The organism is Sphingobium xanthum, from assembly GCF_019737615.1.
Taxonomy (GTDB): domain Bacteria; phylum Pseudomonadota; class Alphaproteobacteria; order Sphingomonadales; family Sphingomonadaceae; genus Sphingobium; species Sphingobium xanthum.
In genome coordinates this window covers 108,299-163,853 of sequence record NZ_JAHKKS010000009.1, presented here as the reverse complement: position 1 = coordinate 163,853, position 55,555 = coordinate 108,299, and the positions used below count along the sequence as shown (strand labels likewise).

The 55,555-nt window shown below is 65.9% G+C and carries 58 protein-coding genes (1 of these 58 only partly in view); 29 read left to right on the top strand and 29 right to left on the bottom strand.

The window, feature by feature from the left end:
* The 8 genes from rplD to chrA all read right to left on the bottom strand — a co-directional run.
* A protein-coding gene (gene rplD, locus KM135_RS15230) for a 50S ribosomal protein L4 (RefSeq protein WP_221714879.1) crosses the window boundary here: on the bottom strand, positions 1 to 270 show its 5' portion. Its footprint begins 357 nt before the window's first position; only the first 270 of its 627 coding nucleotides appear in the window; its start codon is at positions 268 to 270; its stop codon lies beyond the left edge, outside the window.
* A gap of 2 nt (positions 271 to 272) precedes the next feature.
* Complete coding sequence (gene rplC / locus KM135_RS15225; protein ID WP_221714878.1) at positions 273 to 1,037, bottom strand: 50S ribosomal protein L3; 765 nt, start codon at positions 1,035 to 1,037, stop codon at positions 273 to 275.
* A gap of 259 nt (positions 1,038 to 1,296) precedes the next feature.
* A complete protein-coding gene (gene rpsJ, locus KM135_RS15220; RefSeq protein WP_129403764.1) occupies positions 1,297 to 1,608 on the bottom strand; it encodes a 30S ribosomal protein S10 in 312 nt (103 codons plus the stop codon).
* Positions 1,609 to 1,752: 144 nt separating this feature from the next.
* Positions 1,753 to 2,943, bottom strand: a complete 1,191-nt coding sequence (gene tuf, locus KM135_RS15215; protein WP_221714877.1) for an elongation factor Tu — start codon at positions 2,941 to 2,943, stop codon at positions 1,753 to 1,755.
* A gap of 108 nt (positions 2,944 to 3,051) precedes the next feature.
* Positions 3,052 to 5,145: an elongation factor G gene (gene fusA, locus KM135_RS15210; protein ID WP_221714876.1), complete on the bottom strand. Its 2,094-nt coding sequence runs from the start codon at positions 5,143 to 5,145 to the stop codon at positions 3,052 to 3,054.
* Positions 5,146 to 5,247: 102 nt separating this feature from the next.
* Positions 5,248 to 5,718, bottom strand: coding sequence for a 30S ribosomal protein S7 (rpsG, locus tag KM135_RS15205; protein ID WP_221714875.1), 471 nt, complete (start codon positions 5,716 to 5,718; stop codon positions 5,248 to 5,250).
* An 18-nt stretch (positions 5,719 to 5,736) separates the two neighbouring features.
* Positions 5,737 to 6,108, bottom strand: a complete 372-nt coding sequence (gene rpsL, locus KM135_RS15200) for a 30S ribosomal protein S12 (RefSeq protein ID WP_221714874.1) — start codon at positions 6,106 to 6,108, stop codon at positions 5,737 to 5,739.
* A 253-nt stretch (positions 6,109 to 6,361) separates the two neighbouring features.
* Complete coding sequence (gene chrA / locus KM135_RS15195) at positions 6,362 to 7,660, bottom strand: chromate efflux transporter (protein WP_221714873.1); 1,299 nt, start codon at positions 7,658 to 7,660, stop codon at positions 6,362 to 6,364.
* Positions 7,661 to 7,883: 223 nt separating this feature from the next.
* Between chrA and KM135_RS15190 the strand changes: the two genes are divergently transcribed.
* The 3 genes from KM135_RS15190 to ubiB are packed head-to-tail and all read left to right on the top strand — an operon-like array spanning position 7,884 to position 10,734.
* Positions 7,884 to 8,411, top strand: a complete 528-nt coding sequence (locus KM135_RS15190) for a DUF1993 domain-containing protein (protein ID WP_221714872.1) — start codon at positions 7,884 to 7,886, stop codon at positions 8,409 to 8,411.
* Positions 8,412 to 8,453: 42 nt separating this feature from the next.
* Positions 8,454 to 9,185, top strand: coding sequence for a class I SAM-dependent methyltransferase (locus tag KM135_RS15185; protein ID WP_221714871.1), 732 nt, complete (start codon positions 8,454 to 8,456; stop codon positions 9,183 to 9,185).
* A 10-nt stretch (positions 9,186 to 9,195) separates the two neighbouring features.
* The gene (gene ubiB / locus KM135_RS15180; protein ID WP_221714870.1) at positions 9,196 to 10,734 is read left to right on the top strand and encodes a 2-polyprenylphenol 6-hydroxylase; all 1,539 of its coding nucleotides are present in this window, start codon (positions 9,196 to 9,198) and stop codon (positions 10,732 to 10,734) included.
* Positions 10,735 to 10,741: 7 nt separating this feature from the next.
* Here the strand turns inward: ubiB and KM135_RS15175 are convergent, their stop codons facing one another.
* Both KM135_RS15175 and KM135_RS15170 read right to left on the bottom strand, forming a co-directional pair.
* A complete protein-coding gene (locus KM135_RS15175) occupies positions 10,742 to 11,371 on the bottom strand; it encodes a hypothetical protein (RefSeq protein WP_221714869.1) in 630 nt (209 codons plus the stop codon).
* A 687-nt stretch (positions 11,372 to 12,058) separates the two neighbouring features.
* Positions 12,059 to 12,745 (bottom strand): aspartate/glutamate racemase family protein, encoded by a 687-nt coding sequence (locus tag KM135_RS15170; RefSeq protein WP_221714868.1) that lies wholly within the window; start codon positions 12,743 to 12,745, stop codon positions 12,059 to 12,061.
* Positions 12,746 to 12,854: 109 nt separating this feature from the next.
* Here KM135_RS15170 and KM135_RS15165 point away from each other — a divergent pair, with 109 nt between their 5' ends.
* From KM135_RS15165 to KM135_RS15130, 8 genes are all read left to right on the top strand, one after another.
* Positions 12,855 to 13,304, top strand: coding sequence for a hypothetical protein (locus KM135_RS15165; RefSeq protein WP_221714867.1), 450 nt, complete (start codon positions 12,855 to 12,857; stop codon positions 13,302 to 13,304).
* A 46-nt stretch (positions 13,305 to 13,350) separates the two neighbouring features.
* The gene (gene coaBC / locus KM135_RS15160; RefSeq protein ID WP_221714866.1) at positions 13,351 to 14,607 is read left to right on the top strand and encodes a bifunctional phosphopantothenoylcysteine decarboxylase/phosphopantothenate--cysteine ligase CoaBC; all 1,257 of its coding nucleotides are present in this window, start codon (positions 13,351 to 13,353) and stop codon (positions 14,605 to 14,607) included.
* Positions 14,588 to 15,046 (top strand): dUTP diphosphatase, encoded by a 459-nt coding sequence (dut, locus tag KM135_RS15155; protein WP_221714865.1) that lies wholly within the window; start codon positions 14,588 to 14,590, stop codon positions 15,044 to 15,046. The genes coaBC and dut overlap by 20 nt, the downstream gene beginning before the upstream one ends.
* Positions 15,046 to 15,804 (top strand): HesA/MoeB/ThiF family protein, encoded by a 759-nt coding sequence (locus tag KM135_RS15150; protein WP_221714864.1) that lies wholly within the window; start codon positions 15,046 to 15,048, stop codon positions 15,802 to 15,804. Before dut ends, KM135_RS15150 begins: the two co-directional genes overlap by 1 nt.
* Positions 15,801 to 16,175 carry a DsrE/DsrF/DrsH-like family protein gene (locus KM135_RS15145; protein ID WP_221714863.1) on the top strand — a complete coding sequence of 125 codons (375 nt, stop codon included), beginning with the start codon at positions 15,801 to 15,803 and terminating at the stop codon, positions 16,173 to 16,175. The genes KM135_RS15150 and KM135_RS15145 overlap by 4 nt, the downstream gene beginning before the upstream one ends.
* Positions 16,176 to 16,315: 140 nt before the next feature.
* Entirely contained in the window at positions 16,316 to 18,448 is a 2,133-nt protein-coding gene (locus KM135_RS15140) for a TonB-dependent receptor (protein WP_246606169.1), read from the top strand.
* A gap of 196 nt (positions 18,449 to 18,644) precedes the next feature.
* Positions 18,645 to 20,102: a PepSY domain-containing protein gene (locus KM135_RS15135; protein WP_221714862.1), complete on the top strand. Its 1,458-nt coding sequence runs from the start codon at positions 18,645 to 18,647 to the stop codon at positions 20,100 to 20,102.
* 106 nt (positions 20,103 to 20,208) lie between these two features.
* Positions 20,209 to 21,291 (top strand): branched-chain amino acid aminotransferase, encoded by a 1,083-nt coding sequence (locus tag KM135_RS15130; protein ID WP_221714861.1) that lies wholly within the window; start codon positions 20,209 to 20,211, stop codon positions 21,289 to 21,291.
* Positions 21,292 to 21,302: 11 nt separating this feature from the next.
* On the opposite strand, the gene KM135_RS15125 is transcribed toward KM135_RS15130, so the two are convergent.
* Complete coding sequence (locus KM135_RS15125) at positions 21,303 to 22,262, bottom strand: proline iminopeptidase-family hydrolase (RefSeq protein WP_246606163.1); 960 nt, start codon at positions 22,260 to 22,262, stop codon at positions 21,303 to 21,305.
* Positions 22,263 to 22,469: 207 nt separating this feature from the next.
* Between KM135_RS15125 and KM135_RS15120 the strand changes: the two genes are divergently transcribed.
* Positions 22,470 to 23,276, top strand: a complete 807-nt coding sequence (locus KM135_RS15120; protein WP_221714859.1) for a hypothetical protein — start codon at positions 22,470 to 22,472, stop codon at positions 23,274 to 23,276.
* A 2-nt stretch (positions 23,277 to 23,278) separates the two neighbouring features.
* On the opposite strand, the gene KM135_RS15115 is transcribed toward KM135_RS15120, so the two are convergent.
* On the bottom strand, positions 23,279 to 24,058 hold the full coding sequence (locus KM135_RS15115) for a pyridoxamine 5'-phosphate oxidase family protein (RefSeq protein ID WP_221714858.1): 780 nt from the start codon (positions 24,056 to 24,058) through the stop codon (positions 23,279 to 23,281).
* Between the two features lie 156 nt (positions 24,059 to 24,214).
* On the opposite strand from KM135_RS15115, the gene KM135_RS15110 reads away from it, so the two are divergent.
* Complete coding sequence (locus KM135_RS15110) at positions 24,215 to 25,111, top strand: pirin family protein (RefSeq protein ID WP_221714857.1); 897 nt, start codon at positions 24,215 to 24,217, stop codon at positions 25,109 to 25,111.
* A 6-nt stretch (positions 25,112 to 25,117) separates the two neighbouring features.
* Here KM135_RS15110 and KM135_RS15105 read toward each other — a convergent pair whose 3' ends face one another.
* A complete protein-coding gene (locus tag KM135_RS15105; protein ID WP_221714856.1) occupies positions 25,118 to 26,668 on the bottom strand; it encodes a TetR/AcrR family transcriptional regulator C-terminal domain-containing protein in 1,551 nt (516 codons plus the stop codon).
* 232 nt (positions 26,669 to 26,900) lie between these two features.
* Here KM135_RS15105 and KM135_RS15100 point away from each other — a divergent pair, with 232 nt between their 5' ends.
* Positions 26,901 to 27,446: a hypothetical protein gene (locus tag KM135_RS15100; protein WP_221714855.1), complete on the top strand. Its 546-nt coding sequence runs from the start codon at positions 26,901 to 26,903 to the stop codon at positions 27,444 to 27,446.
* A 45-nt stretch (positions 27,447 to 27,491) separates the two neighbouring features.
* On the opposite strand, the gene KM135_RS15095 is transcribed toward KM135_RS15100, so the two are convergent.
* Positions 27,492 to 28,382: an SDR family oxidoreductase gene (locus KM135_RS15095; RefSeq protein WP_221714854.1), complete on the bottom strand. Its 891-nt coding sequence runs from the start codon at positions 28,380 to 28,382 to the stop codon at positions 27,492 to 27,494.
* 211 nt (positions 28,383 to 28,593) lie between these two features.
* Between KM135_RS15095 and KM135_RS15090 the strand changes: the two genes are divergently transcribed.
* The 4 genes from KM135_RS15090 to KM135_RS15075 all read left to right on the top strand — a co-directional run bounded on the left by KM135_RS15090 (position 28,594) and on the right by KM135_RS15075 (position 32,112).
* Positions 28,594 to 29,529, top strand: coding sequence for an SDR family NAD(P)-dependent oxidoreductase (locus KM135_RS15090; RefSeq protein ID WP_221714853.1), 936 nt, complete (start codon positions 28,594 to 28,596; stop codon positions 29,527 to 29,529).
* 138 nt (positions 29,530 to 29,667) lie between these two features.
* Positions 29,668 to 30,654 carry a zinc-dependent alcohol dehydrogenase family protein gene (locus tag KM135_RS15085; protein WP_221714852.1) on the top strand — a complete coding sequence of 329 codons (987 nt, stop codon included), beginning with the start codon at positions 29,668 to 29,670 and terminating at the stop codon, positions 30,652 to 30,654.
* A gap of 88 nt (positions 30,655 to 30,742) precedes the next feature.
* The gene (locus KM135_RS15080; RefSeq protein ID WP_246606161.1) at positions 30,743 to 31,726 is read left to right on the top strand and encodes an alpha/beta hydrolase; all 984 of its coding nucleotides are present in this window, start codon (positions 30,743 to 30,745) and stop codon (positions 31,724 to 31,726) included.
* Positions 31,723 to 32,112, top strand: coding sequence for a nuclear transport factor 2 family protein (locus KM135_RS15075; RefSeq protein ID WP_221714851.1), 390 nt, complete (start codon positions 31,723 to 31,725; stop codon positions 32,110 to 32,112). The genes KM135_RS15080 and KM135_RS15075 overlap by 4 nt, the downstream gene beginning before the upstream one ends.
* A gap of 103 nt (positions 32,113 to 32,215) precedes the next feature.
* Here the strand turns inward: KM135_RS15075 and KM135_RS15070 are convergent, their stop codons facing one another.
* From KM135_RS15070 to rpmH, 9 genes are all read right to left on the bottom strand, one after another.
* Entirely contained in the window at positions 32,216 to 33,049 is an 834-nt protein-coding gene (locus tag KM135_RS15070) for a dioxygenase family protein (RefSeq protein ID WP_221714850.1), read from the bottom strand.
* Between the two features lie 156 nt (positions 33,050 to 33,205).
* Positions 33,206 to 34,360 carry an amidohydrolase family protein gene (locus tag KM135_RS15065; RefSeq protein ID WP_246606196.1) on the bottom strand — a complete coding sequence of 385 codons (1,155 nt, stop codon included), beginning with the start codon at positions 34,358 to 34,360 and terminating at the stop codon, positions 33,206 to 33,208.
* A gap of 508 nt (positions 34,361 to 34,868) precedes the next feature.
* Entirely contained in the window at positions 34,869 to 35,780 is a 912-nt protein-coding gene (locus KM135_RS15060; RefSeq protein WP_221714849.1) for a TauD/TfdA dioxygenase family protein, read from the bottom strand.
* A gap of 149 nt (positions 35,781 to 35,929) precedes the next feature.
* Complete coding sequence (locus KM135_RS15055) at positions 35,930 to 36,598, bottom strand: glutathione S-transferase family protein (protein ID WP_221714848.1); 669 nt, start codon at positions 36,596 to 36,598, stop codon at positions 35,930 to 35,932.
* A gap of 79 nt (positions 36,599 to 36,677) precedes the next feature.
* Positions 36,678 to 37,346 carry a ribosome biogenesis GTP-binding protein YihA/YsxC gene (gene yihA / locus KM135_RS15050; RefSeq protein WP_221714847.1) on the bottom strand — a complete coding sequence of 223 codons (669 nt, stop codon included), beginning with the start codon at positions 37,344 to 37,346 and terminating at the stop codon, positions 36,678 to 36,680.
* Between the two features lie 12 nt (positions 37,347 to 37,358).
* Positions 37,359 to 39,077 carry a membrane protein insertase YidC gene (yidC, locus tag KM135_RS15045; RefSeq protein WP_221714846.1) on the bottom strand — a complete coding sequence of 573 codons (1,719 nt, stop codon included), beginning with the start codon at positions 39,075 to 39,077 and terminating at the stop codon, positions 37,359 to 37,361.
* Positions 39,078 to 39,116: 39 nt separating this feature from the next.
* Positions 39,117 to 39,329 carry a membrane protein insertion efficiency factor YidD gene (gene yidD, locus KM135_RS15040; protein ID WP_221714845.1) on the bottom strand — a complete coding sequence of 71 codons (213 nt, stop codon included), beginning with the start codon at positions 39,327 to 39,329 and terminating at the stop codon, positions 39,117 to 39,119.
* Positions 39,326 to 39,691, bottom strand: coding sequence for a ribonuclease P protein component (rnpA, locus tag KM135_RS15035; protein WP_221714844.1), 366 nt, complete (start codon positions 39,689 to 39,691; stop codon positions 39,326 to 39,328). The genes yidD and rnpA overlap by 4 nt, the downstream gene beginning before the upstream one ends.
* Before the next feature lie 29 nt (positions 39,692 to 39,720).
* Complete coding sequence (rpmH, locus tag KM135_RS15030) at positions 39,721 to 39,855, bottom strand: 50S ribosomal protein L34 (RefSeq protein WP_221714843.1); 135 nt, start codon at positions 39,853 to 39,855, stop codon at positions 39,721 to 39,723.
* Between the two features lie 158 nt (positions 39,856 to 40,013).
* On the opposite strand from rpmH, the gene KM135_RS20045 reads away from it, so the two are divergent.
* Positions 40,014 to 40,403: a VOC family protein gene (locus KM135_RS20045; protein ID WP_221714842.1), complete on the top strand. Its 390-nt coding sequence runs from the start codon at positions 40,014 to 40,016 to the stop codon at positions 40,401 to 40,403.
* Positions 40,404 to 40,482: 79 nt separating this feature from the next.
* Here the strand turns inward: KM135_RS20045 and KM135_RS15020 are convergent, their stop codons facing one another.
* The 3 genes from KM135_RS15020 to KM135_RS15010 form a co-directional block, all read right to left on the bottom strand.
* Positions 40,483 to 41,703: a glycerate kinase type-2 family protein gene (locus tag KM135_RS15020; protein ID WP_221714841.1), complete on the bottom strand. Its 1,221-nt coding sequence runs from the start codon at positions 41,701 to 41,703 to the stop codon at positions 40,483 to 40,485.
* 8 nt (positions 41,704 to 41,711) lie between these two features.
* Positions 41,712 to 42,671 carry an NAD(P)-dependent oxidoreductase gene (locus KM135_RS15015; protein WP_221714840.1) on the bottom strand — a complete coding sequence of 320 codons (960 nt, stop codon included), beginning with the start codon at positions 42,669 to 42,671 and terminating at the stop codon, positions 41,712 to 41,714.
* A 176-nt stretch (positions 42,672 to 42,847) separates the two neighbouring features.
* Positions 42,848 to 43,354, bottom strand: a complete 507-nt coding sequence (locus tag KM135_RS15010; protein WP_221714839.1) for a MarR family winged helix-turn-helix transcriptional regulator — start codon at positions 43,352 to 43,354, stop codon at positions 42,848 to 42,850.
* A 212-nt stretch (positions 43,355 to 43,566) separates the two neighbouring features.
* Here KM135_RS15010 and KM135_RS15005 point away from each other — a divergent pair, with 212 nt between their 5' ends.
* Entirely contained in the window at positions 43,567 to 43,962 is a 396-nt protein-coding gene (locus tag KM135_RS15005) for a c-type cytochrome (RefSeq protein WP_246606160.1), read from the top strand.
* Positions 43,963 to 44,018: 56 nt separating this feature from the next.
* Here KM135_RS15005 and KM135_RS15000 read toward each other — a convergent pair whose 3' ends face one another.
* Both KM135_RS15000 and KM135_RS14995 read right to left on the bottom strand, forming a co-directional pair.
* Positions 44,019 to 44,192: a YegP family protein gene (locus tag KM135_RS15000; RefSeq protein WP_221714837.1), complete on the bottom strand. Its 174-nt coding sequence runs from the start codon at positions 44,190 to 44,192 to the stop codon at positions 44,019 to 44,021.
* Between the two features lie 77 nt (positions 44,193 to 44,269).
* Positions 44,270 to 45,388 carry an NAD(P)/FAD-dependent oxidoreductase gene (locus tag KM135_RS14995; protein WP_221714836.1) on the bottom strand — a complete coding sequence of 373 codons (1,119 nt, stop codon included), beginning with the start codon at positions 45,386 to 45,388 and terminating at the stop codon, positions 44,270 to 44,272.
* Positions 45,389 to 45,493: 105 nt separating this feature from the next.
* Between KM135_RS14995 and KM135_RS14990 the strand changes: the two genes are divergently transcribed.
* The 9 genes from KM135_RS14990 to galE all read left to right on the top strand — a co-directional run bounded on the left by KM135_RS14990 (position 45,494) and on the right by galE (position 54,925).
* Entirely contained in the window at positions 45,494 to 45,967 is a 474-nt protein-coding gene (locus tag KM135_RS14990; RefSeq protein ID WP_221714835.1) for an A24 family peptidase, read from the top strand.
* Positions 45,968 to 46,018: 51 nt separating this feature from the next.
* Entirely contained in the window at positions 46,019 to 47,002 is a 984-nt protein-coding gene (cpaB, locus tag KM135_RS14985; protein ID WP_221714834.1) for a Flp pilus assembly protein CpaB, read from the top strand.
* A 1-nt stretch (position 47,003) separates the two neighbouring features.
* Complete coding sequence (locus tag KM135_RS14980) at positions 47,004 to 48,527, top strand: type II and III secretion system protein family protein (protein WP_221714833.1); 1,524 nt, start codon at positions 47,004 to 47,006, stop codon at positions 48,525 to 48,527.
* An 18-nt stretch (positions 48,528 to 48,545) separates the two neighbouring features.
* Positions 48,546 to 49,190 carry a CpaD family pilus assembly lipoprotein gene (locus KM135_RS14975; RefSeq protein ID WP_221714832.1) on the top strand — a complete coding sequence of 215 codons (645 nt, stop codon included), beginning with the start codon at positions 48,546 to 48,548 and terminating at the stop codon, positions 49,188 to 49,190.
* Between the two features lies 1 nt (position 49,191).
* Positions 49,192 to 50,493, top strand: a complete 1,302-nt coding sequence (locus KM135_RS14970) for a CpaE/TadZ family protein (protein WP_221714831.1) — start codon at positions 49,192 to 49,194, stop codon at positions 50,491 to 50,493.
* Positions 50,494 to 50,554: 61 nt separating this feature from the next.
* Positions 50,555 to 51,550, top strand: coding sequence for a type II secretion system F family protein (locus tag KM135_RS14965; RefSeq protein WP_425517054.1), 996 nt, complete (start codon positions 50,555 to 50,557; stop codon positions 51,548 to 51,550).
* Positions 51,551 to 51,566: 16 nt separating this feature from the next.
* Complete coding sequence (locus tag KM135_RS14960; protein WP_221714829.1) at positions 51,567 to 52,550, top strand: type II secretion system F family protein; 984 nt, start codon at positions 51,567 to 51,569, stop codon at positions 52,548 to 52,550.
* A gap of 86 nt (positions 52,551 to 52,636) precedes the next feature.
* Positions 52,637 to 53,689, top strand: a complete 1,053-nt coding sequence (locus KM135_RS14955; protein WP_221714828.1) for a mannose-1-phosphate guanylyltransferase/mannose-6-phosphate isomerase — start codon at positions 52,637 to 52,639, stop codon at positions 53,687 to 53,689.
* A gap of 231 nt (positions 53,690 to 53,920) precedes the next feature.
* The gene (gene galE / locus KM135_RS14950; RefSeq protein WP_221714827.1) at positions 53,921 to 54,925 is read left to right on the top strand and encodes a UDP-glucose 4-epimerase GalE; all 1,005 of its coding nucleotides are present in this window, start codon (positions 53,921 to 53,923) and stop codon (positions 54,923 to 54,925) included.
* 21 nt (positions 54,926 to 54,946) lie between these two features.
* On the opposite strand, the gene KM135_RS20170 is transcribed toward galE, so the two are convergent.
* Positions 54,947 to 55,495 (bottom strand): PEPxxWA-CTERM sorting domain-containing protein, encoded by a 549-nt coding sequence (locus tag KM135_RS20170; RefSeq protein WP_343228206.1) that lies wholly within the window; start codon positions 55,493 to 55,495, stop codon positions 54,947 to 54,949.
* Positions 55,496 to 55,555 lie beyond the last annotated feature (60 nt).

Here is a 55,555-nt window from a genome sequence, read left to right as displayed (position 1 = left end):
ATGCGCCTTACCGCCGCCGATGAAGATCGGAGCGCGGCGATCGCCGTGACGAGCAGTGCCGCCGCCCTTCTGGCGACCGAACTTCTTGCCGGTGCGGGCAACTTCCGAGCGCTCGCGGGTCGCGGAGGCCGGAGCCCGACGCTTCTCGAGCTGCCAGGTGACGACGCGATGCAAAATGTCCGCGCGGGGCTCGATGCCGAACACGGCCTCGTTGAGCTCCACATCGCCGGACGACTTGCCGCCGTCGAGGGTGATAACCTTGATCTTCATGATTAGCCCTCCTGCCCTTCAGTGGCTTCGGGCGTCGCGACATCCTCGACGGACGTCTCGATGACCGGTTCCTCGGCAGTGTTGTTGTTGGCGGCCGACTTGATGCTGGCCGGATACGGCGCATCGGCCGGACGATCGACCTTCACAGCGTCCTTGACGAGCAGCCAGGTGCCCTTCGAGCCCGGAACGCTGCCCTTCACGAAAAGCAGGCCGCGCTCGACGTCCGTACGGACGATCTCGAGATTCTGCTGGGTGCGCTGACGGTCGCCCATGTGGCCGGCCATCTTCTTGTTCTTGAACACGCGACCCGGATCCTGACGGTTACCCGTCGAACCATGGGCGCGGTGGCTGATCGACACGCCATGGGTGGCGCGCATACCGCCGAAGCCCCAGCGCTTCATCGCGCCCTGGAAGCCCTTACCCTGGGTGTGGCCGGTGACATCGACCATCTGGCCGGGGATGAAGTGGTCGGCGGCGATTTCCGCGCCAACGTCAAGCAGAGCGTCTTCCGAAACACGGAACTCGACGAGTTGCGCCTTCAGTTCGACTTCGGCCTTGGCGAAGTGCTCGCGCTGCGGCTTGGCGACGTTCTTCGCCTTGGCCGAGCCGGCACCAAGCTGGACAGCCACATAGCCGTCCCGATCCAGTTCGCGACGAGCAACGACCTGGTTGCCTTCGAGCGCCAGAACGGTGACGGGCACGTGGCGGCCATCGTCCTGGAACAGGCGGGTCATGCCCACTTTCTTCGCGATCACGCCTGTGCGCATGATCAAATCCTTCCAATAGAGGCCCATGCTTTTGACGGCAGGGGCTTATCCAACGAAAAACCGCCCGAGGCGCTCTCGCGCCCAAGCGGCCAACCCAATGTTTCGATGCGTGACCCCCGTCCGGGCTGGATGCTCTCCTGACCCGACCAAGCGGGAGAGAACGACGGAGGACGCAGCCCGGGCAACCCGAAGGTCATTGGCCCGGCGGTATCCAATGTCATCGCGAGGACGCCCCGAAGGAGCACCCCCGCTATGGCCATCAGGCCAGTTTGATCTCGACGTTCACGCCGGCAGCCAGGTCGAGCTTCATCAACGCATCGACGGTCTGCGGCGTCGGCTGCACGATATCAAGCATGCGCTTGTACGTGCGAACCTCGAACTGTTCACGGCTCTTCTTGTCCACATGAGGGCCACGGTTGACCGTGAACTTCTCGATGCGGGTCGGCAGGGGAATGGGACCGCGAATAAGAGCGCCCGTGCGACGAGCGGTGTCGGCGATGTCGCCGGTCGCCTGGTCGAGCACGCGATGGTCGAATGCCTTCAGACGAATACGAATATTCTGCGTTTCCATTGTCCACTACCGATGTGAAAGAGCCAAAACAAAACCGCTCCACCCTGATGGCCCGGCGCTCTTCGAAGCGCTCAAGACCCGCGCGAAGCGGCAAAAACAGCAAGCCGCCCGAATCACCCGACCCGAGCGGCTGGCTGCCCTATATTACTTCGAGATCGTCGCGACAACCCCCGAACCGACGGTGCGGCCGCCTTCGCGAATAGCGAAGCGGAGACCCGGGTCCATGGCGATCGGAGCGATCAGCTTGACGACGAGCTTCACGTTGTCGCCCGGCATCACCATCTCGGTGCCCTCGGGGAGAACCACCTCGCCGGTCACGTCCGTCGTGCGGAAGTAGAACTGCGGACGATAGTTGGCGAAGAACGGCGTGTGACGGCCACCTTCGTCCTTCGACAGAACGTAGACCTCAGCCTCGAAGTCGGTGTGCGGCGTAACCGAACCCGGCTTGGCCAGAACCTGGCCACGCTCGACTTCTTCACGACCGACGCCGCGGATCAGCGCGCCGATGTTGTCGCCGGCCTCACCCTGATCGAGCAGCTTGCGGAACATCTCGACGCCGGTGACGGTCGTCTTCTTGGTGGGCTTGAGGCCGACGATCTCGACTTCCTCGCCAACCTTGACGATGCCGGTCTCGACACGGCCGGTCACGACGGTGCCGCGACCCGAGATCGAGAACACGTCTTCGATCGGCATCAGGAACGGACGATCGACCGGACGGGCCGGCTGCGGGATGTAGGCGTCGACCGCCTCCATCAGCGCGTTGATCGAGTCCTTGCCGATGGCGTCGTCGCGGCCTTCGAGAGCGGCCAGAGCCGAACCCTTGACGATCGGAATGTCGTCGCCCGGGAAGTCGTAGCTGGAGAGCAGCTCGCGAACTTCGAGCTCGACGAGCTCGAGGAGCTCCTCGTCATCGACCTGATCGACCTTGTTCATGTACACAACGAGCGCCGGCACGCCGACCTGACGAGCGAGCAGGATGTGCTCGCGGGTCTGCGGCATCGGGCCGTCAGCAGCGTTCACCACCAGGATGGCGCCGTCCATCTGCGCCGCGCCGGTGATCATGTTCTTCACATAGTCGGCGTGGCCCGGGCAATCGACGTGCGCATAGTGACGGGCGCCGGTCTCATACTCGACGTGCGCCGTCGAGATCGTGATGCCGCGCTCGCGCTCTTCCGGCGCCTTGTCGATGTTGGCGTAGTCGGTGAACGTCGCGCCGCCGGTCTCGGCCAGCACCTTGGTGATGGCAGCCGTCAGCGTGGTCTTGCCATGGTCGACGTGGCCGATGGTGCCGATGTTGCAGTGCGGCTTGTTCCGCTCGAATTTAGCCTTAGCCATTTCCTACCTCTTTTCGCTCGAATAGCTTGGGTTCAACCGCTCGGGGAAGCCTCGCGAAGGCGCCCCCATAGCAGCAAATTTTCATAAATCCAGCCTGAAACTCACCCTTTAGGCGAGCTTGGCCTTCACCTCGTCGGCAACGTTCTGCGGCACTTCGTCATAGTGCGAGAACTGCATGGAGTAGCTGGCGCGTCCCTGGGTGAAGGAGCGCAGCGAATTCACATAGCCGAACATGTTGGCCAGCGGGACCATGGCATCGACCGTCTGCGCGTTGCCGCGCGTGTCGGTGCCCTGGATCTGGCCACGACGCGAGTTCATGTCGCCGATGACGTCGCCCAGATATTCCTCCGGGGTGACGACTTCGACCTTCATGACCGGCTCGAGCAGTGTGATGCCTGCCTTCTGGGCCGCTTCGCGCATGGCGGCGCGGCCCGTGATTTCGAAGGCCAGAGCCGATGAGTCGACGTCGTGATACGCGCCGTCATAGAGCAGGATCTCGAAGTCGATGATCGGGAAGCCGATGAGCGAACCGGTCGCAGCCGTCTCGCGCATGCCCTTCTCGATCGCGGGGATATATTCCTTCGGAATGTTACCGCCCTTGATCTCGTCCTTGAAGATGATGCCCGCACCGCGCTCGCCCGGCGTCAGCTTCACCTTGATGCGGCCGAACTGGCCAGTGCCGCCCGACTGCTTCTTGTGGGTGTAGTCGACGTCGACGGCCTTCTTGAGATACTCGCGATAGGCCACCTGCGGCGCACCCACATTCGCCTCGACCTTGAACTCGCGCTTCATGCGATCGACGAGAATTTCGAGGTGAAGCTCGCCCATGCCCTTGATGATCGTCTGGCCCGATTCGTGATCGGTCGAGACGCGGAACGAGGGATCTTCGGCAGCCAGACGATTGAGCGCGATGCCCATCTTCTCTTGGTCGGCCTTGGTCTTGGGCTCCACCGAAAGCTCGATGACCGGCTCGGGGAATTCCATGCGCTCCAGGATGATCGGCTGACGCTCGGCGCACAGCGTGTCGCCGGTCGTCGTTTCCTTCATACCCGCCAGAGCGACGATGTCGCCGGCATAAGCCACGTCGATGTCCTCACGCGAGTTCGCGTGCATGAGGAGCATACGGCCGATCTTTTCCTTCTTGTCCTTCACCGAGTTCAGGTAACTGCCCTTGGTGAGCGTGCCCGAATAGATGCGCAGGAAGGTGAGCGAGCCGACGAACGGATCGTTCATGATCTTGAACGCGAGACCGCTGAACGGCGCGTCGTCGCTGGTCGCGCGGCTGTCCGGCTCATTCGTGTCGGGGTTGACGCCCTGCACGTCCTCAATGTCCAGCGGGCTCGGCAGATAGTCGACGACGGCGTCGAGCAGGGGCTGCACGCCCTTGTTCTTGAACGCCGAGCCGCACAGCACGGGCACGAACGACTGGTTCAGCGTGCCCTTGCGGATCAGCTTCTTCAGCGTCGCGACGTCAGGCTCATTGCCTTCCAGATAGGCTTCCATCGCGTCATCGTCCTGCTCGACGGCAAGCTCGATCAGCCGGTTGCGATAGTCTGCCGCCTTGTCGGCGAGATCGGCCGGGATCTCCTCGTAGAAGAACTCGGCGCCCAGCGCTTCGTCCTTCCAGATGATCGCGCGGTTGTTCACGAGATCGACGAGACCCTTGAAATCGCTCTCCGCGCCAATGGGGAGATAAAGGACAGCCGGCTTGGCGCCCAGGCGATCGATGATCGTCTGCACGCAATAATAGAAATCGGCGCCGGTGCGGTCGAGCTTGTTGATGAAGCACATCCGCGGCACGCCGTACTTGTCGGCCTGACGCCACACGGTCTCCGACTGCGGCTCCACGCCGGCAACGCCGTCGAACGCGGCGACCGCGCCGTCGAGCACGCGCAGCGAGCGCTCGACCTCGATGGTGAAGTCCACGTGACCGGGCGTGTCGATGATGTTCAGGCGATGCTCGGGGCCCTTGCCCTCGTCGGCCTTCCACAGGCAGGTCGTAGCAGCGGACGTGATCGTGATGCCGCGCTCCTGCTCCTGCTCCATCCAGTCCATCGTGGCGGCGCCGTCATGGACTTCGCCGATCTTGTAGGACTTGCCGGTGTAATACAGGATGCGCTCGGTCGTCGTCGTCTTGCCGGCGTCGATGTGCGCCATGATGCCGAAGTTGCGGTAACGCTCGAGCGGGTGGCTGCGGGCCATGGTTTTCACTCCGTTGCCGCGTTCATGCGGCGGGTTGGCGAGAATCTCTGAAATGTGGAGACCGGGACACCCCAGCGGGCGCCCCGGCTCCTGATATAGTGCTTACCAGCGGTAATGCGAGAAGGCGCGGTTCGCTTCCGCCATGCGGTGCGTGTCTTCGCGCTTCTTGACGGCATTGCCGCGATTGTTCGCGGCATCCATCAGCTCACCGGACAGGCGCGCCGCCATGGTGGTCTCGCTGCGCGAACGCGCGGCGTTGATCAGCCAGCGGATGGCAAGCGCCTGGGCGCGCTCGGGGCGCACCTCGACCGGGACCTGATAGGTCGCACCGCCGACGCGGCGACTGCGGACCTCGATGCCCGGCTTCACATTGTTGAGCGCATCGTGGAAGAGCTGGATCGGATCCTTCTTCGCACGCGCTTCGGCGGTTTCGAGCGCGCCATAGACGATCGACTCGGCAACGGCCTTCTTACCGTCCAGCATGATGTTGTTCATAAACTTGGAAAGCACGATGTCTCCAAACCGCGGATCGGGCAGGATGACGCGCTTTTCGGGGCGACGACGACGTGACATATCTCTGTTCTCCCCTTCTTACTTCGGACGCTTCGCGCCGTACTTGGAACGGCTCTGCTTGCGATCCTTGACGCCCTGGGTATCCAGAACGCCGCGAAGAACGTGATAGCGCACGCCCGGAAGGTCGCGCACACGGCCGCCACGGATCAGCACGACGCTGTGCTCCTGGAGGTTGTGGCCTTCGCCGGGGATGTAGCTGATGACCTCACGCTGGTTGGTGAGGCGCACCTTGCAGACCTTGCGGAGAGCCGAGTTCGGCTTCTTCGGCGTCACGGTGTAGACACGGGTGCAGACGCCGCGCTTTTGCGGGTTCTGCTCCATTGCAGGGACCTTGGACTTGGCCTTCTGCGGTTCGCGGCCCTTGCGGACCAGCTGGTTAATCGTTGGCATGAAGCCCTTCACCTTTCAGATGGTTACTTTGCCGTCCATCTCTCGCCGTCGCCGCGGGAAAACCCTAAACGACAAGGGCCCCGGTGGTTGAAACAACCCCCTGGCCCCCGCAAGAACATAGGCAATGTTCAGCTCTGTTCGCCCCCAACGGACAAGCGACCGAATCCTTGAAAAAGCACAGGTTCAGGCCCGCGAGGCAGGCGGCCCTATAGCTGCGGCACCCCAAATGGTCAAGCCGCGTGCGGACGGCCCGTCAGAGCTGACTGAGACACAGGCCAAGCACCGCGCAGATGCCAAGCACGCGGACCATACCCTGCCGCCATTTGAAGAGCAGAAGCGCCGCCGCGAGCGCGATCACCGCCGCCCGCCAGTCGAGACTCGCCGGATCGGGCACGAGCAATTGCACGGGGCCGAGCCGGACCGTGTCGAGCCGGGCGAACAGGACATGCAGGGCGAACCACAAGGAGAGATTGGCGATGACGCCGACGACGGCCGCCGTGATCGCAGCGAGGGCTCCCTGCAGACCAGTCATGCGCTCGAGGCGCGCCATCCAGGGCGCGAAGGCGAAGATCCAAAGGAAGCAGGGCGCGAACGTCACCCAGGTGGTGAGGCCCGCCCCCAACAGCCCCGCAACCAAAGGCGAGAACGGCGCGGGCGCACGCCAGGCACCGAGAAAGCCGACGAACTGCGTCACCATGATCAGCGGGCCGGGCGTCGTCTCGGCGAGGCCGAGACCGTCGGCCATTTCCTCGGGCCGCAGCCAGCCCATCGTCTCGACCGCCTGCTGCGCCATATAGGCCAGCACGGCATAAGCGCCACCGAAGGTAACGATGGCGAGCTTCGAGAAGAACAGGCCGATGTCCCAGAGGACGTGATCCGGACCGAGCGTGACGAAGACCAGCAGCATCGGCGCCCACCAGAGGACAAGCCAGCCCAGCACCGTCCCGGCCGTGCGCGCGGGCGAGGCAATGGTCGTGACAGCCCCGTCGGGCACGGCGTGGAGCTTCAACCAGTTCGGACGCCGACGCGCCACGATCGCGCCGGTCACGCCGGCGATGAGGATGACGAGTGGGAAAGGCGCGTCGAGCAAGGCCAGCGCCACGAAGGACAGCACGGCCAGCACGCGCTGGAACGGCCCCTTCAGCGCACGGCCCGCGACGCGCAGCACGGCCTGCACCACGATCGCCAGCACGGCCGCCTTCACGCCGAGGAAGATCGCGGCAACGATGCTGATCTTGGCGGCCAGCGCATAGAGAATCGAGAGGCCGAGCATCACCAGCGCGCCGGGAATGACGAACAGCATGCCCGCGACGAGACCGCCCAGCGTTCCATGGAGTCGCCAGCCTATCCAGGTCGCGAGCTGCTGCGCTTCCGGCCCGGGCAGCAAATGGCAGAGATTGAGCGCGCGCAGGAAGCTGCCCTCGTCCACCCATTGCCGCTCGTCGACCAGCTCGCGATGCATGAGCGCGATCTGCCCCGCCGGGCCACCGAAGCTCAGAAAGCCGATGCGCGCCGAGACGCGGACAAGTTCGCCAAAGGAAACGGATCGCATGACACCCCCTATGCCGCCCCCCCATAGCGAGGGACCATGCAAGCAAGCATCGCTTGGGCGGGAGTGCCTGGACGGGAGGATGCCTCACCCCGTTGATCGCCTAGCCAAGCCCGGGGCCGCGCTCAACGGAAAAGGAGGCCCGCTTCACTAGTTTCGATTTGCAACCCTTGATTTGAGGCGCGGCGAGGCGCACAGCAGCGCCACCTGACAACAGGAGACGCCCATGTCGATTTCCATGTACGACGCCTCGGTTCCGCTTCTCGTCAACATCCTCACCAACATGCGCAACTGGCTGGACAAGGCCGACGCCGTCGCGGCGCAGGACAAGCTCGCCGGGGCACGCCTCGTCGAGGACATGCGCCCGCTCACGGCGCAATATCAGATGGCATCGGACAGCGCGAAGAACGGCGTCGCCCGCCTTGCCGGCATCGAGCCGCCGAGCATGCCGGACACGGAAGAGACTTTCGCGCAGCTCAAGGAGCGCTGCGACAAGACGATCGCCTTCATCCAGAGCGTGACCACAGCCCAGCTCGACGGCAGCGAGACGCGCGAGGTGATCCTCAAATTCCCGAGCGGCAACGGCTACCGGTTCGACGGCCTCGGCTATCTCACCAAGTTCATGCTGCCGAACTTCTTCTTCCACGCCACCACGGCCTACGCGATCCTGCGCGCCAACGGCATCCAGATCGGCAAGCCCGATTTCCTCGCGCATATGGGCATGCCCAATCTGCTCCCGGCCGAACCGGCCTAAATCACTGGCACAGCGGGGCGCGAGCCGTTAGAGCCGCGCCCCATGAGCGAGACAGTATCCTTCGGCTATCGCGAGGTTGCGCCCGAGGAGAAGACGAAGCTGGTCGGCGGCGTCTTCTCGAGCGTCGCGAAGAAGTACGACATCATGAACGATGCCATGTCCGGCGGCATGCATCGCCTCTGGAAGGACCAGTTCGTCCGCCGCGTGAAGCCGCGCGCGGGCGAGACGATTCTCGACATGGCCGGCGGCACCGGCGACATCGCTTTCCGCATGGCCGCCAAGGGCGCGCAGATCATGGTCAGCGACATCAACGAGGACATGCTCGCCGTCGGCATGGAGCGCGCGACCAAGCGCGGCATCGAGGGCCTGAGCTGGTTGCCGCAGAACGCCGAGACCCTGAGCTTCGCGGACCGTAGCTTCGACGCCTATACGATCGCCTTCGGCATCCGCAACGTGACCGACAAGCCCAAGGCGCTGCGCGAGGCGCATCGGGTGCTCAAATATGGCGGGCGCTTCTTCTGCCTCGAATTCTCGACCAATGTCTGGCCCGGCTTTTCGGACGTGTACGACAGCTATTCGCACAAGCTCGTGCCCCGGATCGGCAAGATGATCGCGGGCGACGAGGAAAGCTATCGCTACCTCATCGAGTCGATCCGCCGTTTCCCGCCGATGCCTGAATTCGCGAAAATGATCGGGGAAGCCGGCTTCACGCAGGTGAAGGTCGAGCCCATCATGGGCGGGCTGGTCGCGATCCACTCGGGCTGGAAAGCTTGATCGCCGCGCGATGACGTCCCACTTTACTCATCTCTGGCGCCTGCTCAAATGGGGCCGCACCCTTGCGCGTCACGGCGCGCTGCGCGGCATCGAGCAGGACCGCAATACGCCGCCGCCGGTGCGCCGCCTGGCCCGGCTGGCCCGGTTCGGCGCGCGCGTGCCCAAGGACCCGCGCTATGCAGAGGCGTTCCAGGCGATCGGCCCGGCGGCGATCAAGCTCGGCCAGTCGCTCGCGACGCGGCCGGACCTCGTCGGCGAGCAGGCGGCCAATGACTTGCTGAGCCTGCAGGACGCGCTGCCGCCGGTGCCCTTCGCGGCGATCCGCGGCGAGATCGAGGCCAGCTTCGGCCGGCCGCTCGAGGCGCTCTATGCCAGCGTGGACGAGCATCCCGTCGGCGCTGCCTCCATCGCGCAGGTCCACAAGGCCGTCACGGCGGAGGGGCGGACGGTCGCGGTCAAGGTGCTGCGGCCCGGCATTCGCGAACGCTTCAACCACGACATCGACACTTATGAATGGGCGGCGGCGCATCTGGAGCAGCTGGGTGGCGAAGCCTCGCGCCTGCGCCCGCGCCTAGTCATCGCCAATCTCAAGCGCTGGACCGCGCGCGAGCTCGACCTGCGGCGCGAGGCGGCCTCCGCCTCCGAACTGTCAGAGGCGATGTCCGCCGTTCCCGGCTACATGATCCCGCAGATCGACTGGGACCGCACCAACGGCCGGGTCATGACGCTGGAGTGGATCGACGGCATCAAGATCAGCGACCGCGCCGCGCTGATCGCCGCCGGGCATGATGTGAAGGCGATTGCCGAACGGCTGGTCAACACCTTCCTGCGACAGGCGATCGCGGACGGCTTCTTCCATGCCGACATGCATCAGGGCAATCTCTTCGTCCTCAAGGACGGGACGATCGCCGCGATCGACTTCGGCATCATGGGCCGGATCGACCGGCGCGCGCGGCTGTGGCTGGCCGAGATCCTCTACGGCCTCATCACCGGCAACTACAAGCGCGTGGCCGAGATCCACTTCGAGGCGCAATATGTGCCCGCGCACCACACGGTCGGCGAGTTCGCGACAGCCCTGCGCGCGGTCGGCGAGCCGATGCGCGGCAAGCCGGTCTCCGAGCTGTCGGTCGGCCAGATGCTCGACGGGCTGTTCGCCATCACCCGCGACTTCGACATGCAGACCCAGCCGCACCTGCTGCTGCTGCAGAAGACGATGGTGATGGTCGAGGGCGTCGCCACGATGCTCGACCCGACGATCAACATGTGGGACGTCTCCGGGCCTTATGTGAAGGCGTGGCTGCGCGATGAGCTCGGCCCGGAAGCCAAGCTCGCCGACCAGATCTTCGAGGCGGCCGATACGCTGAAGCGCCTGCCGGGCCTCATCCGGCGGCTGGAGGATCAGTTCCCCGATCCGGGCGGCGCCCCGCCCCCGCCGCCGCTGCCGGACGTGAAGCTGGTGCAGGTGAAGGGCGGCTCCTTCTCGCGCTATGCAGGCGTAGCACTGCTCGCGGGTGCGATCGGTGCCGCCGCGATGTGGGCGCTCGGCTGAGGGCCTTTCATTCGGGCTTCTTGTCGTCGTCCTTGGGTCTGCGGCCGAAATTCCGGATCCGCCACCAGACGATGCCGGCCGCCAGGATCAGTGCGGCGAGACTGCCGAGCCAGATCGCCAGATTGTCGAGCAGAGGCTTGCTCGTTTCCAGCTCGCGATTGGCCTGATTGATCGCATCCGCGCGCGCCTGCTCGCCCGTCACAGTCACGTCGATCGCAACCGGATCGCTGCGGAACAGCGAGATGCGCGTCCGCTGCCCCTCGGATTCGGCGAAGGTCTCGATCTGCGCCTGAAGGGTCTGGGGTCCGCGGGAAAGAGGCGTCACATCCCATTGCCATGTCTCGGCACTGCTCGCACCCAGATCGCGCTGCGGATCGCCCACCGGCACGATGTTGAACGCGCTACCCGTCAAGGTCGCCGTCATGTAGCGGCCGATCCGGATGCCGACGGTCGACGCCTGCCCCGGCGTTCCACCGGCGGTCCGTACGACCGCCGCCGCATCGGCCTGCGCGCCGATGGTAAGCGTCAGGCGCACCGGCTTGTTCAGCGTCATCGCGCGGTCCGGATTGAAGGCCGCAACACCTGCTTCCAGTTCGCGTTGCTGCTGGACGAGATCGTCGCATCGCGCCTGCGTCATGCGCGCCCGAAACGCGGCGCAACGGATCATGGCATCGGGAGAGGTCTCGTTGCCCGGCGAAGAGGAATTATCGGCTGCGTTGGAGGCGTTCTCGATCGCGTTGTCCGGCCACTCGTTTTCGGCCATCGCATTCTCGGTTCCGGCCCCTGCGTCACCGCTGGCCTGCTCATTCGGCGAGCCCGAGCAGGCCGTGACCAGCAAACACAATCCCGCCAATATCATCCGCACACGCATGGCACCCCCGTCGATTCCGTCAGGTTGGTGCGGCCCGGCTTGTTGTTCTGAAGCGAGGGAATGATAGCTTCATTCGCCCGCCGCTCCTAGCCGAAAGCCGCGCGATCGGCGACAATTCGAATCGGCGAGACTTCAGCCAGGGGCGTTGAAGCGGACTGTTTCGGCACTGGCTTGACGGATTGGGGTCGATTTATGTGCGCCTATGCCGTCGATGGCAGACATTTCCGAGAGTGGCGAAGCGCGGATTTCCGCCGTTTTTAGCGCCTAACTTCTCCAAGGTCGTGCATGTGAGGCATGGTGAATGTGCAGAAGCCCGCCTTCGAATAAGGCAAGTCTCTGATTTCAGGATGGTTTTGACGATATCAAAGAGCCGGCTGGCTGACGGTGCGTCGCTATCTTCATGCCAAAAGGCGACGATGTAGGACAGGGATGCGCGCACTCTTGCCCTCTCCCCTAAACAAATGCCTCCACACCCATCTCGTCCATCGCGACCCGTCCGACCGCCTCGGCATGGACCAGCGCGCTGTCGAGGATGGGGTAGCCGGGGTCGTCGCGGAAGGCGACCGAGAGGTCGGTACCGCCGAGGATGACGACATCGGCGCCGCGATCGATCAGCCTTTGCCCGGCTGCCTTGAAGAAGGCGCATTGCTCGGGCGTCGCGGAGGCTGCGACGGCGATGGAGAGATATTGCGCGTGGACCTCGTCCAGCGCCTCGCCCTCCGGCACCATGACCTCGGCCGCCTGCACGCCATAAATGCCAGAGCGCATGACCGCGCGCGTGCCCATGACGCCGACCGTCCGGTAACCGCGCGCCGCGAAGCAGGCATCCATCGCCGGAACCGCGCTGATGATCGGCAGGGCGGCGATGGCCTTCAATTCCTTGACGCAGAAATGCCCGCCCATGGACGTGACCGCCACTGCCCCGCAGCCCGCCGCCTTGAGCTGATCGACATAGGTTGCGAATATCGCCGCCTGCAGGTCCGGACGGCCGGCTTCCATGTTCGCGATCATCTCGCGCGTGTCGGCATTGGCGATGGTGAGGTGCAGCCGCTTACCCGCCGCAGCGCACTGGCGCGACAGGGCGTCGTAGTAAACCAGCGTGGCGGCGGGGCCGATCCCGCCGATGAGGCCGACATGCATGAGGGTGTCTCCGTCTTTCGTGCCGCTCGCCCTATCGCGCGCGTGCTTTCCGAGCAATCTGGCGGAGCAATCTGGCGCGGATCGCGGCTTTGCGGCATGATGGCAACCGGTGAGCGAGGTCGACCGTCCCTTCCCGATCCTGCGCGCCGTGCTGGCGATCCTGCTCAGCACGGTGGCGGCGCTGTTGCTGATGCCGGTCTTCAACTATGCGCCGGGCCTCTTCGGTTTCGGCGGGCCGATCGGGCTGTTCTTCTCGCTGGTTCTCGCGCCGCTGGGCGGGCTGTTCTTTGGTGCGATCATCGCCCCGCTCACGGTCATGCTCGTGATCGCGCTGCAAATGGCGACGGTCTTCGGCCTCACGGCGCTGGCCCGGCGCTGGCCTTTCGCCCGGCATCCGCTGGGCTGGGGTGTGGCGGGCCTCGTTGTCGGATTACTCGCCGGTACGTCGATCGGGCTGGAAATCGCGCTGCTTGGTTTCGAACTTCCCTGGACGCTTGCCAGCGGCGCCGTCACCGGTATCATCTGCGGCCTCGGCGCCCGCGCGATCATGGCCTTATAACGGTGGCTAGCCGCACTAAATAAGAGCGGTTATGAACGCGCCACAGATGACCCGACGCCGCATCCTCCTCATCGTCTCCGGCGGGATCGCCGCCTACAAGGCGCTGGAGCTCGTCCGGCTGCTGAAGGGCAAGGGCATCGAGGTGCGCGCGGTGCTCACCGAGGCGGCTGCCAAGTTCGTGACGCCGCTGTCGCTCGGCGTGCTGACCGAGGACCATGTCTATGGCGACATGTTCGACCTCAAGGAAGAGCGCGAGATCGGGCATATCCAGCTCAGCCGTCAGGCGGACCTGATCGTCGTCGCGCCGGCGACGGCCAATATTCTTGCGAAGATGGCGGGCGGTATTGCCGACGATCTGGCGACCACGATCCTGCTCGCGACCGACAAGCCGGTGCTCGCCGTGCCCGCGATGAACGTGCGCATGTGGTATCACAAGGCGACCCAGCGGAACCTGGCGCAGCTGCGCGAGGACGGCATCCACATCATGGAACCGGGCGTGGGCGCGATGGCCTGTAACGAATGGGGCAAGGGCCGGCTGCCCGAGCCGGCGGAGATCCTCGCCGAGATCGAGCGGCTGCTGGAGGAAGCAGGCGAGACGCCGCCGCTGCTGACCGACACCACGCGCACGATCATCGCGCCGGACCTTTCCGGCCCCAATCTCTATGGCAAGCATGTGCTGGTGACCGCCGGGCCGACGCACGAGCCGATCGACCCAGTGCGCTACATCGCCAATCGTTCCTCGGGGAAGCAGGGCTTCGCCATCGCGGCCGCCGCCGCGCGGGCCGGCGCGCGCGTGACCTTGGTCGCCGGGCCGGTCGCGCTGCCGACGCCGCCGGGTGTGACCCGCATCGATGTCGAGACCGCGCGCGAGATGTTTGCGGCGGTCGAGGATGCGCTCCCCGCCGATGTTGCCATCATGGTCGCGGCCGTGGCGGACTGGCGCGCGGCGGACGAGGCGCCGCAGAAGCTCAAGAAGGACGGGACCGGCGCGGTGCATCCGCTGGCCCTCGCCGAGAACCCAGACATTCTCGCGACGCTCGGCAAGAACAACCGGCGCCCGGGCCTGCTCATCGGCTTTGCCGCCGAGACCGAGAAGGTCGTCGAGCATGCGAGCGCCAAGCGCGTGAAGAAGAATGCCGACTGGATCGTCGCCAATGACGTCTCCGGCGAGGTGATGGGCGGCGATCGCAATGTCGTCCATCTCGTCACGGCCTCGGGCACGGAGACTTGGCCCGACCTGCCCAAGACCGCGGTTGCCACGCGGCTCATCGAAAGGATCGCGGATGAACTCGCCGGCAGTTGATATCGAGGTGAAGCGCCTGCCCCATGGCGAGGGCTTGCCGCTGCCGGCCTATGCGACGAGCGGCGCGGCGGGCATGGACGTGGTCTCCGCCGAGGATATCATCCTGCCCAGCATGGGGCGGCATGCGGTGGCAACCGGCCTCGCGCTGGCCATTCCGGAGGGCTACGAAGTGCAGGTGCGCCCGCGCTCCGGCTTGGCGCTCAAGCATGGCATCAGCCTGCCCAACACGCCCGGCACGATCGACAGCGACTATCGTGGTGAATTGAAGATCATCCTGATCAATCTCGGCACCGACGCCTTCGAGATCAAACGCGGCGACCGGGTCGCGCAGCTGGTGGTCGCGCCGGTGCAGATCGGCCGGATGGTCGAGGTCGCGGAACTGGATGAGACGGCGCGCGGCGCGGGCGGCTTCGGCTCGACCGGGGTGCGGACGGGGTGATGGACTTCACCGACGACCAGCTCGAGCGCTACGCCCGCCATATCGTGCTGCGCGAGATTGGCGGGGCGGGGCAGGCGCGGCTGCGCGGCGCGCATGTCGCGATCATCGGCGCGGGCGGGATCGGGTGCCCGGCCATCGCCTATCTGGCGGCGGCGGGCATCGGCACCTTGCGGGTGATCGACGGCGACGAGGTGAGCCTCTCCAATCTCCAGCGGCAGATCCTGTTCGGTGCGGACGATGTCGGCACGCCCAAGGCCGAGGCGGCGCGGGCGGCGGCGCAGCGGCTCAATCCGGATTGTCACGTCATCCCGATCAACCAGCGCGTGGATGCGGACAATGCCGCGACCCTGCTGCGCGAGGCGGACATCATTCTCGATGGCTGCGACAATTTCGAGACGCGGCTGGCCGTCTCCGACGCGGCGACGCGGCTGCGCATCCCGCTCGTCTCGGCGGCGGTCGGATCGTTCGAGGGGCAGATCGGCGTGTGGCGCGGCTGGGAAGAAGGCGCGCCCTGCTATCGCTGCCTCGTCGGCGACACCAAGACCGACCCGGCGCGGACCTGCGCCGAGGAAGGCATTGTCGGCGCGCTGACCGGCATCATCGGATCGATGGCGGCGCTTGAAGTCATCCGCCAGCTCGTGCCGTTCGGCGCCTCGATGGCTGGCAAGCTGATCGTCTTCGACCTGCTCTCGCGGCGGCTTCGGGAGCTCAGCATTCCAAGGGATCCCGCCTGTCAGGCTGCTTTCGCGCAGGCATGAGCGGACGGGCACCTCTGGCCCTGATCGCGATCGGCGCGGATGCTGGTCGGCTGCGGCAGGCGCTGATCCTCGGCCGCGCGGAAATCGCGCTCGGCGGGGAAGCGCGGCTGCTGGCGCAGGGCGAGAGCGTGATGCTGTTCCGCACGATGCTGGTGCTGGAAGAGGATGAGCGCTGGCAGGCGGTGGGCGAGCCGACGCTGGCCGAGCTCATCGACGAGGCGATCGGCGATGGGGTCGAGATCGCGCTCTGCCAGACCAGCGTGGCAATGATGGGCCTGACGCCCGACGCCTTCCATCCGGGAATCGACTATGCGGGGCCGGTGGCGTTCCTCGCCGGCCTTGGCGCCAGCGACCGGCTGGTCGTCGTCTGACCCGACTTCCGGTCGATCTGTAACGTTACGCCTTGCCACGTAACCGTAAGTAACTTGCGGCCCTTCGCCGCTTCCCCCTGATCAGGCGCAAAGCAGAACAACGCCTGCGCCGCGCCGCGCATGCCGACAGGGAGAAGACAATGCCATCGCTCATCATGCGCCGACCGCGCAGCCTGCTAACCGTGCTGGCGCTCGCGCCGCTTGCCGCCATGCCCGGCTGGGCTCAGCAACCCGATGACGCGGAGGACCGGTCCGACGACACGATCCTCGTCATCGGCACGCCGGACAGCCAGTCGCTGACCGCGCCGAGCGAGACCGGCAGCCGGCTCGGCCTTTCCCCGCTGGAGACCCCCGCCTCGCTGAGCGTGCTCGACGGCGAGACGATCCGCGCGCGCGGCGATCTCAGCATTGCCGATGCGCAGAGCCGCATGCCGGGCATCACCAGCACGGGCAATCCCGGCAACGGCAACACGGCGCTCGCCGCGCGCGGCTTCGACGGGCAGGGATCGGTGCTGCAGCTGATCGACGGCGTGCGGCTGTTCCCGGTCGCGGGCACGATCACCTTCCCGACCGACCCGTGGATGGTCGACCGGATCGACGTGCTGAGCGGGCCGGCCTCCGTGCTTTATGGGCAGGGCGCGCTGGGCGGCGCGGTCAACGTCATCATGCGCAAGCCGAGCGAGACGACGCAGGCGCAGGGCGAGATCGGCTATGGCTCGTTCCAGACCTTCCACGCCGCGGCCGGCGTCGGCGGGCCGATCGGCGACCAGCTCGCCTATCGCATCGACGGCAGCTATCGCCGTTCGGACGGCTATGTGGACCGGGGCGATTCCCGCAGCCTCTCGCTCTCCGGCACCCTGCGCTGGACGCCGGTCGAAAGCCTCAGCGTGACGCTGCGCAACGATTATGGCGACAACAACCCGATGAAATATTTCGGCACGCCGCTGATCAACGGCGTGCTCGACGACCGGAACAAGCGGCTGAACTACAACGTCGCGGACGCGCAGATGTGGTTCGAGGACAATCGCACCAGCCTGCAGGTCGACTGGAGCCCCGGCGAGGCGATCACGGTGAGCCAGCAGGTCCATCGCCTGCGCTCCAAGCGCTTCTGGCGCAATCTGGAAGGCTATTATTTCGATCCGGGCCCGCCGGCCGAAATCTACCGGACCGACAATTACGGCATTATGCACGACCAGACGCAATTGGGGGCGGTGGGCACGATCACGCTCAAGACGCCGCTCGGCGGCAGCGCGAGCAACGATCTCGTCGTCGGCTATGACTATAATTTCATCAAGCTGACCTATTCGCACGACTTCAACGGCGACATTCAGGAGGATTTCCTCGACCCGTTCAATTTCGCGCCGGGCCGCTACACCAACTCGGTCGACGTCACCCCGCAATATCGCACGCGCACGCACGAATGGGCGATCTTCGCCGAGGACCGGCTCGAACTGACCGGGCAATTCTCGCTGGTCGGCGGCATCCGCCACGAGCGCAACAAGGTGCGGCGCACGACGATCGGCGGCACGGTGGTCGTCAACGACAAGAAGCTCAACAACACGACCTGGCGCATCGGCGTGGTCTTCCAGCCCTCGCCGGCCGTCTCGCTCTATGCGCAATATGCGACTGGCGTGGACCCGCTCGGCACGCTCACCACCTATTCGGGCGGACAGGTCGCCTATAGCCATGCGACCGGCAAGCAGATCGAGATCGGCGCCAAGGCGAGCTTCCTCGATGGACGCGGATCGGCGACGATCGCCGCCTATCGCATCGAGAAGAACGGCCTGCTCTCGCAGCGGACGATCAGCAGCCCGATCGAACAGGTCGGCCAGCGCTCGTCGCAAGGCATCGAGGCGACGATCGCGCTCGATCTTGCGGGCGGCTTCGGCATCGAGGCGAACGGCACGATCCTCAACGCGAATTTCGACGATTTCCGCTCCGGCGCGACGGTCTACACGGACAATACGCCTCCCAACGTGTCGGAGGAAGCCGCCAATCTCTGGCTGCGCTGGGACGCGACCGACCAGCTCCAGGCGCGCGCGGGCCTGCGCTATGTCGGCAAGCGCTGGGCGGATAATCGCAACCGCTTCGGCGTGCCGGCCTATGCGACGATCGACGCCACCATCTCCTATGCGGTGACGCCCAATCTCGCGGTCGACCTGCGCGGCTATAATCTGCTCGACAAGGATTATGCGGTGACCACCTATGGCGACGAGCAATGGATGCTGGGCCGCCCGCAGTCCTTCGACGTCTCGCTGCGCGCGGCGTTCTAACTATGATAAACCCTTCCCCTTCAGGGGAGGGGCAAGGGGTGGGGACGATGCAACGCATCGTATGCACAGAGCTTCCATTTGACGTCCAACACCACCCCGCATCAGGTGAACAGCGCCCCGCGCTGTTCAGGTCATGCCGGGGGCATGACCGACCTGAATGCGTCTCCTCTGAAGAGGAGGGGCTAGGACGCGTTCCATGACCTCGCGCCACCGCCATCCGTTCACCCATGTCGCCAAGCGCTGGCTCTACGTGACGCATCGCTGGATCGGCATCGTCACCTGCCTGCTGTTCGCCATCTGGTTCGCCTCCGGGCTGGTGATGATCTACGTGCCCTATCCCTCCGCTTCGCAAGCTGAGCGGATTGCCGCGCAGCAGCCGATCGACTGGCGGCGCGTCTCGATCCTGCCGCAGGCGGCAGGAGACGGGGCACCGCAATCGCTCGTGCTGGAGATGCGCGACACCGTGCCGGTCTGGCGGATCGCGCATTGGACGGGCGAGCGCGAGACGCTTGCCGCCGCGCCGGGCGTCGTTCTGCCGCCGGTCACCGCAAGCTGGGCGGCGCAGACAGCGGGCCGGTTCGCGAACACATCCGTGCGCAGCGTCGAGCAGATCGAGCGCGACCAGTGGACCGTGGCGGGCGGCTTCAGTCCGCACCGTCCGCTCTGGAAAGTCGCGCTCGCCGATGACGCAGGCACCGAGCTCTATGTCTCCGCCAGCAGCGGCACGATCGTGCAGGCGACGACGCGCAGCGAGCGCTTCTGGAACTGGCTGGGATCGGTGCCGCACTGGATCTACCCGACTATCATCCGGCAGGATGCGGGCGTCTGGCGCCAGGTCGTGCTCTGGGTCTCCGGCCCGTGCATCGCGGCCGCCGTCACCGGCATCTGGGTCGGCCTCCTGCGCACGCGCATCGGGCAGCGGCGCTTCCGCGGCGGACGGATGACGCCCTATCATGGCTGGATGCTCTGGCATCATGTCGCGGGGCTCGCAGGCGGTCTGTTCCTGCTCACCTGGATCTTCAGCGGCTGGCTTTCGGTCGATCCCGGCTATGCCTTCACCTCGCCCGATCCGGACGCGCAGGCCGAGCAGGCCTATTCAGCGAGCGCGCCGCTGCCGCCGGTCGATCTCGCCCGACTGGGTGCGCTGGCTACGGGCGCCAAACGCGCGACGGTCTCGGTCCATGCCGGGCAGGCGCTGGTCACGCTCGACTATGCCGATCGCCCGCGCCGCATCCTCAGCGCCGCCTCGCTCACGGAAGCGAGCGCCGATCGCGCCGCGATCGAGCGGGCGGCACGCGGCCTCGTGCCGGACGGAAAGCTGGTCCAGTCCGACCTGCTGACCGCGCCGGATAGCTATTATTACGACATCGGCGCGCTGCCGCCTTTGCCCGTCCTGCGCCTCAAGTTCGACGATCCCGCGCGGACATGGTTCTACATCGATCCCGCGACCGGCGAGGGCCTGCAACGCCTCGACAGCCGCCGCCGGGCCTATCGCTGGCTCTACGACATGCTGCACAAATGGGACCTCAGCAGCCTCACCCTCCATCGGCCGCTCTGGGACATCCTGCTCTGGACCTTCTCGATCTTCGGCCTCGTCACCTCGATCAGCGGCGTGTGGATCGGCTGGAAGCGCCTGCGGCATACGCCGCGCTGAGCGGCAGCCGCCGGGCCTGCACCGTCCAGCAAGCACATGACAGCGCGGCTTGATGCTGATACCGGGTCCGCAATCGCCGGAACGAAAACTCTGACAGGCTCGACACATGCTGGACTTCACGAACCATCCGCTTCCCAACCCTACCTCGCCCGAGGACCGCGCGGCCGCCATGGCCAATCTCGGCTTCGGCACGCTGTTCACGGATCATATGGTGACGATCCGCTACACCGAGGGTCAGGGCTGGCATGATGCGGTATTGGGCCCGCGCCAGCCGATCCCGCTCGATCCCGCCGCAGCCGTGCTGCATTATGCGCAGGAGATTTTCGAGGGGCTCAAGGCCTATCGCCTGCCGGACGGATCGGTGGCGAGCTTCCGACCGGAAGCGAACGCCGCGCGCTTCAACCTGAGCGCCACGCGCCTCGCCATGCCGCATCTGCCCGAGGAGCTGTTCGTCGAGAGCATCCGCCAGCTTGTCGGGGCCGATGTCGACTGGGTGCCGGATGCCGACAAGGGTAGCCTCTATCTGCGCCCCTTCATGTTCGCGAACGAGGCCTTTCTCGGCGTGCGCCCGGCGCGGGAATATATCTACTGCGTCATCGCCTCGCCGGTCGGCGGCTATTTCAAGGGCGGCAAGTCGGCCGTGACGCTCTGGGTCAGCCATGATCAGGTGCGCGCCGTTCCAGGCGGCACCGGCGCCGCCAAATGCGGCGGCAATTATGCCGCGTCGCTCCAGCCGCAGGCCGTCGGCATCGAGCATGGCTGCGATCAGGTGCTCTTCCTGGACGCGGTCGAGCGCAAATGGATCGAGGAGCTGGGCGGCATGAACATCATGTTCGTGTTCAACGACGGCTCGATCGTCACGCCGCCGCTCAACGGATCGATCCTGCCCGGCATCACGCGCGATTCCCTGCGCACTGTCGCGGCCGAGGCCGGCTACACGGTCAAGGAGCAGCCCTACAGCTTCGACCAGTGGATGGACGACGCGAAGAGCGGCAAGCTCAAGGAAGCCTTCGCCTGCGGCACGGCCGCGGTCATCACGCCGATCGGCGAAGTGCGCTCGACGCAAGGCGGCTTCGTGATCGGCAATGGCGATGGCGGCGACGTCGCGCGCACGCTGCGCGAGGCACTGGTCGGCGTACAGCTCGGCCAGAAGCCCGACACGCATGGCTGGATGACGACGCTGGCCTGAGCGGGCCGGGCCTATCCGTCGTGCCGCGCCATCCAGTCGCGCAGCAGGGCGACATAGGCGACGGGATTGTCGTTCATGATCGAGTGCGCCGCGTCCGGCACTTCGCGGAAGGTCGCGCCTTTCACCTTGCGTGCGAAGCCGGCAATGGTCGCGGGAAGCGCCTCGTCGTGCTGGCCCGTCACGAAAAGCGTGCGCGGCCCGTCCAGCTTCGCGAGCAGCGGCGTGCCGTCATAGTCGCGCAAGGTGCCGCTCGCGCTGAACTCGGCCCAGCCCCAGAGGTGGTGGTAGATATCCGGGCTGAAGCTGCGCGGCATCGCGGCCTTGTAAGCGGCGATCTCGGCCGGCGGATCGAACATGCGGATATGGCGGGCATAGAAGGCGTCCATCGCCGCCTCGCAGCCCGGCCCATCGGCGGCGCCCGGCTGATCGCAGGCATCGAGCGTGCGTCGGATCGCGGCGGGCATGCGCGCGCGCAGACGGTTGGCATCGCGCATCCACAGCCGCGTCGAGACGAGCGGCGACTGGATGATCGCGCTGGCGAGGCTCGGCGGGCGGGTCGCGGCATATTCAAGGGCGATGGTGCCGCCCCAGCTGGCGCCGAGCACATGCCAGCGCGCGATCTTGAGCGCCGCGCGGATCGCCTCCAGCTCGGCGAGGAAGCGCGGCACGTGCCAATTGGCCGGATCGCCGGGAGTATCCGAGCGTCCGCTGTCGAGCTGGTCATAGAGGATGACGGCGCGCTCGTCGGCCAGCGCCGTGCCGTTGAGGAAATACCAGTGCGAGCTGCCGGGCCCGCCATGGATCATGACGATCGGCGGGCGTGGGCCGGCAAGATCGCCATTGATGCGCACATAGGCGCGGCCGCCGGGGACGGGGATCATCTCCTCCCGATCGGGCTTGAGGCGCGCACCGGGGAGAAGCGGCGCTATGGGAAGCCCCTGGGCGATGCTCTGCGTGGCCAGCGCTGCCATTGACGATGCGATCGCCGTCCTGCGCGTCATATCCATTGTCCCGCCTTCCTGCGGAGCAGGCATAGCGGGTCGATGGGGCGAGGTCGACGACGAAGCAGCTTCTGGAAAAACGCGCGGGCGCCGGAATGTCCTGACCCATTTTGCGCCCGCGTCACGCTTGTTCTGGTGGGAGCCATGAGGGTTCCGGACCAGAAGCGAGGCGACGTCATGAGCAGTGGGATCATCAGCAAGAAGCTGTTGGTGGGATGCGGTTTGGGCGGCGCGGCGCTGCTCTCGATGCTGGCGATGGATGGGCTGGCCGAAGCTGGCGGGCCTTCGGCGATGGCGAGCAGGCAGACGCCTGCCTCATCGGACCCGGCACTGACGCCGGACCAGCAGCCGTCCGAGGGCTCCCCGGCCGGAGCGCCGCGACTTGGCGTGGCCCAGCAGGCACTGGCTGGCCTGGCGGGGATACGGCAGCAACAATGCCAGATGGGCAATCACCTCGCTTGTCAGGCTCTGCCGCAAATGCCGGCCATCCAGCAGCAGCTCACGCAACTCGATCAGGGCTGCCGATCGGGCGATCGCAAGGCCTGCAGCGAGTTCGAGACGTTGGCGCAGCGCATCTCCACCGCTTATTCGGAAAGCGCGGCGGTCATGCAGGCGGGCGAGGCCGGCATGGCGCGGATGAACGCCTGGCGCGCGCAGATGAATGCGAACGCCGAGGCCAGCATGGCGAACCTGCAAGCGCAGGGGGCAGCCGGTCAGGCCGCGCACAATGCCCGGCAGGAAGCCAATGCCGCCATGACGCGGAGCTGGGAGGCCGGTCAGGCCAGTTCCGACCGGGCGCACGGGCGCTATATCGACAGCATCCATGGCGGCACGACAATGGACGGCGGCGGTGTGCAGGCGCGTGTGCCCTATGGCACGACCGGCTACACGGACGGCCGTGGCAATGTCGTCGCCGTCCCGCAGGGCGGCCGGGCGCCGGATGGCTGGCAGGAAATGGACCCGACCTTCGCCGCGCCGCAGTAAATCTAGGCGCCGCGCACCAGCCGCACCGGGTCGATCTGGCCGGTTGCGCTGAAGCCGGCCCAGCCGGTCACCAGGTCGAGATCGATGACGATCGCGGTGCCGAGTTCGGCGAAGTCGTGGCGCTGCTCGGGGACCGGCATGGCGTCGAAGATGCGGCGGCGCGTCGCGTCGTCCGTGGCGATGCGGGCGCGGCCGGCGAGCTGATAGGTCGCGCGCGCCACCTCGTCGCGATAGAACAGCGCGACATTGGGATTGTGCGCGACCGCATCCGGCATGCCGCCGCCATTGCGCGCCCACAAGCCGAGACTGTCCGGCCCCAGAGTAAGGATCGATCCGCGCATCGAAAGATGCGGGCGGCCTTCGCGGTCCACATAGGCGATATACATGGCATGCTGCCCGGCGAGAGCCGTATCGAACCGCGCGCGCAGGGCCTCGTCCATCACCATCGGCGCGCTCGGGCCGGGTGGCGGGGTGGTCAGCATCTGCTGGCAGAAGCGGGTGACGAGACCGCCCTCGCCTTCGATCAAGATGCCGAGCGCGCGGCCCGGTCCACCGGGGCGGGGCTTGCCGGCGAGCACGATGCCGGGCGCATCCAGGCGCTCCCAGTCGAGCTGCGCGAACATCGCGGCGTCGTTGGCGAGGCGCGTGGCGACAGCGTCTCGACCGTCCAGCGTTTCGCGCAGAATCTCGAACTTCGCGTCGCTTGCCAGCAGGGCGGACCAGGCGGCCGCGTCACCCTCTGCGCGCAGCAAGGCCATCACGCTTTCGCTTATGTCGCTCATGGCCGATCCTCCCATCGTTTCGTCGTGCTTAGCGCGTCGCGACACGCTTGAAGCCTGCGCGGACGGCAATATTTCCGCGCCCGTCCGGCAGCGCAGCCAATCGACGCGGCCTGAGGCGACTGATAGGCTGGTCGCAAGAGAGAAGGACCCAGCCCCATGACCCTGCGCCCCACCGACATTCCCGACGTCGATATGATAGTGCTGCCGCCGGTGCGCGACCTTGGCGACGGCTTCACAGTGCGGCGCGCCTTGCCCTCGGCGCATCGGCGGATGGTCGGGCCGTTCATCTTCTTCGATCAGATGGGGCCGGTGACCCTCTCCGCCGGCGATGGCCTCGACGTGCGGCCGCATCCGCATATCGGCCTCGCGACCGTCACCTATCTGCTGGAAGGCGAGATCTTGCACCGCGATTCGCTGGGTTCGGTGCAGGCGATCCGGCCAGGCGCGGTCAACTGGATGACGGCTGGGCGCGGTATCGTCCATAGCGAGCGGAGCGCCGACGATGTGCGCGCTGCCGGAGGGCCGCTGTTCGGCCTGCAGACCTGGGTCGCGCTGCCCAAGGCGCATGAGGAGACAGCGCCGGCCTTCTTCCACCACACAGCCGCCCACATTCCGGAGGCGGAGGCCGAGGGCGTCGCGATCCGGGTCGTCGCCGGCACATGCGACGGCATGACTTCGCCGGTGCAGACCTTTTCGGACATGCTCTATGCCGATGTGATCCTCGCCGATGGCGCGCGTTACCGGCTATCCGCCGAGCATATCGAGCGGGCCGTCTATGTGATCACCGGCGCGGTCGAGGTGGAGGGGCAGCAGGGCGGCTTCGCGGCGGGCGAGCTGGTCATCTTCAAGCCCGGCGCCGAGATCGTGATGCGGGCGCGCGGACCGGCGCGGCTTATGCTGGTCGGCGGCGAGCCGCTCTCCGAGCCACGCAATATCTACTGGAATTTCGTCTCCAGCTCGAAGGACCGCATCGAGCAGGCCAAGGAGGACTGGATCGCCCAGCGCTTCGACAAGGTACCGGGCGAGACGGAGTTCATTCCGCTGCCGGCCTGAGCTGCGTCAGTCGCGGTCCATTTCCTGGATCGCCCGCTCGCGCGCGACCTGCACTTCGGCATTGTGCGCCAGCGTCTCGAACGCGGCCATGAACGTTTCGAGCTGCGCGGCCGGGATACCCTGGAACAGGAATTCGCTGCGACGCACCGCCGTCTCACGTATGATGCCGCTGATGCGCTTGCCCTCTTCGGTCGGCGCGAAGAAGCCGTGGCGGCGGCCCGGGCGGCCGGTTCGTTCGACGAGACCGTTCTCGATCAGGTGATTGACCGTGCGGCCGGCCTGGCTCTGGTCGCGATAAAGTGCGAGCACAAGCTGCGGCCAGCTGATCGGCGGGTTGGTGCAGACTTCCGACATAACCCAGGTCTCGAAATTGGAGAGGCCGGTCTGGCGCTTGTGCGACAGCGCGCCGCCGCGCAGCATATAGGAGCAGAGCGTGATGAACGGCGGCAGCACGCGCGAGCGATCCACCGCGACGCCGTTCTCGCCCGGCAGCCCCTCATCGACGAGATCCTGGAAATCGACCGGCTCGGGCCGCTGGTTGGTGGCGCTGAGTTTGCGCTCCTGCTCGAACAGGGTGATCGCGCGGGACAGCAGCGTATCGAGCACGTCGCAAAGCGTGCCGAGTTGCTCGTCGCTGATGCCGTAGGTGAGCTCGCGATTGCGCAGCTCGGCCTGACGCAGCAGCCGCTCGGCCAGCTGACGGCCGGGCGTACTGAGCCGGATCGGGCTGCGAATGCCGCTGCGCGCGAGCAAGGACACTTCGCCCATCCGCTTGATGGCCCGGCTGACCTGCGCCTTGTCGATACCACAGGCCATGGAGATCGCGGCGAGCGTCAGCCCGCCCTGCGCCTGGAGCAGCAGCAGGATGCGGCGATCGAGCTCGTTTACATGCGCCGTGCGGGCGAACGAGATGTTAGCGCTCTCGCGCGCGTCGCGCAGGAACACCCAGAGCCTGGACTGGAAGCGGCTCTGCCGGTCGTCGCGCCGTGTGGCGAGGCCCATGGGCTGCGCCGCGGCGACGCCGGCAAGGACAATGTCAAGCTGGTCCTCGAATCGCCCCTGAAGGTCTGCCACGTCCGGCCGGCTCTGCTCGGTCATCGTCCAGCCGACCGTGAAGCGATCGACCAGCAGCACGGCGGCCCGCGCATCGGCCAGCGTGAACCCTGCCGCGCACAGCGCTGGGACGCAGTCGAAGCCCGATCCGCCCATGGGAAACATCGCCGGCAATTGCGCGAAAAGCTGGCTGCCGTCGCGTCGCGAGAGCATGGCCTGCCGCCCGGCCGCCGCTCGCTGCACGAGCTGCTCGCGCCAGCTCTCCGCCGGAAGAAGAACGGGCGCCACGCGCGCCATTTCGCAGCCGAGCGCGACCAGCATGTCGCCACGATCCGAGAAATGCTGCAGAATATCGGTCGGCTTGGCACGCAAGCGCTCGGCCACCGCATCGATTGTGCAGCCCGCCAGACCTTCCCGATCGAGCACGGCCAGCCCGGCCGCGACGATCGCTGCCTTGTCCAAGCCGGCGCCGAAGCGCTCCAGTGCAGCCTTGCTGCTGTTCATGTGCCATTCCTCCAGGAGCCGCCCACGCTCCATACTTCGACATGAATGCGCCTATTTTGGCTTGCCGGTCAACTTACCGTGTGTAGCATCAACACGAAACGGCTTTCGAGAGACGCTTTCGCCGACCGGAAAAGGGGCGCGATCGTTCGAAGAGAAATTGACGACTCGGGAGTGGCACGGCAGACAGACTCAACGCAAAAGCGCCGCCGATGAGCTGCGGGAGGAGTTTGGAATGCTGTTTGGACGTTTGACCCTGGCCATTGCGGCCACCGGCCTGTGCGCGATCGGCGCACCCGTTTCCGCGCAAGGCAGCCTTCCCGACCAGCTCGCCGTCTGCGCTCGCATCGGCAAGAAGGACGCGCGCCTCGAATGCTATGATTCGATTGCTCGGGCCGCGTCGCAGGGCATTTACACTTCCGGCTTCGGTTCGTCGTCGATGCGCACACCGCAGGGCGCTCCGCCGCCACCGCCACCGGGCGCATCGACCTCTGCCGGTTCGAGCTTCGGCGCCGAGCAGATCGATCGCCCGCTCGCTTCGCGCAATGCGGACGACGGCCAGGATGAGCTCGCCATGGCCGTGGTCTCCTCGCGCGACAACGGCCTCGGCATGTGGAGCATCAACCTGCAGGACGGCGCCGTGTGGCGCATGACCGAACGTGTCACCAATTTCCGGCCGCCCGCGCCCAATGAGACGGTGACCATCCGCAAGGCATCGCTCGGCTCCTATCTCATGCAGGTCGGCAAGCAGGCCGCCGTGCGCGTGGTGCGCGTGCGCTGAGCGAGCCGACGGGCCGCCCTGTCACCGGCGGCCCGGCACCCGGACTCACTCGGCGCCGGGCATCTTCCCCTGCATCTGCTCGCGGACCTTCATGCGGCGGGCATAATCGGGATGGTCGGCATAGCTCGCCATCGCGTCGATGACCTCCTTGTCACGCTGCATCTGCCCTTCGGCGAACTCCGGATAAGGCAGAACCCAGAATTTGTCGTTCACGACGGCATCCAGCACCACCCGGCCGAGATCGACCGGATCGAACCCATTCTCGATGACTTTCTTGAGCGCGCCGAAGACGTTTTCGTCGCGGCCATAATAGCCGGTATTGCCATATTTCTCGGGCCGCGCCTCGACCGAGCGGTGAATGTTCGTGTTCACGCCGCCCGGGCAGAGCAGGGACACGCCGATATTATATTTGGGCATCTCGACGCGGAGGGACTCGGCGAGGCCGCGCACCGCATATTTGGTCGTGCAGTAGATCGCGGTGGTCGGCAGGGCGACGAAGGCGGACATGGAGGCGGTGATGACGATATGGCCGCCGCCTTGCTTGATCATGCGCGGCATGAAGGTCATCACGCCGTTGATGACGCCATTCACATTGACGTCCATCTGCCAGTCCCAGTCGTCGAACGTCGCGTTCTCGATCGGGCCGAACTGGCTGACGCCGGCCGTGTTGCAGAGCAGATCGACAGGGCCGAAGACCTGCTCGGCCTCATCGGCGGCTGCGGCATAAGCGGCACGGTCGGTGAGATCGAGGCGGATGGGATGCACCGCAACGTTCTTCTTACTGAAATAGGCCATCGCCTCGTCGAGATGATCCTGCCGGATATCGGCGATCACCACCTTCATATTGGCTTCCTCGGCGAAGACCTTCGCCTGGCCGAGCGCGACGCCCGATCCGCCACCAGTGATGAATGCGACCTTGCCTTCCAGATCCTTCACGTCTCGCTCTCCATGCCTGCGCGCAAGCCCTGCGCCTCGCGCTTTTCGTCACGCGCTGATTGGCCGTCAATTTCTGACAGAGTCAACAATGATGGAATCCGCCGGATTGCATTTCTGGAACGATCCCGCACTTTGCCTGCGTTGACTGACGACAAAGTCAACTCTAGACGCAAGCGATCAAACCGGACCGGATCAACAGGAGAGAGCTTTTATGCAGGACGTGAGCGGCAAGACCGCCTTCATCACCGGCGGCGCCAGCGGCATGGGTTGGGGCATGGCCAAGGCTTTCGGTGAAGCCGGCATGAAGGTCGTGATCGCCGATATCCGTCAGGACGCGCTCGACCAGGCGATGGAAGGCTTCTCCAAGACCAATCTCGCCGTCCACCCGGTCCTGCTCGACGTCACCGACCGCGACGGCTGGGTGAAGGCGGCCGACGAGGCCGAGGCGCAGTTCGGCAACATCCATGTGCTCGCGCTCAATGCCGGCGTCGGCGGCGGCGGCATGGTGCAGGACATGACCTACAAGGACTGGGACTTCGGTCTCGGCGTCAACATCGGCGGCGTCGTCAACGGCCTCGTCACGATGCTGCCGCGCATGCTCAGGCATGGCGAAGAAGGCCATATCGTTACCACGTCCTCCACCGGCGGCTTCTCGGCCGTGGGCGGCGTCTCGGTCTATTGTGCGGCCAAGTTCGCGGTGGCCGGCATGATGGAAGTGGTCGCGACCGACCTCAAGGACACGCCGATCGGCGCCTCGGTCTTCTTCCCCGGCCCGGTGCAGACCAATCTCGGCCAGACCACCAACGCGACGCGCCCGAACCATCTCAAGAACGAGGTGCCCGCGCCGCTGCCCGTGGCCAAGGACGGCGAGCCGCCGCGCCGCCCGCCGCCGGGCTTCGATGCCTCGCTGTTCATGAGCGCCGAGGAAGTCGGTCTGCGCGTGCTGCGCGGCATCCGCCGCAAGGACCTCTTCATCATGACGCACCCGGAATTCCGCGACGGCATCATTGCGCGCAACGAGGCGCTGCTGCGCGCCATCCCGGTCGAGGAGCCGAACGAGGCCCGCGCGGCGCTGGTCAAGCAGTTCGGGACGCTGATCTACAACCCGATCTACGACACGCAGAAGCCGCTGACCGAGAAGCTTTGACCCATATTGGCCCCTCCTCTTCAGAGGAGGGGTTGGGGTGGTGCTGGACCGCGCGACGAAGAGCGACGCGGCTGGGCTATTCCCCACCCCTTCCCCCTCCCCTAAAGGGGAGGGGCTTATAATTTTACGGAGAGACACATGGCCAAAGTCGTTCGCGTCCGCGAGTTGGGCGGACCGGAAGTGTTGCGGTTCGACGAAATCGAGATCGGCGCGCCGGGGCCAAACGAAGTCCGCATCAAGGTCGAGGCAGTCGGCCTCAATCGCTCCGAGGCCATGTTCCGCGCCGGGCGCTACCCGACCAAGCCAGCCCTCCCCACGCTGATCGGCTACGAGGCCTGTGGCATCGTCGAGGCGCTGGGCGAAGGCGTCACCGGCTTCGAGATCGGCCAGCGCGTCAGCGCGCTTCCCATGTATCCGCTTGGCCAATATGGCGTCTGGGCGACGCAGGCGATCGTGCCAACGCGCTGCCTGCTGCCCGCGCCCGAGGGCCTCAGCGCCGCCGAGGCCGCCGCGGTCTGGATGCAGTATATGACTGCCTTCGCGATCATCGAGGTCGGCGAGGCGGGCATCGGCGATTTCGTCATCATCCCCGCTGCCTCCAGCAGCGTCGGCCTCGCCGCGATCCAGCTCGCCAATTGGGCGGGCGCCGTCTCGATCGCCGCGACGCGGACCAGCGAGAAGGCCGAGCAATTGAAAGCGCTCGGCGCGCAGCATGTCGTCGCAACGCAGGAAGTCGATCTCGTCGAGGAAGTCATGCGCATCAGCGACGGCAAGGGCGCGCGCATCGTCTTCGATCCGGTGCAGGGCCCCTATGTGCAGACCTTGACCAGCGCCATGGCCGAGCGCGGCATCCTCTTCATCTATGGCGGCCTATCCGAGCAGCCGACGCCCTATCCGCACTGGAACATGGCTTTCAAAGGCCTCTCCATGCGCGGGTGGGTCGCCTCGGAAATCTGGAACCATCCGGCGCGCTACAAGGCGGCGCAGGAGAAGATCCTGCTCGGCCTCAAGCTTGGGCATCTCAAGCCCGTGATCGCGAGAACCTTCCCGTTCGAGGAGATCGTCGAGGCCAATCGTTTCCTCGAATCCAACCAGCAGATCGGCAAGGTCGTCGTCACCATGTGAAGCTTCCCAAGGGCGGACGATGGAGATAAGCCTGACTGACATGTCGGCAGGCAATGAGTCTCCGTCCGACACGGGAGCAGGAGCAATCATGGCCGATCAGGACCCCCTTGCCTTCACGCCGGTCCGCGTCAGCGCGCGCGACATTCCGCCGCCGCAGACGATCAGCGTGGCGGCACAGAAGGCATTGTCCGACGGCACGCAGATGCCGCGCATGAACTGGCCGCCAGCCAGCGACAAGGCGGCCTGGCGCGCGCAGATCGAAGCGGGCACGGGCATGCGCGAGCAGATGGCGGGACCGATCCTGGCGGCCGCCCAATGCAGCCACGAAAAGATGCAGATTGCCGGCGTCACTTGCTATGACTGCGTGCCCGCGGGCTCGGAAGGCGGGCCGGTCTATCTCTATACCCATGGCGGCGCGTTCGTCTTCGGCGGCGGTGTGCTGGCCGAGGCGATGGGCGTCCGCACCGCCGATTCGCTGGGCATCCGCACGGTCTCGGTCGACTATCGCATGCCGCCGGATTATCCCTATCCCGCCGCGCCGGATGATTGCCTCGCGGTCTACAAGGCGCTGATCGAGACGATCGACCCGAGCCGCATCATCATCGGCGGCGCCTCGGCGGGCGGCAATCTCGCGGCTGCCACGACGCTGATGATCCGCGACCAGGGCTTACCGATGCCGGCCGCGACGATCCTGCTGACTCCCGAGGTCGACCTCACTGAAGCGGGCGACAGCTTCCGCACCAATGAGGATCTCGACGTCATCCTCAAGCGCGGCCTGCCCGAGTGCAACGAACTCTACGCGGACGGCCACGACCTGACCGATCCCTATCTCTCGCCTTTGTTCGCGGACTTCTCGAAGGGCTTCCCGCCGACGATCGTGCAGACCGGCACGCGCGATCTCTTCCTGTCCAACTCGGTGCTTATCCACCGCAAGCTGCGCAATGCCGGCATCGACGCCGAGCTGCATGTCTGGGAAGCCATGCCGCATGGCGGGTTCAGCCGCATGCCGGTGCCCGAGAGCGCGGATGTCGACGCGGAGCTGCGCCGCTTCATCGCGCGCATCTTCGGATGAGCGACAGCCGGGCGATCGAGGCCGCCAACAAGCAGGTCGTGCTCGCCATGTGGCACGAGGTGCTGAACGGCCGGAACTATGCGGCAGCCTCAAAATATATCGCGCAGGACTATATCCAGCATAGCCCCAGCGCCGGTCAGGGGCTGGAGGCGCTGATCGAATTCCTCAAATGGGAGTTGGGCGAGGATGGACCGCTGGAGCCGGGTACGTATGAGCTGACCCCGTTCCGCCATGTCCTGGCCGAGGGCGATCTCGTCCAGCTCATGTTCCAGCGTCACATTCCCGATCCGAAGGACCCGACGCGAACGATCCCGGTCTGGTGGTACGACACATACCGCCTCAAGGACGGCATGATCGTTGAGCATTGGGACTCGGCACTGGAGTGATTTCGAGGCAGGTGGACTCACCTGCCGGCTCGGAAATCACGAAAAACCAAGACAATCTGGAGTGGTTTCGGTTCAACCAGAACCCGAACGGCTCCAGAGTAGATCAGCCGCCGCGGAACAGCGTCGCCTGCCCCCGATTGCCCTGGCTGATCATCCCGATCGTCGCTTTCGCCGTCAGCACGCCGTTCACGCGCTCGACCGGCATCGGCGTGCTCTTGTCCGCGAGGAACAGGCCGTCCTTGTCGTTGCGCACGCGCTCATAGAAGCGCGGCAGGCCCGGTGCAGTCATGCGCGTGTGCGACTTGTAAGGCTCGACCTCCGCGAACAGCTGATCGAGCAGCGGATCGGGGAAATAGAGCTGCGCGGTCAGCACGTCGCGGCCGTGATAGACCTTCACATGGATGTGATTGGTGCGCGCGCCGACGATGGCGGGCGGCGGCAGGGCGATGACTTCCCAGCCCGGCACAATCGTCTCGAACTCGACATAGCCCTTCTCGTCGGTGATCTGGTGCCCGCGCAGGAACGCCTGACCGGTCGTGTCGACCGTCTGCAGGTCGCCGCCCACATTGGAATAGATGCCTGCCGCGTCGGTCTGCCAGATGTCGACGACGGCCCCGGCCAAAGGAAAGCAACGCGCGGCGATGGGCGAGAGCATGCCGCCGATCGTGATGCCGAGCCGCAGACGCTCGCCCTTGCGCCCTTCGGCGACGGCGCTGCGCAGCGGGGAATTGTCGAAATAATAGGGTCCTTCGACGGCCTGCGAGGTGCGCACGCAGGTGAACTGCGCCGTCCCGTAGCTGCGATAGAGCGCTTCCCATTCCTTCTGCGTGATCGGCTTCTGGCCGCCCAGCACTTCGGCCGCCTCGGACAGGCCGATGCCGCCCAATGTCCCGCCAACGATCGCGCCGGCACCACCGAGAAAGATTCGCCTGTCCATGCTCACGACACTCCCCTCCAGCAGCGCGCCGTTTGCCGGCTGTGCGCTGGGGATCATGATACGCCGCTCGGGCCTGCGTGGCGAGAATAGACTTAGTCAACGAAAAAGGGAGAGCCGCGGCCCTCCCCTTCCTCATGTCCTCGCTGACGGTCGCGCTTATTCGGCGGCGATCGCGTCCTGCTGCGGCGGGCCTTTGACGCCATAGAGATTGGCGGCATTTTCCCAGGCGAGCTTGCGGATCAGCTCAGGCGACGCCTTCCTGGTGAACTCCTCCAGCTTCTTGATGGAGTTCGGCCAGATGCTGTCCGGGTGCGGATAGTCCGTCGCCCAGAGCAGCTTGTCCTCGCCGTAGAACTCGGCCAGCGCCACCGCCGTCGGGCTCTGCTGGAAGGTGCCATAGACCTGACGCTTGAACAGCTCGGACGGCAGCATCTTGAGCGGAATACCGCCGCGCGCGTTCCAGAACTCCTCGCCCTCCCAGAGACGGAAGTGGCGATAGTCCAGTTCCTCGATCACCCAGGGCAGCCAACCGATGCCGGATTCCGCGATCACGATCTTGAGACCGGGGTGACGCTCCAATATGCCCCAGGCGAACAGATCGACGAACGGATCGAGGAACTGCTCGATGAACATCTTCACGTGCAGGAAGGTCGCGCCGGGGCTGCCCTTATACTTGTCGAACGCGCGGCTGACGCTGGCGAACACGGTGACGTGGAACGACAGGATGATGCCGCTCTCCTCAAGCAGATTCCACAGCGGCTCCCACTCGTCGCTCTCCAGGCGCGGCTGCGCCATGGCGATCTGCAGATTGGCCTGCTTGAAACCGCCCAGCGCGATGATGTGCTGCAGCTCCTTGAGCGCCGGGCCCGGATAAGGCGGCAGCAGCGGCACGCCGACCAGGCGATCGGGCGCATTCGCGCAGAATTCCTTGAGCCACTCATTATAGGCGGCGTAGCAGGCGTCGCGCAGTTCCTCGTCGTCGAAATCGAGCGAGGTGACGGGGCCGAACAGCACGTGCGCCCAGACGCCATCGCGGTCCATGTCCTGCAGGCGCAGCTTGGCGACCGCCGGGCGACGCTCGGTCTGGTCGAGAATGCCGCCGCGGTCGAGCGCGGTGTAAACGGGCTTGGGCACATTCGGTGCCGGCTCGTGACCCGACCAGCCGCCGAGATTCTTGCCGTCGCACATCCAGACGGCCTTGCCGTCGATGATCTCGACCTTCGGCCCGCGATCCTTGAGATGCTCGGGAAGCCGCTTCGTCCAGAGATCAGCCGGCAACATGTTCATGTCCAGATGATCATCGCAGCTCATCAAGGGGTGGTCCAAGTTCACGTGCCTGTTCCTCTCATTCGGGCCGGTACGCGGCCTTATCCCGGCCGCATGCACATCATCCAAAACAGGGCGACGGCCGATTCGTCCGCAGCCAAGTCGTTAGTGATCTAACGATATTGCCATCAGCGAAGCGTAGATGCAAGAGGCTTCCTGTCGCCTCGCCGCGCAAACCGGGTGATCGACCGTCTCGATCAAGGAGCCGGAAATCCGGCACGAAGGTTCTGAAGGTTACACCCTACGCGCCTTGTTTTTGCCGGGATTGATCGAGAATGTCGATCAATGGGACGGCGGGAACGAGGGTTCGGGCGTGCCATGACGAACGCGCTGTAGGACAGCGAAATCTTGGCCGAAGCCGTCATCCCAGCGAACGCTGGGGTCTTTTGCGGCAGCGGAGCGCGCTAACGGACGAGACCCCAGTTCGCTGGGGTGACGCCGATGGGACTTGCGGCGACTTCAGGCGTCGGGGCATGTCTTCCCCCACCCCCGATCAAGCAGCGGTCTTCGCGTCCGAGGTGATCGCGGAGGGTAGCGGGCCGGCGGCGCGCTCCTCGCCATATTCGTTCACATTGGCGCGGCGCAGATCGCGCTTGTAGCGCTCATAATCGAACTCGGTGCCGCGATGCAGCGCGTAGCGATTGTCCCAGATGACCATATCGCCCAGCTGCCACTTATGTGAGTAGATGAATTTGTCCTGGCTGGCGAAGGCGAGCAGCTCGTCGATGAGCGCACGGCCTTCGGCATCCGGCATGCCCTCGATACGGAAGGCGTGGCTGCCCACGAACAGACTCTTGCGCCCGGTCGGGCCGACCCGGACCAGCGGCTGCAGAGCGCCGGGCATCGCCGCCCTGAGGCGCTCGGCCTCTTCGGGGCTGACACCGCCGCGAATGCGGCTCGCGGCGTAGCTATGCTCGGCGACCAGGTTCTCGATGCGATCCTTCATCGCCTGCGGCAGCTCGTCATAGACGTGACGCAGATCGACGAACTGGGTGTCTCCGCGCTCGGGCGGCACGATCACGCCGCGCAGCATCGACCATTTGCTGGGCATGTCATTAAAGCTGCTGTCCGCATGGAACAGCTCATTGCCCTTGGCGAACTTGGCGCGCAGCGACTCCCGATCGACGATCTCGCCATTGATGTCGAGGTTGGAGGCGTCGTACAGCCCATAGGCCATGCGGCGCGGCGCATCAGGCTTGAACAGGCCCGGCAGCTCCAGCGGGCCGAACGCGCGAGCGAAGCGCAGATGCTCCTCGTCGCTGATCACGGGGCCACGGATGCACAATACCAGATGCTCCGCCATCGCCGCCTCGACTGTATCGATGAGCGCCTGGTCCGGCGCGACGGTGAGGTCCGCCCCGATCAGCTCGGCGGCGAAAATGGGGTGAAGCTTCCTGACTTCCATGGCTCGTCTCCTGCGATCGACGTCCCGCCGCCGACTCGATTTGATACGCCCACTATTAATTCAGTTTCGAACGATTTGTAAATCCACTATCGCAGAGCCGGATTTTTCGCGGCTTTGAGGCGGGTGGATGCGGGGTGGTTAGAGCGGCCTCAGCCCTGCTCGGCTGGCTCGAACTGCGGGATCACCCACTCCTCCTGTTCGGCACCGGCGGCCCACTCCTGCATGAACGGGTGCGCCAGAACGGCGTCGCGATAGGCCTGCGCCGATGCCGGCAGCGCGATCGAGTAAGTGACGAAGCGCGTCACGACCGGCGCGAACATGATGTCCGCCGCGCCAAAGGCGCCGAACAGATAGTCTCCGCCCTGACCGAAGCGGCTGCGCGCCCGATCCCAGAGATCGACGATGCGCGCGACATTGGCAGCCACATCGGGCGCGAGCTCCTGGGCCGGGAGGACGTGACGCATGTTCATCGTGCAGGCGTTGCGGAGCGCCTGATAGCCGCTGTGCATCTCGGCCGAGATGGAGCGGGCGAGGGCGAGCGCGGCCTTGTCCTTGGGCCAGAACCGGTCGCCGCCCGAGAGCGCATCGAGATAGTCGATGATGGCGAGGCTGTCCCACACGGCGATGTCACCGTCCCAGAGGGTCGGCACCTTGCCGACCGAGGGGGCGAGATCGGCCTGTGCCTTCCGCTCGGGCCAGGCATCGTCATAGAGCGGGGCGACCACTTCCTCGAACGGCAGGCCGCTCTGCTTCACCGCCAGCCAGCCGCGCAGCGACCAGCTCGAATAGACCTTGTTGCCGATGATGAGCTTGAGCATGGCGCGCCTCCTGCCGGGTGGGATGGAGGGCTGTTAGCTCAACTGTATTTGCGCGTCACCCCAAGTGGACGCCGGCGACTCAGGTCAGCGCGTCGATCACCGCGGCGCGCAGCTCGGGCAGACCCATGCCCTTCTCGCTCGACGTGGCGATGATGTCCGGATGCGCGGCGGGGCGCTTGCGGATCGCGGCGGCGGTCTGCTCGGTGACGGCGGCCAGTTCGGAGGCCTTCACCTTGTCCGTCTTGGTCAGCACGACGCGATAGCTGACGGCGGCCTGATCGAGCATGTCGAACAGGGTCTCATCGACATCCTTGATGCCGTGGCGACTGTCGATCAGCACGTGCGTGCGCTTGAGCACAGGACGGCCACGCAGATAATCGTTGATGAGGAAGCGCCACTGCTTGACCATGTCCTTGGGCGCCTTGGCATAGCCATAGCCCGGCATGTCGACGAGGCGGAAGAGCGGCGGGGTTGTCACGCCGCCCTGCAGCTCAGTCACGCCGACGTCGAAGAAGTTGAGCTCCTGCGTGCGGCCGGGCGTGTTGGATGTGCGCGCGAGGCCGTTGCGATTGGTCAGCGCGTTGATGAGCGACGACTTGCCTACATTCGACCGGCCGGCGAAGGCGATCTCGGGCGCGATCGCATCGGGCAGAAAGTCGAGGCTCGGCGCCGACTTCAGGAACGCGATCGGGCCCGCGAAAATCTTGCGGGCTTCCTCAATGCGGTCGGCCTCTTCGTCTTCCGTCACCTGCCGCGCACCTTATTTCGCCGCCGCGGGCTGGCTCAGCACCGGATGTTGCCGATACAGCCACCATTGCTGCGCGATGGTGAGGATGTTCGACGTACACCAGTAGATGAGCAGGCCAGCCGCGAACGGCGCCATCACGAACATCATCATCCAGGGCATGATCGCGAAGATCTGCTTCTGCATGTCGTCCATCGGCGCGGGGTTCAGCTTGAACTGCAGCCACATGGTGATGCCGAGGATGACGGCGAGGATACCGATGCCAAGGAAGCTCGGCGGCGTGAAGGGCAGCAGGCCGAACAGATTGAGGATGTGTAGCGGATCAGGCGCCGAGAGGTCCTTGATCCACAGGAAGAAAGGCTGGTGGCGCATGTCGACCGCCAGCATCAGCACCTTGTAGAGCGCGAAGAAGATCGGGATCTGCAGGAAGATGGGGAGGCAGCCGGCGAGCGGATTGACCTTCTCGCTGCGATACAGCTCCATGATCTCCTGCTGCTGCTTGACCTTGTCGTCCTTGTAGCGCTCCTGGACCGCCTTCATCTTCGGCTGAAGCGCCCGCATCGCCGCCATGGAGGCGAACTGGCGCTGGGCGATGGGGAACATCAGGCCGCGCACGATGAAGGTGAGGCAGATGATCGCCACGCCGAAATTGCCGATTTGACGGAACAGCCAATCGAGCAGGTAGAAGATCGGCTTCTCGAACCAGCGGAACCATCCCCAGTCGATCGCGCGATCGAACAGGGCGATGCCTTCCTGATCGGTATAGCGCTCGAGCACCGGCGTTTCCTTGGCACCCACAAAGAGTCGGCTGGTGACGGTGACCGACTTGCCGGGCGCGAGGACGTTCGGCGCATAGGTCACATCGGCCTGATAGCGCTTGTTGGCGCCGGCGCGGAACTGCGCCTCGACCGGCAGGTTCTGCGCGGGGATCAGCGAGGCATGCCAGTAGAGATCGGTGAAGCCGAGCCAGCCACCGGTGGTCGAGAAGCGCTTGTCGCCTTCCTCGTCCAGATCGGTGAAGTCGATGTCATAATTCGCCGCGCCGTTGAACACGCCCATGGGTCCGGTGTGGATCGTCCAGGTCGAGGGATCCCTGGACGGGCCGATGCGCGAGAGCAGGCCATAGGGACGGGCGACGATCTGGTTGCGGCCAACATTCTCGAGCGTCTGCGCGACGGTCAGCATATAGTCCTGATCGACCGACAGGCGGATGACGAAGCGCTGACCCGCGCCATTGTCCCAGCGCAGCGTCACGGGCGCGGCGGGCGTCAGGGTCTGGCGGTCGGCGGTCCACTGGCTGTTCGCGTCGGGCAGCTTCAGGCCCTCGCCGGACCAGGAGAAGCTCGCGAAATAGGCGTCCTTCGTACCGCTGGGGCTGAACAGGCGGACCGGCTCGCTATCCTTGGCGAGCGTTTCCTTGTGGGTCGGCAGCACGACATCGTCGATGCGCGCACCTTTCAGGTTGATCGAGCCTTTGAGCTTGGGCGTGTCGATGAGGACGCGCGGGCTCTCGCGCAGCACCAGCGTGCGATCGCGCGTCGCCTGCGGCCCATCGGCGGCAGGAGCGCCGGCAGTCGGCGCGCCGGCCGTTGGCGTGTTCGTCGCCGGGGCGGACGCGGCAGGTCTTGCCGGCGGGTTTGCGGTCGGGAAGAACAGGCTGGAGACATAGGGCCAGCCGAACAGGATCGCGATGCTCAGCACAACCGCGAGGATGATATTGCGCTTGTCGTCCACGTTGATTTGGCTTCCCGTCTCGTCTTGTTCGTCAGATGCTTATGGAACCGGATCGTAGCCGGAGCCGCCCCATGGGTGGCAGCGCAATAGCCGCTTCAACGCCAGCCAGCCACCCCTTATCGCGCCATGTTTCCCGAGCGCCTCGATCGCATATTGCGAACAGCTCGGACTATAGCGGCAGGTCGGCGGCAGGATGCGGCTGGGGCCGATTTGCCAGATGCGGGCAACGAGGATCAGCACGCGGGCGATCATCGGCGCGACGTATTCCGGGGCGTGCTGGTCTCACCGGCCTCGTGCTTTTCCGTCAGGCGGCGCAGCGCCTTGTCCAGTTCTGCGGCAAGCGTCGTATAGTCGCGCTCGATGCCGCCTTCGCGGCCGATCAGCACATGGTCCGCGCCCGCGACGCCCTTGTCCGGCAGAGCGGCGGCGGCGAGCGCGCGAAAACGCCGCTTCATCCGGTTGCGGATGACGGCGTTGCCGATCTTCTTTGTCACGGTGATGCCGAGCCGGATCGCCGAATCGCCGTCACGGCGATCGCGCAGCAGGAGCACGAAACCCGGCATGGGAGCACGCAGGCCGCGATTGGCGGCCAGGAAGTCGGCGCGGCGGGTCATGCGACCCACGCTGCGCCGCATTTCCGGAATCAGGCCGTCAGCTTCTTGCGGCCGCGAGCGCGACGGGCGTTCAGCAGCTTGCGGCCGCCCACCGTCGCCATGCGCGCGCGAAAGCCGTGCCGGCGCTTGCGAACCAGGTTGCTCGGCTGAAAGGTGCGCTTCATCGTTCATTCCTCAAAATCGAATCGGTCTGCAGAATCGACAAAAAGGGCCGCCTGAAAGGGGCGGCCGTTCGTCCGAAGCGGCGCCGATAGGGAAAGCGGGCGGATTTGTCAATGTCGCGGGCCGGTTTATAGCCTCGCAACGGGAAGGGGAAGGCATCGTGGCAAGGACGATCAAATCGGGTGCTGTAATCTTCGCGAAGGACACCGCACGGGTCGCGCGGTTCTACGCCACGCTGGTGCCCATGACGGTGCTGGGCGAGGAGGAGGACGCCGTGCGGCTGGAGAATGACGCAATCCAGCTCGTCATCCATCCGCTGCCGCCCGCTCACGCCAAGCGCGTGCAGATCGCCAACCCGCCGGAACCGCGCATGGACGTGCCGGTGAAACTGGTTTTCGCGGTCGAGAGCATTGCACAGATTCGCGCGCAGGCGGCCGCGCTTGGCGGCACGGTGAAGCCGGTTTCAGCCGAGTTCGTCTGGGCCGGCTTCCGCGCCTGCGACGGGACCGATCCCGAAGGCAATGTCATCCAGTTCCGCGAGCCGGCATAGGGGCGGCGGGAACTGGAGCGAGCGAATTGCGGTGTTTGCCCCTGCATGTCGCGAGGGCAAATTGGCCTTGTCCGCCCGCTCAGGGATCGACCAGGATGATGCGCAGATCGTTGACGTTGGTCTGGGTCGGGCCGGGCACGAACAGGGCGCCGATCTCGCCGAGCGCGCTGCCGGCATCATTGTTGGCCTGGGCCGCCTCGATGTCGATATCGGCCTCTTCCAGTGCGCAGACCGTCTCGCCATCGACATAGGCGCCCGCGACATCGCGATTGCCATCCACCCCGTCCGTATCCGCCGCCAGCGCGGCGAGACCCGCACGGCCGGCGATCGCCTGCCCCAGTGCCAGCGCATATTCCTGATTGGGACCGCCGGTGCCGGAGCCTGTCACCGTAACGGTCAGTTCGCCGCCGGAAATGAGCGCCGCGCGCCGGCCCGCCGTGCGCGCATCAATGGCCGACTGCGCATGCGCGTGCGCGACGCGGCGTGCATCGCCGGTCGCTTCGCGATCGAGCAATACGGGTTCATAGCCCTGGCCGCGCAGATAATCCGCGGCGGCATCAAGTGCGTCGTCCGGCCGCACGATCACCTGGAAGCCGCTGCGTGCAAGGCGTGGGTCGTCCGGCTTGACGGACTCGCTCCAGCCGCCGGGATCGGCAATGCCGTAACGCGCGAGCACGGCCTGCGCGTCGGCGATGGTGCCCTTGTCGCCCACGGTCGGGCCGGAGCCGATATCCTCCGGCACGTCTCCGACCACGTCCGAGACGGCGAGGGTCAGCACGTCCGCCGGGAAAGCGGCGGCGGCAAGGCGGCCGCCCTTGATGCGCGAGAGATGGCGCCGCACCAGATTGATCTCGCCGATCTCCGCCCCGGAGCGCACCAAAGCGCGCGTCACGGCTTGCTTGGCGGGCAGATCGAGCGGGGCCGATGGCGCAGCGAGCAAGGCCGAGGCCCCGCCCGAGAGCAGCACCAGCACAAGATCGCCCTCCTGAGCGCTTTCGGCCAGCTTGAGGCAGCGCGCAGCGGCCTGTAGTCCCGCCGCATCCGGCACGGGATGGCTCGCCTCGACCAGTTCGATGCGCTGGAGGGGGCTGCCATAGCCGGTGCGCGTGACCGCGATGCCGGTCGCCTCCGGCCAATGTGCTTCCACCGCCTGCGCCATCGGCACGGCGCCCTTGCCGGCGGCGATTACGATGACGCGGCCCTTGGGCCGGGGCGGCAGCGCCGCGACGATCGTCTCCGGCCGCTTGCAGGCGGCAACGGCGGCTTCGAACGCGGCTTCCAGCAGAGCGCGGGGGTGCATCGGTCCAGTCATCGGCCGGCCAGGAACGTCGCGACATTCTCGCCGGTAATGCGCGCGACTTCGGTCACGGCCTCATGGCTCAGCCAGGCGCTATGCGGCGTCACGATCACATTGCTGCGCCGGGCGAGGCGCAGGATCGGGCTGCCGGGCGGCGGCGGCTCGACGGGGGCGACGTCGATGCCCGCGCCGCCGATATGGCCCGCCTCCAGCGAGGCTTCCAGCGCATCGAGATCGATCAAGGCGCCGCGCGCGGTGTTGATGATGACGGCACCTTTCTTCATCGACGCGAGCGTTTCGGCATTCAGCATATGCTGGGTCTCTGCGGTGAGCGGGCAATGCAGGCTGACGATGTCGCTCGTGGCCAGCACTTCCTCGAAGGCGAGCCGGCCCTCGCCGGGCGCGGCGCCCTGACGGCCCGCGAACACGACCTCCATGCCGAGTGCCCGCGCACGCTGCGCGACGCCCTGCGCGATCGCGCCGCTGCCGAACAGGCCAAGGCGCTGGCCGACCAGATCGCGCACCGGCGCGGCGAAGACGGTGAAGGACTTGCCGTTCTCCCATGTGCCGTCGATCACGGCCTCGCGGAAGGGAATGAGACCCTTGCTGAGCGCAAAGATCATCATGACGACATGCTCGGCGACGGTCGTGCCGGCATAGCCGACGACATTGCGCACCTCGATGCCCTGCGCCTGCGCCGCGACCTTGTCGACGACGTCGGTGCCGGTGGCAGTGACGGCAATCAGCTTGAGGTCCGGCAGCGCGGCGAGCGTCGCCGCGTCCAGCTTTACCTTGTTGATGATGGCGACCTGCGCGCCGGCGAGCCGCTCGACGACTTGCCCGGCATCGGTGAAATCATGCTCGGCCCAGTCGTGCGGCACGGACGGGCGCGGTATGGCAATGCCGCCCATGGTGATCCTGTCGAGATGCACGATGCGGGGCGTGGCCGCCCCTGCGCTGTTCGCCGACATGTCTGATGGTCCTCCCCGGGGATCGATAGTTCGCTCTGCAATTATCTATCGATGATAGGTAAGTCCAGAGCGGGGTGGGGTGGAGTATCATCGCGAGCAAAGGGCCATTTATTTGCCGTGATTAGACGATACGGAGTCATCCAATCTCTCTGCGTTACGACCAGCGCTCGCGCCCTTCAGCGCTGCGCGCCCTCGCAAATCAGGCGCATCAGCTTGTCGGTCACGACATTAGCCTGATCGAGTTCGTCGTCGGTCAGCGATTTGAGCACGGTCGCGCGGAAGGCATGGGCGACACGCATGATCTCCTCCAGCGCGGCTTCGCCTTCCTCGGTCAGCTCGATGAGCTTGGTGCGCCGGTCGGTCGGGTCCGGGCGGCGGACGACCAGGCCGTCGGCCTCCAGCGTATCGAGCATGCGGGTCAGAGTCGGCCCCTCGATGCCGATCCGCTTGGCGATGGCGATCTGCGCACTCGGCTCGCTGGCGCGGGCGATCGTGGAGAGCGCTTCCATCCGCGCCGTGCCGTAGCCGAGCGGACGGAGCTGCTCGTCCAGCATGGCGCGATACCGCCGGGCGACCAGGATGATGCGGTACGTGAAGCCATATTCGCGGTCGAGCCGGGTCGAGCCATCGAGCTTCGGCTTGGCACTCGTCTCCTGCGCGAGGCTGGCAGTCGTCTCGGTCAATCCCGCTCCTTTCGATCATGTCGCCATGAATGATTTGCGCTGTCATCGGCATGTTCACCGGCCCCGTCAAGCGCTGGCGGCGGGACGGGCGGGATTGCTCCAGAGCGGGACGCGCTGTTTTGATGGTTGACGGCATTCATGTTGCAGCGCACAGAATTGCTTCGCCCTCCTTGGGCCGGGGAGGCCGTCACAATAGTTTCGGGAGTCGCTCATTGCCTAGCCTTCGTCGTGCGCGCCTGATCGGCGCTTCTTTTACCGCCCTTGGACTGTCCGCCCTGCTCCCTGCCGCTGCCACCGCACAGGCGGGCGATGCGGCCAATGGCACGAAGCTCTATGCCCAGTGCAAGATCTGCCACGCTACCGAAGCCGGCAAGAACGGACTCGGTCCCACGCTGCGCGGCGTCGTCGGCCGGAAGGCGGCGACGGTCGCGGGCTTCAACTATTCGCCTGCGATGAAGGCAGCGGCGCTCACCTGGAACGAGGCCACGCTGCAGGCCTATCTCACCGCGCCGATGAAGAAGGTGCCCGGCACCAAGATGGCGTTTGCCGGCGTCGCCAATCCGAAGAATCGGGCCGACATCATCGCCTATCTCAAGACGCTGAAATAGGCGCTGGGGACAAGGACCGTCCGGCCGGCGCTGGCTCGCTGGCCGGCTAACCTGCCTCAATCCTCTTCGACAGGCGCTCCGGGGCCGTTCTTCAGGATCGACTCGATCGCGTTCTTCGCGCCCGCCTTGCTGGAATAACCTTCGGTCCAGAAGATCACTTCGCTGTTATATTTGAACTTCGCGACATATTCCCCGGCCTTGTTCTGCTCGATCACGAACTTGTGTGCCATGGCGGATCTCCTGCGTTGCGACCTGTCCGAGCCTATCGTCCTGGTTTCAGGCGAGCCAGCCTAAACGGCCAACATTGCTATGATTTGACAAGTCTGTCCGGCGCGTAGCGGCCGACATCGATGCCGGCGACGGCGGCGGGCAAAGCCTCGCCGAGTAGCAAGGCCGCACCGATCAGGGCAGCGGCAGGCGCGGTCTGGATGCCGAAGCCGCCTTGCCCCGCGAACCAGAAGAAGCCGGGCGCACGCGGATCGCGGCCATAGATCGGCAGGCGATCCGGCGCGAAGCTGCGCAGGCCCGCCCATTTGTGCTCGACCGCCTCGATCCGCCAGTCGACCACCTGCGTGAAGCGATCGATGGCGAGCGCCACGTCGAGATCCTCCGGCCAGACGTCGCGCGCCTCGTCCGGCGTCTCGTCGTGCGGGGACAGCCAGAGCCGCCCGGCGCCCTCCGCCTTGAAGTAGAAGGTGCCGGCCAGGTCGGCGACCAGCGGATAGTCGGCCGGTGCCTCGGGGCAGCGCAGTTGCACGACCGTGCGCCGATAGGGCGTGACGCCCAGGCCGCCAAACCCGCAGCGCTGCGCGACATCGTCCGCCCAGGCGCCGGCGGCATTCACGATGATACCGCAGGAGACGGGACCATCGCTGGTCTCGACGTGCCAACGCTCCCCTTCGCGCCGCGCCGCCTCGAGCCGCGTCGCAAGCCGAATCTCCGCTCCGCCCCGCCGCGCCATGCGCCGATAGGCCGCGAGCAGGCCGCCGACATCGATGTCCGACATGGACGGCTCGGCGACACCGATCGTCCACTCCGGCCGCAAGCGCGGCAACGCTGCAACGATATCCTCCCGCGTCACCGGCGTGAGCGCGACGCCGCTCGCGGAAAAGTCGGCGATCAGCGCATCGAGCAGCGCCCCGTCCTGTGCGCGGCCGATATGGATCGCGCCGCGCGGCCGCATGAAGGGTTCATCGGAGAAAGCCGGATCAGGCGAAGCGAGCAGCGGCCCGCTGGCGCTGGTGAGCGGCTGCACGCCCGGCCCGCCGTAACTTTCCTCCCAGAAGGCGACCGAGCGGCCGGATGCATGATAGCCCGCATGCTCCTCCTGCTCGATCAGCAGGACGGACGCGCGCCCGGCAAGACCGGCGGCAATGCTGAAGCCCGCCATGCCGCCACCGACAATGAGGATATCGACCGACGTCATGACGTGCGGACAGCGATGGCGGTGACGCCATGTCGGCAGGAACGTTCTGGCTGCATGGCCGGCTGGTTACGATTTGGTAAGGCCTAACGTCTAGCCTTTTCCCCCATGCCTGGGGTGTGGCTACCATCTTTGCTGAGCGCAACACTGGCGCTGCTCCTTCTGTGGGGAGCGGCGACGGATTTGCGCAGCCGCATCATCTCCAACAAGCTCAACATATTCATCGCCTTGCTCGCGCCGCTCTGGTGGTGGGCAAACGGCCTGTCGTTCTATCCCGATATCGTCTGGCAGCTGGTACTCGCGTTCCTGGTGTTCGCGCTGTTCGCCGGCCTGTTCGCGCTCGGCATGATGGGCGGCGGCGACGTCAAGATGCTCGGCGCGCTCGCGCTGTGGCTCCCGCTGCCGCAGATGGCGAATCTCATCATCCTCATGGCGCTGCTCGGCGGGCTCGTAACGGTCGTGACGGTGATCCACCACAGCGCCACCCGGCGAATAGGCAGACCCGAAATCCCCTATGGCGTCGCCATCGCGCTCGCCGGACTGTGGGTTTTGGGAGAACCCTATCTTAACCCTTTGGCTTAATAATCAGGGTGCTCGGGGCAAGCGCCCCGCCCTGCGGAGACGATAGTCGACATGGAACCTAAGAAGATCGCGCTTCTGGCCGGCGCCCTGATCATCGCCGTTACGGCGGCATTTCTGGCCCGATCCATGTTCACAGATGGCGGCGCGCCCTCGGCGGACGCGGCTGCCATGCCGAATCCGGCCGAGATGCCGCATGTGCTGGTTGCGACCAAGTCGCTGCCGGTCGGCACCATCGTCGGGCCGGACGCCTATCGTTTCCAGCCCTGGCCAAAGGAGCTGGTCGAGGAAGCCTATTACATCCAGGGCAAGTCGGATGACGCCAAGCTTGTCGGTTCGGTGGTGCGCACGGCCATCTCGGCGGGCCAGCCGATGACCATGGGCTCGCTCATCCAGCCGGGCGACCGTGGCTTCCTGGCCGCCGCGCTCGCGCCCGGCATGCGCGCGGTGACCGTTCCCGTTTCCGTGCAGAGCAGCGTCGCGGGTTTCATCTTCCCGGGCGACCGCGTCGACCTGATGCTCACGCAGAGCGTCGCGGGCGGCGGTGACGGCGCCCCGCTCAAGGTTTCCGAGACGATCCTGCGCAACCTGCGCGTGCTCGCCACCGACCAGCGCACCAACGCGCTGGGGGAGGACGGCAAGCCAGTGGTCCAGACCTATTCCAACGTCACCGTCGAAGTGACGCCGCGCATGGCCGAGAAGGTGAGCGTCGCCCAGACGATCGGCGCGATCTCGCTGTCGCTGCGCTCGATCGCCGACAGCAACCAGGAACTCGAGGAAGCACTCGCCTCCGGCGATATCGACGCGCCCAAGGCCGGCGATCCCAATGGCGAGAAAACGATGATGGCGGCCCTCTCAAACCGCCCGTCCGACGGCCGTTCGTCCGTTTCCACCGGTGCCGACGTTTCGCGCTTCCAGCGCAGCAGCGTGCCGGCCAAGCCGGTCGATCCCAATGCGCCGATGGCCGCGAATCAAGGCCCGGTCGTGCGCGTCGCGCGCGGCTCGGCCGTCACCCCCATCCCGCTTGGGAGCAAGTAAGATGAGCTACGCCAAGAAGCCCTCCCCGGCACGCATCGCGACCGGCGCCATTGCCGCCGGGCTGGCGATCGCCGGCAGTGCGGCCCTGACCACGCATCATGCGCGTGCCGCCGCCCAGCAGGAAAACGGTGCGCTGCTCCTCGCGGTCGGCGAAAGCCGTGTCATCAACCTGCCCGAGAACATGACCGATGTCGTGATCGCCAATCCGGCGGTGCTGGATGTCCATGTCCGCACGCAGCGGCAGATCTATCTCATTGCCAAGGGCCCTGGCGAGACGAACGTGTTCGTCACCTCCAGCGGCGGCAAGATGCTCTATGCCAATGCCGTCCGCGTCGGCAACAACATCACCAGCATCGACCAGATGCTGCACCTCGCCATGCCGGACGCCAATGTCCAGGTCAGCACGATGAACGGCATGATCCTACTCACCGGCACGGTCGCCGCGCCGGAGGACGCCGCCGAGGTCGAGCGCCTCGTCCAGGCCTTCTCGGGCAAGGAGACCAATGTCGTCAGCCGCCTCAAGACCGCGACGCCGCTGCAGGTGAACCTGCAGGTGCGCATCGCCGAGGTGAACAAGAGCTTGTCGAAGAATATCGGCATGAACCTCGTGACGTCAGACGCCACCAGCGGCTTCAAATTCGGCCTTGGTCAGGGGCGCACGGTCATCAACACCCAGTGGGTGCCTAATGGCCCGCTGCTCGGCGTCGGCAATGGCATCGTGCCCAGCGGCAGCGCCTCCGCCATTGGCGCCCTTGCCTCGGGCACGACGCTGGGCATGGAAGGTCGGCTCTTCGGTCTCGACATTCTCGGCGCGCTTGACCTTGCCGAAACGCAGGGCCTGTCCGTGACCCTCGCCAATCCGAACCTGACCGCCCTTTCCGGCGAGACCGCGAGCTTCCTCGCGGGCGGTGAGATTCCGATCCCGCTGTCCACCTCGCTTGGCCAGGTTTCGGTCGAATATAAGCAATATGGCGTCAGCCTCGCCTTCACGCCGACGGTGCTTGCCGACGGCCGCATCTCGATGCGCGTCCGTCCCGAAGTGTCCCAGCTCGACGAGAGCTCGGCCGTGCGCCTGAACAACTTCACGATCCCCGGCGTTTCGACGCGCCGCGCCGAAACCACGGTCGAGCTCGGCTCAGGCCAGAGCTTCGTGATCGGCGGCCTGCTCTCGACATCGCGCAACAACACGATCGACAAGGCACCGTTCCTCGGCGACCTGCCGATCCTGGGCAATCTCTTCAAGTCGCGCGGCTGGCGTCGGCAGGAGACCGAACTGGTGATCGTCGTCACGCCGTATCTGGTGAAGCCGGTCAACGCGCGGGACATCGTGCTGCCGACCGACGGCTATCGCAACCCGAACGATGCCCAGCAGCTGCTCGGCAAGATTCACGACGGCAAGACCGGCGGCGACCGGCCCAAGCCGCAAGCTGCCGCGCCGACCACGGTCACGCCCGACAAAATCGGAACGGCCGGCAAGACCTCCAGCGGTGGCGGCAAGTCCGCGGCCCCCGGCTTCAGCTTCTGACGAGGGATGGGACGAACGATGACAAAGACGAGCCTTCTCCGCCCCGCCGTCGCCGCACTGGCACTCGGTCTCTCGCTGGCCGCCACCCCGGCAATCGCGCGCGAAGTCGAGCGCGGTGTCGAACCGGCCCACCAGCCGGTCGTCGCGCGCACAGACTTCGTGTTCGATGTTGCGCCGGACGGATCCGGCGGCCTCGGTGCAACCGAGCGCGGCCGCCTCTCGACCTGGTTCCAGTCGCTCGGCCTGCGCTATGGCGATCATGTAACCGTTGCGGGCGATGATGCGCCGCGCGCGCTCCAGGACGGCGTTTCGGACGTTGTCGGCCGCTATGGCCTGCTCGTCGAGGGTGAAGCCCCGGCAACAGCGGGCGAGGCCCCGACCGGCGGCGTGCGTGTCGTCGTCAGCCGCGCGGTCGCCACCGTGCCGAACTGCCCGAGCTGGCGCGACAAGGCGGAAACCAATCTGACTGGCGGGCTCAGCGACAATTATGGCTGCGCCTCGGCGTCCAATCTGGCGGCGATGATCGCCGATCCGAACGATCTGGTCGATGGCCGCTCGGCCGGCGTCAATCCGGCCAGCACGGTCGGCGGCAAGGCGATCCAGACCTACAAGGAAAAGGCGCCAACGGGCGCCGGCGGTCTCCAGTCCATGGGAGTGAATTGAGATGAACGCACCCTGGAAACCCGCTGGTGGCGGCTCGCGTGACGCATTCCACGCCTATGTCTGCGACGATCACAGCCTGGATCTCATCCGCGCGGTTGTGCAGGAACTGGGCTGGCCGATCGAGAAGGTCTACAAAGGCGGCCTGCGCAATGCGGTCCAGTCGCTTTCCATGTCGGCGAGCCCGAACGTGCTATTCGTCGATCTCTCGGAATCGGGCGATCCGCTCAACGACATCAACAGTCTGGCCGAAGTCTGCGAGCCCGGCACGGTGGTGATCGCCAGTGGCCAGGTCAACGACGTGCGCCTGTATCGCGATCTCGTCGCGAGTGGCATCCAGGACTATCTTCTGAAGCCCATGTCGGCGGACCTGCTGCGGGACGCGCTGGCGAGCGCGCAGGCCGTGTTCCTGGCGCCCAAAACGGAGATTGTGGACGACCGCCCGCATCTGATGGTCTCGGTCATCGGCACGCGCGGCGGCGTCGGCGCCTCGACCGTCGCGACCTCGCTCGCCTATCTCAGCAGCACCAAGGGCAAGCGCCCGACCGCGCTGCTCGATCTCGACGTGCATTTCGGCACCGGCGCGCTTTCCATGGACCTGGAGCCGGGCCGCGGCCTCACCGACGCGGTCGAGAATCCGAGCCGCATCGACGGCCTGTTCATCGAGCGCGCCATGGTACGCGCCAGCGAGACGCTCGCCATCCTCTCGGCCGAAGCGCCGATCAGCAATCCGCTGATCACCGACGGCTCGGCTTATTATCAGCTGGAGGAAGAACTGCGCGGCGCATTCGAATGGACGTTCATCGACATGCCGCGCGCGATGCTGGTGCAGCACCCGCATCTCGTCCATGAATCGAACGTCGTGATCGTCGTGACCGAGTTCACGCTCGCGTCGGCGCGCGACACGATCCGCATCCTCTCATGGCTCAAGTCCAACGCGCCGCAGAGCCAGATCCTGGTCGTCGCCAACAAGGCGCAGACCGGTGTGGCGGAAATCGCGCGCAAGGACTTCGAGCATTCGATCGAGCGGCAGATCGACATGGTCCTCCCCTATGACGCCAAGGTCGCCACGCAGGCCGCCAAGCTCGGCAAGACGATCGCCGAAAGCGGCCGCGCGAGCAAACTCGGCCAGGCCTTCCTCGCGCTCAGCAAGCTGATTGCCAGCAGCGGCCCGACTGAAGCGATCGACAAGATCACGGCCAAGAAGGGCGGCGGTTCGCTGATCAGCCGTCTCCTCGAGGTCAAGCTTCCCAAGCCCAAGGGCAAAGTGAAAGCCGAAGCATCGGGCGAGCTGGTCGGCGATTGAGCGACGTAGCGCCCCGAGTACGGCGTGCGGCACGGACTGAGTGTGGATGGATGAGACGATGATCGACCCAAGGCTGCTCCTGCTGATGCTGCTCGCGGCGGCGATGATCGCTCTGCTGTTCTTTGCGCTTGCCGGCCCTTCGCCCCAGCGCGCCGGCGTCCGCCGCATTGCCGCGATCCGGGGGCGCCACTCGAACACCGAACTGAACCAGATCGAAGCGCGCATGCGCAAGGCGATCTCCGCGCGCCAGACCGAGAAGCACCTGTTCCTCACCTCGCTGATCCCCAATCCCGAGCAGCTCTCGAAGCGGCTGGCGATGACCGGCAAGAAGTGGACGCTCAGCCAGTATATGATGAGCTGCGTCGGTATCGCGATCGTGATCTTCGGCCTGATGATGCTGCGCGGCTATTCCTTCCTGCCGGCGCTGCTGGTCTCGATAGCGGCCGGCTTCGGCCTGCCGCACGTCGTCGTCGGCAAGATGATCGCGCGCCGCGTCAACAAGTTCACCACCAATTTCCCGGACGCACTCGACCTGCTCGTGCGCGGCCTTCGCTCGGGTCTGCCGGTGGGCGAGACCATGCTGGTGGTCAGTCAGGAAATTCCCGGGCCTGTGGGCGAGGAATTCAAGATGATCACCGAGCGCATCAAGATCGGCAAGAGCACCGACCAGTCGCTGCAGGAGACCGCCGCGCGCCTCGGCACGCCGGAATTCCAGTTCTTCTGCATCACGCTCGCCATCCAGCGCGAGACCGGCGGCAATCTCGCCGAGACGCTCGCCAATCTGGGCGGCGTACTGCGCCAGCGCGCGCAGATGAAGCTCAAGATCAAGGCGATGTCCTCGGAATCCAAGGCGTCGGCCTATATCATCGGCTCGCTGCCGTTCCTGGTGTTCGGCCTGATCTGCTGGATCAATTACCAGTATATGGAGCCGTTCTTCACGGGCGATCCGGCGGGCCTGTTCGGCCTCGGCCTGATGCAGCTCATCGCGATCGGCGGCATGGGCTGGATGAGCATTGGCGTGTTCATCATGGCCAAGATGATCAACTTCGAGATCTGAGGGAGCGCTGGGGACCATGCCTTCGACCGGCGCCACCTTGTTCGGGCTCACGGCCCAGGATGTCGGCACGCTGCTGGCGGCCATCGCCACCTTCGCCGTGCTGGCCGCATTATATGTCGCCTCGACCGTGCGCGACCCCATGGGGCGCCGCGTCAAGGCACTGAACGAGCGGCGCGAGCAGCTCAAGGCCGGCATCACCGCCTCTGCCAGCAAGCGCCGCGCCAAGATCGTCCATCAGAACGACACGACCGACCGGATGCGCGCCTTCCTGTCGTCGATGAAGGTGCTGCAGGACGATCAGCTCAAGGCCGCGCAGAAGAAGCTCGCCCAGGCCGGCATCCGCTCGAAGGACTGGGCCATCGCGATCATCTTCGGCCGCCTGGTGCTGCCGATCGTCGTGGGCGGCACCGCGGCGCTGCTCATCTACGGCATCGACATGTGGCCCGACTGGGGCGGCATGAAGAAGTTCGGCGTCTTCGCCGGCGCGTTGCTGCTGAGCTACAAGGCACCCGACCTCTATATCGACAACAAGATCACCAAGCGCGCGGCGGAAATCCGCAAGGGCATTCCCGACGCGCTCGATCTGCTCGTCATCTGCGCCGAGGCCGGCCTCACCGTCGACGCTGCCTTCGCGCGCGTCGCGAGAGAGCTGGGCGCCGCCTATCCCGAGCTCGGCGAGGAATTCCAGCTCACCGCCATCGAGCTCAGCTTTCTCACCGAGCGCCGCATGGCCTTCGAGAATCTCGCCGAGCGGGTGAAGCTCGAAGCGCTGAAGGGCGTGGTCACCACCATGATCCAGACCGAGAAATACGGCACGCCGCTCGCCTCGGCCTTGCGCGTGCTCTCGGCCGAATTCCGCCACGCCCGCATGATGCGCGCCGAAGAGAAGGCCGCGCGCCTGCCGGCGATCATGACCGTGCCGCTGATCCTCTTCATCCTGCCGACGCTGTTCGTGGTCATTCTCGGCCCGGCCGCCTGTTCGATCAGCAAGGCGTTCTGACGGCCGGCTGGCGCGAGGCCCCTTGCGGCCACGCGCCAGCTGAGTCACTACGCGGCCAGCCTCAAGAGGACAGGAGCTGCGATCCCGTGCCGCCAACCCAACCCATCACGCCCGTCATCCTTTCCGGCGGTTCAGGCACGCGGCTCTGGCCCGTCAGCCGCAGCGAATGCCCCAAGCAGTTCATCGCGCTCACCGACGAGCGCACGATGTTCCAGCTCACGCTCGACCGGATCGAGGGTATCGCCGGACGCACCGCCCCCGTGATCGTCGGCAATGCCGCGCATGCCGAGCTCATCCGCAGCCAGGGCGAGGACGGCATGACGCTGATCCTGGAGCCCATGGCGCGCAACACCGCACCGGCCATCGCGCTCGCCGCCATCGCGCTCGAAGCACAGGACAGTGCGATGCTGGTCATGCCGAGCGACCATGTCGTCGCTGACGTCGCCGCCTTCCATGCCGCGATCGAGCGCGCCCGCCCGCTCGTCGCGGAAGGGTGGCTCGTGACCTTCGGCATCGAGCCGGACGCGCCCGAGACCGGCTTCGGCTATATCGCGCTCGGCGAGACGCTGGCCGACGGCATCAGCAAGGTGGAGCGCTTCGTCGAGAAGCCGGATGTCGAGCGTGCCACGGCCATGCTGGCCCAAGGCAATCATGTCTGGAATGCAGGCATCTTCCTGTTCAGTGCGCGTGCCTATCTCGACGCGCTCGCCGCGCATCAGCCCGCGATGCTCGCCGCCGCGCGCGAGGCAATGGCGAAAGGGAGCGAGGGCGGCGGGATCATCCTGCCTTCCGCCGAGGCATTCGCCGCCTGCCCGTCCGACTCCATCGACTATGCTGTGATGGAACGCGCCGAGAAAGTCGCCTGCGCACCGGTCAGCATGGGCTGGTCCGATGTCGGCAGCTGGGACGCGCTGCATGGCCTCGCCAGCAAGGACGACGCCGGCAACGCGCTGCAGGGGCCGGCCTATGCGATCGAGGCGAGCGGCTGCCTCGTGCGCAGCGACGGCCCGGCTGTCACCGTGGTCGGCGCCAGCGATCTCATCGTCATCGCGACGGCGGACGAAGTGCTGATCCTGCCGCGCGGCCGCTCGCAGGATGTGCGCAAGGCCGTGGCCGCGCTGACCGGGCGCAAGCCGTGACGACACGGGACGAGGGACCGCGCTCGGGCCGCCCGCACTGGTTGGCCGCGATCGCTATCCTCGTCCTCGTCATGCTCGTCGTGCCGGTCATCGCGCGCTTCTATTGAGTCCGTGCGACTCGTTCTGGCAAATTCCCTTCGAAGCGGAAGGGCGAATTCGGACAATTGATTACACGACTTCCTAACGTCATTCGGGCTAGAGGCGCGCAATCGTTCCAAGGGAGGATCGTTCATGACCGATAAGCCGACCATCATCGTGACCGGCGGTGCCGGCTATATCGGGAGCCACGCCGTTCTGGCGCTGGTCGATGCCGGCTATCCGGTCGTGGTGATCGACAATCTCACCACCGGTTTTCGCTGGGCCATCCACGAGAAGGCCATCTTCATCGAAGGCGATATCGGCGACACGGCGCTGGTCGAGCGGGTCGTTGCCGAGCATGATGTCAAGGGCATCATGCATTTCGCCGGCTCGATCATCGTGCCGGAATCTGTCGAGAACCCCCTCAAATATTATCGTAACAACACGGCCAATAGTCGCGCCCTCATCGAGGCGGCGGTGAACGCCGGTGTGCCGCATTTCATCTTCTCCTCGACCGCGGCAACCTACGGCGTCCCCGAGGAAAGCCCGGTGCGCGAGGACAGCCCCAAGCGGCCGATCAATCCCTATGGCATGTCCAAGCTCATGACCGAGATGATGCTGGCCGACGTCGCCTTCGCGCACCCCCTGAATTATTGCGCGCTGCGTTACTTCAACGTCGCGGGCGCCGATCCACAGGGTCGCTCGGGCCAGTCGACCGCAGGCGCCACGCATCTCATCAAGGTCGCCGTCGAGGCCGCACTCGGCAAGCGCAGCCATGTCGCGGTGTTCGGTACCGATTACGACACGCCGGACGGTACGGGCGTGCGCGACTATATCCATGTGAGCGACCTGGCCGCCGCGCATGTGCTCGCGCTCGAGGCGCTGATCGAGCAGCCGGAGCGCAACCTGACGATGAACTGCGGCTATGGCCGGGGCTTCTCGGTCCTCGAAGTGCTCGACGCCGTCGATCGCGTCACCAACCTGACGGTCGAGCGCCGCATGGAGCCGCGGCGCGCCGGCGATCCGCCCGCGCTCATCTCGGACAATCGGGCAATCCTAGCGACCCTTCCCTGGAAGCCGCAGCATGCCGATCTGGGCACGATCGTGGAGCATGCCCTCGCCTGGGAACGCAAGCTGAGCGCGCGGGCCGGCGACTGAAGCGCGGCCCGCCCGGCCCAATCAGGCGAAGCTGACGCTCGTCTTGCTCCGCCTCATCGCCGCCCCGGCCAGCGCGAAGCCGCCGATCATCAAGGCCCAGCTCGCCGGCTCGGGTATGGCGCCGAGCGGCGTCAGGCTGATATTATCCAGCCCGGTATTGAGCCGACCACCCAGCGTGGAGACGAACGTCATTCGCGTCACCGGCAACCCAAAGACACCGATGGAAAACAGATTGTTGGTGTCGTCGCCGTCGGCCGCCCATGTGAAGGTGAACTTGAGCGTCGCACCATCGTATAGCTTCAATTCCGCCGGCCCGAGATCGTTAAGATAGACCTCCGTAGAGAAGCCCTTCGCCACGAACGGAAAGATGAGTTCGAAGCCTTCGTCGCCATTGGCGGTCAGGATCGAACTCGTCGTCGGATTGAGGCCCGGCCCGAAATTGGTGTAGCCCGGGCTTGCCACCCAGACGTTGTTGCCCGGCGCGATCGGCGTGAAGACACCGACAGCAGTCACAAGCGATGCGAGCGCAGTATCCTTGGGACCGGCGGACTCGAAATCTTCGACGACCACGGCAGCAGCCGGCGCTGCATATGCAAACGAAGCAATCGTCAAGGCATGGAACAAGCGCAT

Bases quoted from the DNA above. Each gene is read 5' to 3' on its own strand.
- rplC (WP_221714878.1), bottom strand. From the start codon at position 1,037: ATGCGCACAGGCGTGATCGCGAAGAAAGTGGGCATGACCCGCCTGTTC.
- rpsJ (WP_129403764.1), bottom strand. From the start codon at position 1,608: ATGGAAACGCAGAATATTCGTATTCGTCTGAAGGCATTCGACCATCGC.
- tuf (WP_221714877.1), bottom strand. From the start codon at position 2,943: ATGGCTAAGGCTAAATTCGAGCGGAACAAGCCGCACTGCAACATCGGC.
- fusA (WP_221714876.1), bottom strand. From the start codon at position 5,145: ATGGCCCGCAGCCACCCGCTCGAGCGTTACCGCAACTTCGGCATCATG.
- rpsG (WP_221714875.1), bottom strand. From the start codon at position 5,718: ATGTCACGTCGTCGTCGCCCCGAAAAGCGCGTCATCCTGCCCGATCCG.
- rpsL (WP_221714874.1), bottom strand. From the start codon at position 6,108: ATGCCAACGATTAACCAGCTGGTCCGCAAGGGCCGCGAACCGCAGAAG.
- chrA (WP_221714873.1), bottom strand. From the start codon at position 7,660: ATGCGATCCGTTTCCTTTGGCGAACTTGTCCGCGTCTCGGCGCGCATC.
- KM135_RS15190 (WP_221714872.1), top strand. From the start codon at position 7,884: ATGTCGATTTCCATGTACGACGCCTCGGTTCCGCTTCTCGTCAACATC.
- KM135_RS15185 (WP_221714871.1), top strand. From the start codon at position 8,454: ATGAGCGAGACAGTATCCTTCGGCTATCGCGAGGTTGCGCCCGAGGAG.
- ubiB (WP_221714870.1), top strand. From the start codon at position 9,196: ATGACGTCCCACTTTACTCATCTCTGGCGCCTGCTCAAATGGGGCCGC.
- KM135_RS15175 (WP_221714869.1), bottom strand. From the start codon at position 11,371: ATGACGCAGGCGCGATGCGACGATCTCGTCCAGCAGCAACGCGAACTG.
- KM135_RS15170 (WP_221714868.1), bottom strand. From the start codon at position 12,745: ATGCATGTCGGCCTCATCGGCGGGATCGGCCCCGCCGCCACGCTGGTT.
- coaBC (WP_221714866.1), top strand. From the start codon at position 13,351: ATGACCCGACGCCGCATCCTCCTCATCGTCTCCGGCGGGATCGCCGCC.
- dut (WP_221714865.1), top strand. From the start codon at position 14,588: ATGAACTCGCCGGCAGTTGATATCGAGGTGAAGCGCCTGCCCCATGGC.
- KM135_RS15150 (WP_221714864.1), top strand. From the start codon at position 15,046: ATGGACTTCACCGACGACCAGCTCGAGCGCTACGCCCGCCATATCGTG.
- KM135_RS15145 (WP_221714863.1), top strand. From the start codon at position 15,801: ATGAGCGGACGGGCACCTCTGGCCCTGATCGCGATCGGCGCGGATGCT.
- KM135_RS15140 (WP_246606169.1), top strand. From the start codon at position 16,316: ATGCCATCGCTCATCATGCGCCGACCGCGCAGCCTGCTAACCGTGCTG.
- KM135_RS15135 (WP_221714862.1), top strand. From the start codon at position 18,645: ATGACCTCGCGCCACCGCCATCCGTTCACCCATGTCGCCAAGCGCTGG.
- KM135_RS15130 (WP_221714861.1), top strand. From the start codon at position 20,209: ATGCTGGACTTCACGAACCATCCGCTTCCCAACCCTACCTCGCCCGAG.
- KM135_RS15125 (WP_246606163.1), bottom strand. From the start codon at position 22,262: ATGGCAGCGCTGGCCACGCAGAGCATCGCCCAGGGGCTTCCCATAGCG.
- KM135_RS15120 (WP_221714859.1), top strand. From the start codon at position 22,470: ATGAGCAGTGGGATCATCAGCAAGAAGCTGTTGGTGGGATGCGGTTTG.
- KM135_RS15115 (WP_221714858.1), bottom strand. From the start codon at position 24,058: ATGAGCGACATAAGCGAAAGCGTGATGGCCTTGCTGCGCGCAGAGGGT.
- KM135_RS15110 (WP_221714857.1), top strand. From the start codon at position 24,215: ATGACCCTGCGCCCCACCGACATTCCCGACGTCGATATGATAGTGCTG.
- KM135_RS15105 (WP_221714856.1), bottom strand. From the start codon at position 26,668: ATGAACAGCAGCAAGGCTGCACTGGAGCGCTTCGGCGCCGGCTTGGAC.
- KM135_RS15100 (WP_221714855.1), top strand. From the start codon at position 26,901: ATGCTGTTTGGACGTTTGACCCTGGCCATTGCGGCCACCGGCCTGTGC.
- KM135_RS15090 (WP_221714853.1), top strand. From the start codon at position 28,594: ATGCAGGACGTGAGCGGCAAGACCGCCTTCATCACCGGCGGCGCCAGC.
- KM135_RS15085 (WP_221714852.1), top strand. From the start codon at position 29,668: ATGGCCAAAGTCGTTCGCGTCCGCGAGTTGGGCGGACCGGAAGTGTTG.
- KM135_RS15080 (WP_246606161.1), top strand. From the start codon at position 30,743: ATGGCCGATCAGGACCCCCTTGCCTTCACGCCGGTCCGCGTCAGCGCG.
- KM135_RS15075 (WP_221714851.1), top strand. From the start codon at position 31,723: ATGAGCGACAGCCGGGCGATCGAGGCCGCCAACAAGCAGGTCGTGCTC.
- KM135_RS15070 (WP_221714850.1), bottom strand. From the start codon at position 33,049: ATGGACAGGCGAATCTTTCTCGGTGGTGCCGGCGCGATCGTTGGCGGG.
- KM135_RS15065 (WP_246606196.1), bottom strand. From the start codon at position 34,360: ATGAGCTGCGATGATCATCTGGACATGAACATGTTGCCGGCTGATCTC.
- KM135_RS15060 (WP_221714849.1), bottom strand. From the start codon at position 35,780: ATGGAAGTCAGGAAGCTTCACCCCATTTTCGCCGCCGAGCTGATCGGG.
- KM135_RS15055 (WP_221714848.1), bottom strand. From the start codon at position 36,598: ATGCTCAAGCTCATCATCGGCAACAAGGTCTATTCGAGCTGGTCGCTG.
- yidD (WP_221714845.1), bottom strand. From the start codon at position 39,329: ATGATCGCCCGCGTGCTGATCCTCGTTGCCCGCATCTGGCAAATCGGC.
- rnpA (WP_221714844.1), bottom strand. From the start codon at position 39,691: ATGACCCGCCGCGCCGACTTCCTGGCCGCCAATCGCGGCCTGCGTGCT.
- rpmH (WP_221714843.1), bottom strand. From the start codon at position 39,855: ATGAAGCGCACCTTTCAGCCGAGCAACCTGGTTCGCAAGCGCCGGCAC.
- KM135_RS15020 (WP_221714841.1), bottom strand. From the start codon at position 41,703: ATGCACCCCCGCGCTCTGCTGGAAGCCGCGTTCGAAGCCGCCGTTGCC.
- KM135_RS15015 (WP_221714840.1), bottom strand. From the start codon at position 42,671: ATGTCGGCGAACAGCGCAGGGGCGGCCACGCCCCGCATCGTGCATCTC.
- KM135_RS15000 (WP_221714837.1), bottom strand. From the start codon at position 44,192: ATGGCACACAAGTTCGTGATCGAGCAGAACAAGGCCGGGGAATATGTC.
- KM135_RS14995 (WP_221714836.1), bottom strand. From the start codon at position 45,388: ATGACGTCGGTCGATATCCTCATTGTCGGTGGCGGCATGGCGGGCTTC.
- KM135_RS14990 (WP_221714835.1), top strand. From the start codon at position 45,494: ATGCCTGGGGTGTGGCTACCATCTTTGCTGAGCGCAACACTGGCGCTG.
- cpaB (WP_221714834.1), top strand. From the start codon at position 46,019: ATGGAACCTAAGAAGATCGCGCTTCTGGCCGGCGCCCTGATCATCGCC.
- KM135_RS14980 (WP_221714833.1), top strand. From the start codon at position 47,004: ATGAGCTACGCCAAGAAGCCCTCCCCGGCACGCATCGCGACCGGCGCC.
- KM135_RS14975 (WP_221714832.1), top strand. From the start codon at position 48,546: ATGACAAAGACGAGCCTTCTCCGCCCCGCCGTCGCCGCACTGGCACTC.
- KM135_RS14970 (WP_221714831.1), top strand. From the start codon at position 49,192: ATGAACGCACCCTGGAAACCCGCTGGTGGCGGCTCGCGTGACGCATTC.
- KM135_RS14960 (WP_221714829.1), top strand. From the start codon at position 51,567: ATGCCTTCGACCGGCGCCACCTTGTTCGGGCTCACGGCCCAGGATGTC.
- galE (WP_221714827.1), top strand. From the start codon at position 53,921: ATGACCGATAAGCCGACCATCATCGTGACCGGCGGTGCCGGCTATATC.